Genomic DNA, 43,553 nt, shown 5'->3' with positions numbered 1-43,553 from the left:
GTCACCAGTGCGGCTCCGCCGGACCCAGCACTCCCGCCGCTCCGCGCCGAACCTTCTCGCTGGCTCCGCCGGTCACGACACCGCGACACTCCGCGACGCTCACCTCAAGATGCGATTCCTCCCGGGGCTGAAGCCCCGGGGCTCCTCGCAAGAATCCGCTGAAAAATCGAGGCCCGTCCTCCTCAGCCGAGCACCGGGCATCAGGCATCAGGCATGAGAGCCCCACCACCACGCAGCGATCTGGGTACGGCAGCGGACGTCCAGACTCACGCCTCCGCCGCGTAGCGGGGATCATCGCCCGGCCCGGCTACGCCGTGCAGTACGTCGGCGGCGACCCGGCAACCGGCCCTTCGCCTACACCGTCGGCCTGCACACCCACCCCGATCACGACTACGAGCTCGCAGTCTCGGGGCTGAAAGCCGAGACATCGCACAGCCTGCTCAACACCCTCTCTGCCACGCTCGCCGCCGGCGGCCTCGAACCCGCCGACGAGCGGGAAGTCAGAGGGGTACTCCACGGAGTCACACTCCAGCTGCGTTCGGTCAGCCGTCCGGAAGATCTCGGCATCATCTACGCCCTCTACTGCACCACCCCGCCGGCCTGACAAGCCATATGGCCCGACCAGCACAACCTGTTCCCCTACGACGCACACAGCAGCAACTCTGGGGCAACCCGTACCGCGGGACTCCTGGGACGGGGTGCCTGAGCGGCACGGACGGCAGGCACGGGCTGACACCGCCATGACGGACCAAGGGGCCCGAAGGTTGTCGTGGCGCGGGACTCTGAGGATCCGGCCGGGCGAGCGGCTCGCGCCGTCAGCGCCCCAACGGCTCGGACGCGGTGAAGCGCTCGAAACCCGCGTGGAAGGCCGTGCCTTGCGGGTCGGTCGCGCTGTAGTGGAAGGCGGCCACACCGCAGCCCCGCTCGTCGAAGGCGGCTCCGGTGTACGAGGCGACCCGGGTGCCGTCGACGGCGAGCTCCACCTTGATCCGGCCCTCGCCGGCCGAGGAACAGGTCATTGACATGTCGACCTGCTGCTGACTCTCCACCTTCAGGCCCACGTCCGCGAGGTCGACCTCGACGACCCGGTCATGCTGGAAAGTTCCCTTGAACCGGAACTCGCGCACGATCAGGGCCTCCTGACCCGTGGTCAGGTAGGTCGCCCAGCGGGAACCCTTCCGGTAGTCCCCCGAGCCGTTGCACCACAGCCCGACCCCGCCCTCGCCCCCGTACCAGGCCGTCTGGGTGCTCAGCCGTACCGCGAACGAGGACGGCTCGAAGGGCGCCTGCGGCCACACCTCCAGCTGGGTCCTGGGACTCACCAGCATGGTCCCGCCCTTGTGCGTGGTCTTCCCCAGGGTCGGGTCCTTGTACGACCAGTCGCCTGAGTCGGTCAAATCATCGGTGTACGAGAGAGGTTGGGAGCTCGTGGATCTCCCGGACGACGCGGACGAGGACGCGGAGGCCGAGCCATGGGCCTGCGGGCCGCCCTCCGTCGGCGATCCCCCCGAGCTGGTGCTGAGCACGATGGCAAGCAGCACTGCCGCCGCGGCACTACCGGCCGCGAACCCCCACAGCCGCAGCTGCTTGGCACTCGTGCCAGCGCCGCCGCTCCCGCGTCCGGGCGGTGGCGGTGGCGGTGGCGAACCCGACTCTGCCTGCGCGCCCTCCGTCGCCTCCGCCGCCCCCGCAAGCCGAGTGACGAGCTGGGCAGCGGTGGGACGGTCCGCCGGGTCCTTGCGCAGACAGTCCGCGATGACCGAACGGACCGGTTCCGGCACCGCCGTGAGATCCGCGTCGCGGGTGCACACGGCGACGAGCACTTCGTAATCGCTCTCCCCGTCGAAGGGATGCCGCCCCGTGGCGGCGAAGTACAGCGTGCCGCCGAGGGAGAACACATCGGAGGCGCCGGTGACCCGGAGCGACTTGACCTGCTCGGGCGACATGTACGCGGGCGAGCCGAGCACACTGCCCGGTGTGGTGAGCGCCGACTCGAGCAACCGGTCGTCGCGGGCGATACCGAAGTCGATGATCCGCGGTCCGTCCGGGGAGAGCAGGATGTTGGACGGTTTGATGTCCCGGTGCACGACACTCACCCGGTGCACCTGCGCCAACGCGTGCGCGACGGCCAGCGCCAGGGACTGGAGCCGCCCGGAGGGCAGCGGACCGTTGGCGGCCACATGCTGGTGGATCGTGGGACCCGGGACGAACTCGCTGACGATGTACGGATGTGGCCCGGACAGGTCGGCGTCGAGGACCCGCGCCGTGGCCAGCTCACCGACCCGGCTCGCCGCGCCGAACTCCCGGCGTACGCGGGCGAGCGCGACCTCGTCGTACTCCTTGCCCGGCAGCAGGAATTTCACCACGACCTGCCGCCCCGCCCGGTCCCGGGCGAGCCACACCACACCTTGCCCGCCCCGGCCGAGCTCGCGCTCGCAGACGTATCCGCCCACCGACAACTGCATCCGCGGATCCATGCCCCCGCCCCCAGCCCCGCCCCCGGTTCATGGCTGCCGTCCAGCGTATCGGCTCCCCGGGCCGCGACAGGCCTCTTGGCCCGGTCTCCTGCAAGCAGGAGTCTTAGAGGGCGTTTGACGTAGGCGAATTACCCTTTACATCCTAGTAAGTTCCTCGCCAGGTGGGTGTCGTCTCGTCCGTAATGCGCTTGGTGAGGTTGTCGATCGAGGCGATGTGGATCATAGCTTCCGAGCTGGCGGGCAGGGTCTCGTAGTCGCGGGCGAGGCGTCGGCACATCATGATCCAACCGAGACTTCGCCAGCGCCCCAAAGCCTTTTGACGACGTGAAAACCGCACACTCCAGATTTTCTGTCGACGACTTCGACGTCGATTCCGAGGTTGGCTCCGTGTTCGACGACGGCGTTCTTGAAGCCGGTGTCAACCCAGCTCTTGGAGATGGTCGGGTACGTCTTCTTGGCATGGTTGAGGAGTCGAATTCCCACGGCGTTCTCGGACAGGCTCACGGCGGTGACGGTCACGGCAAGGATCAGCCCGATCGTGTCGGTGAGGATGCCCCGCTTCCGGCCTGCGAACTTCTTCCCGGCATCTGTTCCCTGGCTGGTCAGGGGCACGTTGGTGGAGCTCTTCACGCTCTGGGTATCGATCACGGAGGCTGTCGGTTCGGGCTTGCGCCCCTCTTCCACGCGAGCCAGGCCGGTCAGGTAGCAGTTGAGCTCGGCAAAGATTCCGGTGCAGCCGCTCGTGGGATGCGGATGAGGGCATCGTGGTCTCCCACCTTTCGGTAGGGACCGTTGGCGGCGTGTGGTGCCGCGTTTGGCACGGCAGTGGGCCCTCCACCATCCGTCTCTTCATCAACCGTACGAGTGCTCTTCGCCGGTCGCCAGTGAGACGCCGCAGAAGGGCCTCCTTGCCGTCCGCCCCAGGCACGTCGTCGCTTCCGCGAGGTCTGCTCACCTGATGTGCGACGTGGTCTCGCTGACCCATTGAGACAGTGTGAGCTGCATGGCCAGGCTCGCTCGGCGTGGCCTGCGGTGACGGGGTGGCGCATGGCTGCAGTCGGCCCGGGTGGCCGCGTGCGTCCGCGTGTTTCGGCCTTTGCCGCACGCCAGGGCGTCGCGCAGAAGAGTCAGGTGTGCGGGCACGGCTGTGAGGCGGTCGTACTCGTCTCGGCATGTGCTGCAGGTTGCCTGGTGAGCCCGCACCGCGCTTGCCTCATCGGGTGCGAGGGTCATGAGTTCGTGTCCGGCCAGTAGTGCACGGATCGTGCGGCATTCTTCGACGGCCGTGTTCTCGTCGGACTTCTTGGTCAGGCAGTGGGCTTCGGTCATCATGGCAAAACCTCCGTTCAGGGTTTCACCATCGCCCAGGAACGGCCCTCAGCGCGTCGTCCCCACGCAGCGACTTCCGGCTACCACGGCTGCGGTATGCGCTACGTCGGCCTACGGCTGGGACAGACGATGGAAGCGCCGTGCTGGCGGTTATGCGGGTTGCTGGGAGCGATCCGGTTCCGTAGCCGGGCTGACCAGCCCGCACTGGTAGGCGACGACCACGAGCTGGGCGCGGTCACGAGCTGCCAGCTTGGTCATGGCCCGGTTGATGTGGGTCTTGGCGGTCAGCGGGCTGACGAACAGGCGCTCGGCGATCTCGTCGTTGGACAGGCCCAGTGCGACGAGGCTCGTGACGTCACGTTCCCGCGGCGTCAAGCTCTCCAGCCGCTCATGTACGGCCGCCGGGCATGGATCCGGCTGGGCCAGAAAACGAGTGATCAACGCTCGTGTCGCTGACGGGGAAAGCAGCGCCTCGCCGTCTGCCACCGTGCGGACGGCATCGAGGAGCTCCTCGGGTCGCGCACCCTTGCCGAGAAAGCCGCTCGCACCCGCACGCAGTGCCTCGGCGACGTGCTCGTCATCTTCGAAGGTGGTCAGGATGAGCACTTTCACACCTGCGAGGTCCTCAGACTCGGTGATGAGCCGTGTCGCCTCGAGGCCGTCCATCTCCGGCATGCGGATGTCCATCAGGACCACATCCGGGTGCTGTGCGCCGGCCAGCTCGACCGCCTCGCGGCCGTTGGACGCCTCGGCCACGGTCTCCATGTCATCCGTGGCGTCGAACAGCATGCGGAAGGTGCCCCGCAGCAGGGCCTGGTCATCGGCAAGCAGTACGCGAATCGTCATGCTCATGTCTCCGATCCAGTGCCGGACTGGGGCGCAGCGGCAGTTCGGCGGTCACGGTGAAACCGCCCTCGGGGCGCGGTCCCGCGTACAGCGTGCCCCCGATCGTGGTAGCCCGCTCACGCATCCCGATCAGCCCGTGACCGGCCCCCAGGTGAGGATGGTGCGGTCCGGCGCACCCGTCGTCCTCGACGGTGATCGTCAGCCGTTCACGGTGGTAGTGCAGGAACAGCCGGGCATGGTCGGCCCCGGCGTGCTTGCGCACATTGGTCAACGACTCCTGCACGATGCGGTACGCGGCCAGGTCGACCGCCGGCTCCAGCGGTTCGGTGGTGCCTCGCCTCGTGTGGCTCACGGCCAGCCCGGCGCGTTCGAACGACGCCAGAAGTGCTGGTACTTGCGCAAGGCCCGGCATCGGGTCGCGGGGCGCCACCGGCTCGTCGGACTGCCGCAGCAGACCTACGGTCACCCGTAGTTCGTCCAGCGCGGAGCGGCTGGTGTCCCGGATGTTCTCCAGAGCCGTCAGGATTTGTTCCGGGCGCTGGTCCACCAGATGGACGGCGACGCCTGCCTGAGCGTTGATCAAGGCGATGTGGTGCGCGACGATGTCGTGCAGCTCGCGTGCGATCCGGACGCGTTCGGCCGCCACTCGCTGCCGTGCTTCCTGCTCGCGGGTGCGCTCGGCGTGCTCCGCCCGTTCCTCCACGGCCGCCACATAGGCGCGCCGTGAGCGCAGCCCGTCCCCGACGGCGGCCGGCAGAGCCGTCCAGGCCAGCGTCGCGACATTGTCCGGGTCCAGCCATGAGTTCGAGGACCACACCGCGCCAGCGCCCACCATGACGGCAGCCGAGACAGCTGCCGCGGTCCAGGCAGTGCGCCGGTCGGTCTGTACGGCGACGTTGTAGACGGACACCAGAACCGGGCTTGTCACCAGTGGGCTCTCCCGAAACCCGAGCACCTGAAAAACCACCCCGCAGCCAACGGCGACGGCCAGTACGCCGAACGGGTGGCGACGCCGCCACACCAACGCCGAGCAGCCGACGGCAGCCAGCACCACGGCGGGCCACCGCAACACGAACTGGTGCTGGTGCGGGTCCACCGAGGCAGCCGCCACCGACAGCACGCACAGCACAGCCACGCCCAAGGCGTCGACCGCGCGGTTCCGGACTCGCCCCTGCCGCCTCCAACTGTTGAGCACCGTCATGCCATCACCGTAGGGTCGGCGGCCGGGTCAGGCATCGTCTCGCCACGGCAGGAGGTGCGCTGGGGCGCCATTGCCTGATCCGCGGATTCGGGCCGTGTCCCCGCCGGACGTGACCAGGCTCAGGGGCGGACCGAGGCTGAGCGTGCGGTCATGATGACAAGGCGCCCAGTACGAGGCATGGATGCGTGTGCTGATCCGCCGCCCGCCGGACCAGAGCGGTTGCGCAGGGCAGTCCGTTCGCTGCCCGCTCTGCGGTCCATCGCTTCCAGGACGAAGGCCAACCGGGTCGACTCCCCCGGGAGTCCGGTTTCGTCCACGGAGCGGCCCTGGCTCCGCCGGATCGTTGTAGATGTCGCGGCCCGAACAGGCAGAGGGGAGAACGTCCATTCCAGGGCGCTACGGCGCCCATCCGCCAGCCTCTCCCCAGCAGGTGCCGGGCACACCGATGTGACGCTGTCGGGCGAGCAACGCTCCGCCTTCGACGTCACAGGACCGTCATCACCTGAGACTGAGCAATCCAACTGGCTGTGACCGCGCTTCCGTGACAGGCACGGCCAGCAAGTACGCGGGGCGCGGTCAGACGAGCGGTGCCCGCCGACCTGCTCGATCATCTGCATCCGACTCATTGCTCGGCCAGGTCGAGCGGCAAGTGGCCAGGGAGACAGGGCGGTGCCGAGGGAGTCGGCTCCCATGGGCTTCGGGGCGCCCTTCTCGTAGAAGACGTCGCTGTCCGTGATGGTGATCCCTGCGGTGGTCAGAATGTCGGCGGTCGGCCGGGCGAGGTGGCAGCCGGCCGGGCACGGCGGGGTGTCACACGGAGATCATGCGTGGTCGGAGTGGTACACGAGCCATTCCAGGGCGGCCGCGCCGGCGTTGAGGACGGAGATGTGTCCGGCGGCCGCGCTGAGCCGCAGTTCTGCCGCGGGGCAGCGGCTGGCGAGCCACTGGCTGTGCGAGCTGGGTACGACACGGTCCCGGCCGCCGTGCAGGAAGAGAACCGGCGCGATGACCTGGCCGGGATCGAATCCCCACGGGGTGACGTAGGCCAGGTCGTCGTCGATCAGCCCGCCTGGGCCGGCCTCCACGGCTGGACCGAAGACGTCGCCGAACCAGGACCACTCTTCAGAGAGTGCAGCATGGTCGGCCGGGGTGAACATTCCCGGGTCGTACTCGGCACTCGCCTCGTAGATCTCCTTCGCCGCGCGCCCCTTGGCGGCAGCACGTAGGGATGCCACGCCGGAGTCTGCCATTCCGTCGAACCAGTCGAGCCCTGCAGCGCCGAGCGGGGCCAGTCCTGCCACGCTGACCACGCCGAGGACACGTTCTGGTAGCAGGGCGCCGCATGCCAAGGCGTGGGGACCGCCGCCGGAATGTCCCATCACCGCGAACCGGTCGATGCCCAGCGCCTCGGCGATGGCGGCTACATCACCTGTGGCCGACGCAATGTTCCGGCCGGGGTGGGGCGTGGATCCGCCGTATCCGGGCCGGTCGTAGGACACCCAGCGGATGCCGAGCCGGGCGGCGGCCGGGAAGAGGGGCTCAGGCGGTGCGCCGATGTTCGGCGTGCCGTGGTGCCAGAAGACGACGAGGCGGCCGTCGGAGTTGTCCGCGCCGGTGTCGTACACATGCAGCCTGCGACCATCGCTGAGCTCCAGATCGGTCTCCGTCGTCACACCGCACCCCCGACGCCTCACACCTCAGCCACTCAGCCGTCGGTTGAACCTAGTGGCCATCACCCCGGAGTGACAACGATCAAGCGTCGGTGTCACGGGACCCACATCACTGTGGCTGAGAAGCCGTATCTCAACCGAACTTGATCGCTTGATTCTTGCTGGTCGGGCATGGTTCCGCTCGGGGTGAGGGAGGCATGCGGCGTCTTGTGTCCGCTTCGTGGGCGAGGGGTGCGCGGTGGGGTCGGTGCTGGGAATGCGGGAGGCACGGGAGGCAGCTGCCCGCGTGCGGGTAGAGGGTCTGCGGGAGGAAGTCGCGCGGCTGGCCGAGGTGTTGGAGGCCGCCGGGATCGAGCTGGACCGACGGGTGATCGCGCGGGAGGAACTGGTCGAGGCCCTGGCAGTCTCTGCGGCCCGACACCACTGCCGTGCCCGTGATCGAGGCGGAGGAGGAAGCGGCGCCGTCGCTCGCCCCGGTGCCGGGCTCGACGGTGCCGCCCTGGCGGGACGGGCTGCCGGTGACGGTGCTGGCGCCGGACTATCAGCGGATTCTCGGCGTGCTGGAACAGCAGCGATCAGCGGGTCACGGGCCGCTGCGCGCCAAGGAGATCGCGGTGGAGCTGGGCCCTGGGACGACGCCGGCGAAGGTCGAAGGGGTGCGGTCGAAGGCCAGGCGCCTGGCGGAGAGCGGGTGGCTCCTCCTGGAGACGTCGGGGGCATTCAGTGCCGGTCGGCGACCCGTGGCCGTGCCACCTGGGCCGGGTCGGGTCGAGCTGCGCGGCGAAAAAAGCCGAGGCCGTCCGCAGCACCTCGTTCGCCCGCCTGAGGTGGGCGTTCTCCCTGCGCCGGGCCGCGAGTTCCTCGCGCTCGCCGGTGGTCTTACCGATACTCGATCCGTGGATGCGCATCGGCTAGGGCCTAGCGGGGGACGAAGCGGTCGACCAGCAGCGTGAGGCGGTCGGCGACCCGGTCGGCGGGCAAGCGTCCGGCGCGAGTGAGGGTGACCAGTCCGTGCAACGCGGCCCAGAACGTCTCAACGAACAACCCCGGTTCATCAAGGTGCGCGTGGTCGACAAGAGGGTCCAGCAGGGCCCGGAACGCCTCACGCAGCGGGGCGGGTGTGGCCTCGTCGGCGAAGGGGAGGCCGTTGTCAAGGCCGACCATCGCGTCGTATAGGGCGGGATTGCGCGCGGCGAAGTCGATGTAGGCGCCGGCCATTGCTGCCACCGCCTCCCGGTCGGCGGGCCCTTGCGGCACCGCGGCGCGCAGCGCGTCCGTCAGCTCGGCGAACCCCTCAAGCGCGACCGCTCCCACGATCTCGTTCTTGCCCCGGAAGTGGCTGTAGAGCACAGGCTGGCTGTACTCGATCTGCTCGGCGAGCCGACGCGTGGTGACGGCGTCCCATCCCTGGGTTTCAGCGAGTTCGCGGGCCGTGGAGACGATCAGCCTGTGGCGGTTGGCCCGCTCGCGTTCCTTGCGTTCACGTACCGACATGAGCAGATTCTAGCACCGCTAGACAATAGAGCAGTGATATGTCTAGCATCGCATCACTGGCGTGGGGCGGCGCGGGCGCGACGCTCATCGCAGCGGGCGCTGTGCTGCTCGTGCTGAGCGTGGTGATGTCGATCCTGCTACTCGTGCCGATCAACTCGCGTGTCGCGACCTGGTCGCGCGAGGGCGTGCCCGCGGACTGGAAGCAGCAGGTGAGGCGGTGGGACCGGTTCCATTACGTCCGCGTGGCCGTCATCGTGCTCGCCTTCGCCCTGTTCGCCGTCGCCCTCGTCTAGGCGGCCCGACCGCGCTTTCTCTTCTCCGTCGCCTCCTCGGCCTGCCTGCCGGGAGGCGGCGCCGTTTCGACTAGATGAATGAGTCCAAGGGGTGTCGTTGCGGTCCGTGACCGTAGGCGGTCAGTGATCGTTTGACCGTCTGTCCGGTCTTGTCGTTGTGCCAGATCGCCGCCGTGAGCCCGAGGATCCGGCACAAGACGCGGGCCGCCACCCCTGCCGGGCTCTTGCCGCCGTGTCGTTCGCGTCGACGCCGAGCCCGGCGACATCAAGCTGTCTCTCCCACCTCCGCACGGGGCACCGAGGTCGTCGGCCAGCAGGCACACCAGTACCTGTTCCGCCGGCCTTGGAGTCGGGGCGAGTCGGTAGGCCAGGCTCAGGCACAGGCCCTGAGGAATTCGATGAGCGCCGCGTTCACCTCGTCCGGGCGTTCCTGCTGAGTCCAGTGCCCGCAGCCGGCCAGTTTGAGGGGCTTGCGCCACAGGTTGGGCATGAGGTCGGGGAGGCTCTCGATGAGTTCGGGTGTGCCGGGGAAGGCGGGGACGGCGTCGCGGTCGCCGTAGATGTACAGGGCGGGCCGGGTGACGACGGCGCCGTGCCACGGAGCGGTCAGTTCCCAGTTGCGGTCGAGGTTGCGGTACCAGTTGAGGGCCCCGGTGAAGCCCTTGGAAAAACTCTCGGTGAGTACATCGAGATCGTCCTCGGTGAACCACTCCGGCAGTACCTCGGGATCCGGCATGGCCGCGAGCCAGCCCTGCCCGGGTTTGACCAGCGGCTGCTTGACCGCGCCGGTGTCAGGAGCGGAGCCGGAAGCCGAATAGAAGAACTTACGGAGGGTGGTGCGTACGTCCCTGGCGAACTCGGCGTCGGCGACACCAGGGCGGTTGAAGTAGTTCCAGTAGAAGCGGCCGCCGAACTTCTTGTCCATGGCGGCCAGCGGAGGCTGCGTCCCCCGGAAGGGGGGTGGCACGCTCAGGCCGGCCACCCCGAGCACCATGTCCGGTCGCAGCAGCGCGGTGTGCCAGGCGACCGGCGCGCCCCAGTCGTGCCCGACGACGTACGCCTTCTCCTCGCCCAGGGCTTGGATCAGTCCGACGACGTCACCGACCAGGTGGAAGATGGTGTACGCGTCGACGTCGTCGGGATGGTCGCTGCGTCCGTATCCACGCTGGTCAGGGGCGACCACTCGGAAGCCCGCATCGGTCAGAGGGCCGAACTGGTGGTGCCAGGAGTGCCATGACTCGGGGAAGCCGTGCAGGAGCACCACCAGGGGGCCGTCGCCTTGCTCGGCGATGTGCAGCCGAACGCCGTTCACGTCAACCATTCGTTGCTGAACCATGTGCATGAGCGTACGTGCCGTGATCTTCGGGCGGTGGTGCCGACACTGGGCCTACCGGGAGCCCGCCTCACTCGTCTCGTAGGGAGCCGACGGAGGCCGAGGGTGTAGCTCACGCGCTCGCTGCAGGTGCGATGCTCGGGCGGCGGCCCGGGCAGCGTTCCGCCTTCGGCTCGCCGTCCGCTGGGAACGCCGCCCGGAACTCCACGACGCCTTCGTCTCTTTGGCCTGCGGCCTCATCTGCTGGCGACGCCTCAAGAAGCACCAGTCATGACCGTGCTACGAGCTCATAGCGCCCTGCGTCCACGTTCCCGAGGGCGGGGCGACCCGGCTGTCAAGGTGCTCGATATACCGTGTCGAACGAGGATGATTGAGCCCGGTGCGACGCACCACATCAACCCAAGCTGATAAGCCGCAGCCGGACCGCCCCTGCGGTCAGGGCTGGTCGCACCAGGCAAACGCTGCGATCCGCCAGCCCTCTGAGGTGCGGACGAATTGGATGGTCTTGGTCCCGCCTCCCTCGAACGGCTCACCATCCAAGATCCCGGACTTGCGGTACTCGCCGAACCGCGACGCGATATGGCCCGCGATCTCTGTCCGTTCAGAGGTCTCCCACTCGGAGAACTCGACCAGCCGACCGTCGGTCAGCAGCCGTTGGCGAGGCTCGATGAACTCGTCCACGGTGTAGACCGTGAACTCCGGGCCGGTCTTGACGATCACGCCACCCGGAAGAACCAGCCGGCGGATCCGGGCCACGTCGGCAGCCTTGCCGCCCCGGTTGTCAAAGGCATCGAAGAACTCGACGGTCACCACGTCTATCTCGATCTTGGACATGGCGCGACAGTAACAGCGAAGGGGCGCCGTACATCGTCGGTCTCGACCAGCTGCGGAATGTCGTCGAGGCAGACCGTCGCGCGCCAGTTCAAGCGCCTCGCAGTCCGCTGGAAACGGCGGCTCGACCTCCACAACGCCATAGCCTCCCTGGCCTGCGGACTGATCTGCTGGAGGCGACTCACAGCCCTTCACCATGATCGTGTTACGAGTTCTTATGTCACGACAGGTAATGATTCATCAGTCCTGCGGTTGATGCTCCGCGTCTGGCCCACCGGCACCGTGCTGCGGATACTTAAGCGATTTGAATCTTCTGCGGGTCCAGGGAAAACACGCTTCGCAACAGCGAAAGACGACCTTCCAGGATCGACAACTGTCCGCGTCCGACACGGGAGGTGCTGAGTGAAAGCGTCTGGCAAGGGCGGCGGGGCGGTGCTTCAAGTCGTGCGCTACTTGAACACAGGACCAGTCGAACACTCCGGATGCCCCCAACCTCTTCGGCTGGCTCCTTGACCGCAGTGTCCTGGGTTTCCTCACTGTCACTGGGTCCGAGCTCGACATCGACTGCTGGTGGGCGGGATGGGCGGCCTGGCCGGCGCCGCGCCGCTGTTCGGGAACTCGAAGTCCGCGGCCGATCGGATCCCGGACCATCTCGCCCCGCTGATGGCGATCTCGCCGACCCACCGGCCGCGCAAGGACACCGTGTACATCGTGAACGGCACGCTGGTGCCACCCCGCGACCGCAGCATCTCCGCATCGAGCAAGAACTACCGGTACTCGACGAACCTGCAGGTCGTCATCGACGCCAACGGCCGCCTTGTGGTGGCCATCGGCCTCCCGCTGCCCGGCAGCCGCAACAACTGCCGGGCGTTCACCGAATCCGGCGTTGACCGGGCCTGTCGCGGAGCTCCGATCATCGCCGACGGCGGCTACCGGGGCACCGGTGCGGTCATCCCGCACCGCAGACGGCGAGGCCAACAGCACCTGAGTGCCGAGCAGGAGGCCGAGAACAAGGTTCACCGCACAGCACGCGCCCGCGTCGAGCAGGCCCTGTCCCGCCTGAAGAACTGGAAGATCCTGCGGGACTGCCGGCTCAAGGGCAACGGCGTCCACCAGGCCATGCTGGGCGTCGCCCGACTTCACAACCTCGCCCTCACGGGATAACTCTCGCCCCATACGTGACAGCCTTTAGGCGTTCACGGTCCAGGGCAGATGTGCGGGCGTGACGGCGAGCTCGTCCTGGATGCTCGGCAGTGCGATGTTCACGGACGAGTCGTCCAGCACCTGCGGTCGCTGGGCTGGCGCGATCACCAGCGGCGGGACCATCTCACTGCCGGCTTGCGCCAGTTCCTTGATGCCGGGGATTCCGTGTATCGCGGGCGTATCGAAAATCGCATACGCCACCGCAACGGCCCTCCGTCTCCAATGGGGGCGTGAACCACAACGTATCCCTGTCAGCACCGCTCCGCCACATGCGCAGGATCGTGCTCTTCGGCCTGGCAATCCTCGGCCTGGCGGGCGCCGCCTTCGTCGTGCGGGGGCCGCTCATGATGTCTGCTCCGAGGTGCATGGCCGGGCGGTGGCACGGCTGCTTCGATACGTTCAACGGCGTGGTGCTCATGACGTTGGTCACGCTGCCGGTGGCCGCGCTGGTGGTGTGGGCTCTGGCGCTCCGTCGGCGTGCCGCCGGCGTCACTTCGGCGTGGCGGATGTCGCTGGCCGAGGTGGGCATGGTCCACGGGACGGTGCCGTTCCTCTGGCTGACCATGATGCCGGGCGCCGGGGCCGGCACCGTCCCCGCCCGGGTGAGCCTGGTACCGCTGCGGGACCTGGTGACGATGGGGCCGCTCGGGATCGTCGGCAACCTGCTGGTCTTCGCGGCGCTGGGGTTCTTCGCCCCGATGCGGTTCGCGGCGCTGGCGTCCGTGCCGCGGATCCTGGCGCTCGGGGCGGGCTGCTCGGTCCTGGTCGAAGCCGCGCAGTACGTCCTGCGCCTTGACCGGGTGTCCTCCGTGGACGACGTACTGGTCAACGCCGCCGGCGCCGTACTGGCCGCGCTGGCGTCGCGCCGCTGGTGGCGCACAACGGCAAAAGCGCCGTCGGACGAGCCTCGCCCCGCGCCGGTACCGGCAGGCTGAGTCGCATGTCCGGTGTGCACACGTCTTTGCATACGTCGGCGATAAGTTGTGCTGCTTAGGCTTCAGACATGCGCGTACTGATCGTGGAGGACGAGCCCTACCTGGCCGAAGCCGTCCGTGACGGTCTGCGGCTTGAGGCGATCGCCGCCGACATCGCCGGCGACGGCGACTCCGCCCTGGAACTGCTCAGTGTCAACTCCTACGACCTCGCGGTCCTCGACCGCGACATCCCCGGCCCCTCCGGCGACGAGGTCGCCCGGCGCCTCGTCGCCTCCGGCAGCGGCATCCCGATCCTCATGCTCACCGCTGCCGACCGGATCGACGACAAGGCTTCCGGGTTCGAGCTCGGCGCCGACGACTACCTCACGAAGCCGTTCGAGCTGCGGGAGCTTGTCCTGCGGCTGCGGGCGCTCGACCGCAGACGCGCGTACGCCCGGCCCCCGATCCGCGAGATCGCGAGCCTGCGGCTCGACCCCTTCCGCCGGGAGGTCTTCCGCGACGGACGCTACGTCGCACTCACCCGCAAACAGTTCGCCGTGCTGGAAGTCCTCGTCACCGCCGAGGGCGGGGTCGTCAGCGCCGAAGAGCTGCTGGAACGGGCCTGGGACGAGAACGTCGACCCCCTCACCAACGCCGTGCGCATCACCGTCTCCGCACTGCGCAAACGGCTCGGCGAACCATGGATCATCGCCACGGTGCCCGGCGTCGGCTACCGGATCGACACCGGTACGGACACCATCACTCCCGGCAGGGACACCACCGACCCCGGCAGTACGCATGCATAGACGCCCAGGGCTCAGCGCCCGACTGAAACTCACCCTCAGCTACGCCGGGTTCCTCGCCGTCGCCGGCGCTCTCCTGCTGGCCGTGGTGTGGGTGTTCCTGCTGCGCTACGTACCCGACAACCCCAAGGGCCTTCTCGGAATCTCGCCCAACCGCTACCTCCTTGTGCGCACCTTCGCCCCCGCCGCGGCCATGGCGATGGTCTTCCTGCTCGTGTTCGGCCTCATCGGGGGATGGATCCTCGCCGGCCGGATGCTCGCACCACTCACACAGATCACGGATGCGGCACGGATGGCCGGGAACGGGTCGCTGGCCCACCGGATCCGCATGAAGGGCCGCCAGGACGAATTCCGTGAACTCTCCGACGCGTTCGACTCGATGCTCGACCAACTCGAGTCCCACGTCGCCGAGCAACAGAGGTTCGCCGCGAACGCCTCCCACGAACTGCGCACCCCGCTGGCGATCTCGCGGACGCTCCTCGACGTCGCCCGCAAGGACCCCACACGGGACCGGGGCGAACTCATCGAACGCCTGCACGCCGTCAATACGCGGGCGATCGACCTCACCGAGGCCCTCCTGCTGCTCAGCCGCGGCGACCGCGGAAACTTCACCCGCGAGAGCGTCGACCTCTCCCTCCTCGCCGAAGAAGCCGCCGAAACGCTGCTTCCCCTCGCCGAACAACGACGGATCACGCTCGACGTCACCGGCGGGGCGGCCCGGACCAGCGGCTCCGCGGAGCTCCTGCTGCGGATGGTGACGAACCTCGTCCAGAACGCCATCGTCCACAATCTCCCCACCGGCGGCACCGTGACGGTCCACACCGAGGCGCACGGCGACACGAGCGTGCTGCGGGTCGAGAACACGGGCCGTCGGCTCCCACCGGAACTGGTACCGACCCTCACCGAACCCTTCCAGCGCGGAACGGAACGCGTACGCACCGACGAGCACGCCGGCGTCGGCCTCGGCCTGGCCATCGTGCACAGCATCGTCCGCGCCCACGACGGGACCCTCGACCTCGTCCCCCGCCCCGCCGGCGGTCTCCTCGTCACGGTCCGGCTCCACGCGGGTCTATCAGGAATGAGGTGTGATTCGTCTGATTGGCCTACAGGTTCTTCCGTGGGCTGATTGGTCTACACCCGTCCGGCTGAAAGGCGGCCGTCGAAGAGGAGGTCAAACTCGTTCAGCGCGCTCTTCCAGCGGTTGTTCCAGCGCTGGCGGCCGCGTCCGGTGGGGTCGAGGGCCAGGGTGGCCAGGTAGAGGCGCTTGAGGGCGGCGGTCTCGTTGGGGAAGTGGCCGCTGGCTTGGGCCGCGCGTCGGTAGCGGGCGTTCAGCGACTCGATGGCGTTGGTGGTGTAGACGACCTGGCGGATGGCGTCCGGGAGGCCGAGGAAGGGGACGAATTCGCTCCAGGCCCGTTCCCAGGTCCCGGTGATCGAGGGGTACTTCTTGCCCCACGTGTCGTCGAAGTCGGCCAGTCGCTGCCGGGCCTGCTCCTCGTTGACGGCCGTGTATACGGGCTTGAGGTCGCGGGCGACGTCGGCCCAGTCGCGGCGGGACGCGTAGCGCAGGCTGCCGCGGATGAGGTGCACGATGCAGGTCTGCACCACGGTCTGCGGCCAGACGGTGTTCACCGCGTCTGGCAGGGCGGAGAGGCCGTCGCAGACCAGCATCAGCACATCACGGACGCCCCTGTTCTTGATCTCGGTCAGGACGGTCTGCCAGTACTTGGCGCCCTCGCCGCCGTCGCCGGCCCACAGCCCGAGGATCTCCCGGTAGCCGTCGGCGGTGACCGCGATGGCCACATAGATGGGCCGGTTCGCGACGTGCCCGTCGCGGATACGGACGTGGATCGCATCGATGAAGACCACCGGGTAGACCGCGTCGAGCAGGCGGGTGCGCCATTCCGCCATCGACTCCAGGGCCTTGTCGGTGATCGTGGAGACGGTTTCCTTCGCTGTCGTCATCCCGTACACCTCGGCGAGATGGGCGACGATCTCGCCGGAGGTGAGTCCCTTCGCGGTCAGCGACAGCACCATCTCGTCCAGTGCACCCGTCCGGCGGGCGTACTTGGGCAGCAACCGCGGGCTGAAGGTGCCCAGACGGTCCCGGGGGACCTGCACGGTCACCGTGCCGACCTCCGTCATGACTTTCTTGGCCCGGTAGCCGTTGCGCATGTTGCCGCCCGAGCGCGAACCACGGCCGCCGGCCCGCTCGGCCTCGGCCGCGAGGTGCACATCCATCTCGGCCTCCAGAGCGGCCTGCATCAGATGCTGGGCCAGCTCGGGCAGCAGCCCGCCCTCGCCCATCAGTCGCAGCCCTCCCAGGCGCACCTTCTCGGCCGCCAGCGCGGCCAGCTCCTCCAGCAGCTCGCTGGACAGACCGTTCGCGGATACCGGCATCGACTTCACGTCGGCACCTTCGACGCCCTCACCGGCCACGGCAAGCGACACACCGTCAGCGGCCTCGATCAGGTGATCCGTCGTCGTACTCATCAGGCCACTCCTTCGGGGAAGCACACACCTGATTCATGACACTCCCGTGCTGCTGGAAGCGACCGTCAGCGTCGGGTGTGTTCGATGCTTCCGTCGCTGCGGCGTGGTGTCGTTGCCCAGGATGGGAGCCAGGCTGTCTCGGGGAGCGGTGCCAGGCTTCCGAAGTGGTTGATGATTGCCCGGAGTCCTGGGTGTGGATTCGCTCGGGGGAAGATGAGCGAGAGCGGGTATGCGAGCGTCGGATTCACGATCGGGATGCGGCGTAGGTCGTAGTTCGTCGGCCAGATGTACCGGTCGCGCGAGCCTACGAGGGTTGCCACGTCTGCGGAGTCCGCGAGGATGTCGAGGAGTACCTCGTTGCCGAAGTTCGGGCCCGCGGCGTCAATGCGGAGGTCGAAGTCGGTGGCGAGCTGATCGTAGAACTCTGCCCATTCGCTTCGCGGCGCGATACCCGGCACCCAGATCCGGTGCTGGCGCAGCTGGGATGGTGTCAGTGTTCGTGCGGAGGCGAGCGGGTGCCTCGGGCCGACGAGGAGTTCCAGCGGGGAGTCGAACGCGTGGATCATTTGCACGTCGCGCGGCAGTGCGGCCGGGTCGGTGACCGAGCGGAACGAGGCGTCGATATCGCCTGCTTGGACGGCGGTGACCGCCACGCGCGGGTCGTTGACCCTGAGGGTCACCACGTCGAGGTCGGTTTCGGGATGCGACCGCCAATAGTCGTGCAGGACGACGGCCTGCGCGGATCGCAGGCCGAGAACGTCGATCCGAAGGGCCCGCGAGCCCGGTCTGATCGCGGTGATGGCGCGATCGACACCCGTGATGATGTTCCGGGCGTGCGGGAGGAAAGCTTGGCCGTCGAGTGTCAGCTCGACCCCTCGGGCGGTGCGGGTGAACAACCGGACGTCGAGTGCGCGCTCGAGGGTTGCGATCCGCTTCGACACGGCCTGTTGCGTTACGCCGAGCTCGTCGGCTGCGTGTTGCAGCTGTCCGAGCTCGGCCGCGCGGACGAACGATCGCACCGCCTCGGTATCCATTGATCCAGCATAAGCGTGCCCAACTGATGGTTGTGGCTCGCCCCGGAGTCGGTTGTTTGATCCCGCGACGGTGCGGCCGGTGTGATTCAGAGACCCGAACATCGGTTGTCACGAGGGAGTCGCATGCGCGTGCAGTTGGGGCGCAGTTTCGGTTGGCTGTGGTCGGCCTACGCCGTCAGTACATACGGTACGTGGATTGCCTTCGGCGCGTTCCCGCTGATCGCGGTTCGAGTGCTGCACTCGCCGGCATTCGCCGTGTCGCTCCTGGAGGCGGCCGGGCTTGCCGTCGCGGCGATTGTTGCGTTCTCGCTCGGGCCGTGGGTTGAGCACCGGGCCAAGCGTCCGGTGATGATCGCGATGGACCTGATCCGGTTCGTCGCGATGGCAAGTGTCCCGATCGCGTACGTCCTCGGCTTGCTTTCATACGGCCAACTGCTGGTCGTCTCGGTCATCTCCGGGACCGCGAGCATCGCCTTCACTGCCGCATCCGGCGCGTATCTGAAGTATCTCGTCCGTAGCGATCACCTCCTTGTGGCGAACGGGAGATTCGAGGGCACGAGCTGGGTGGCGACCGCGGCGGGCCCGCCCCTCGGTGGTGCACTCATAGGGTTGCTCGGCCCGGTCATCACTGTCATGGCCGACGCCCTCAGCTACCTGCTGTCCGCGCTCGGGGTCCTCCGCATCCGCGGAGGCGACGTCGCGGCACCCCGCGACCGGGCCACCAGGTTGCGCGGAGCCGACCTTCTTGGCGGCTGGCGGTTCATCCTCCGCGACCGCGCACTAAGGTGCCTGTTCCTCAACTCAATCCTGGTCGGCGGCCTGATCATGGCCACCGTCCCGCTCCTGTCCGTCCTCCTGCTGGGCCAGTACCACTTCCCGGCCTGGCAATACGGTCTTGCCTTCGGCATCCCGGCACTCGGCGGCTTCGTGGGCGCCCGCCTCTCCGCGCGCCTCGTGACCCGCTACGGCCGGCACCGGGTCATGCTCGTCTCCGGCTGGCTGCGATCGCTCTTCCCACTCGGTCTCACGTTCGTCCATCCCGGCATCCCCGGTCTCCTCACCGTGATCATCGTCGAGGGCCTGCTGATCACCTGCATGGGCATCTTCAATCCGATCTACGCAACAGAACGCCTGCAACGGACTCCCGCGGATCACACCGCCCAAATCCTCAGTACATGGAGTGCCATCAGCAAACTCCTACAAGCTGCCCTAATGGTGATCTGGGGCATTCTCGCCACACTCACCAGCCCGCTCGCCGCGATCACCATGTCCGGCGTTCTCCTGCTCGCCACCCCGCTCTTGCTGCCCAAACGGATACATTTGTCCGCCCCTGAGCCCGCCGCGTCGACCGAAGACGTCCGGGTCGCATGACTCACCGCAACGCCCCGCTCACCCCGGAAGGGCGCCGCCGGCTCATCGAGCGCTGTCGCACCCGCCCGGTCGCGCATGTTGCCGCGGAAATGGGGATATCGCGAGTGACGGCGTCGAAGTGGGTGAATCGTTACGCCACCACGGCGAGCTCGGACTGCTTGACCGGTCCTCGGCCCCGCACCGGCAGCCGACCGCTACCCCTGGTCGTCTGGTCGACCGGACGAGAGGATGCGCCGCGAGCGCAAGTGGTCTGCCTCGCGGATCGCGTTCGAGCTGGAGCAGGACGGCACGCCCGTCAGCCGACGCACCATCACCCGGCTCCTCGCACAGCTCGGCTTGAACCGGCGTCGATTCATCGACCCGACCGGCGAGACGAATCGTGAACCGCAGCAGATCATCGCCGCACGCCCCGGCCATATGGTGCATATCGACGTGAAGAAAGTCGGGCGTATCCCGGACGGCGGCGGTTGGCGCGTATACACGGGCGGGGCAGCCCGCAAGCGAAAGCCGTCGACCGCACGAAAACACGCGGCTCAAGGACCGGCTACGTCTACCTGCCCTCCGCGATCGACGGCTACTCCCGCCTCGCCTACACCGAAGCACTCGAGAACGAGAAAGCCGACACCGCAGTTGCGTTCCTTGACCGAGCACGCGCCTGGTTCGCGGCGCACGGCATCACCGCAATCGAGCGCATCGTGACCGACAACGGCGCCTGTTACCGCGCCGGCATCTTCGGCGCAGCCCTCGAAGGCAGCCGCCACCAGCGCATCACCCCGTACACGCCGAGGCGCAACGGGAAGATCGAACGCTACAACCGCATCCTCACCGAAGAGTTCCTCTACACCCGCACCTGGGCCTCAGAAGCCCAACGAGCTGAAGCGCTAAACACGTGGAATCTGCACTACAACTACCCCCGCAGATGCCCGGCCTGCCGCTGAAAAGGCTGTTCCGACCTATCCCCCGGAGCGCGGGCTGTACCGCCAGTTCTGTCCCGTGCCCACATACTCGGCCACCGAGATCGTGCTGTTGCCGGGAGCCATTCGCGCGACATACAGCACCCCGTCCAGATGATCGACTACGTGCGCGACCAGCCGGGCGAGCCCATCCGTGAAGATCGTCGTCCGACACTTCCCGTCGAAGTCCTGATGCCGTACCCGCAGCGTGCGCGGACGGGGCACCCTGCCGCGGACATCGAAGAAGGACAGGCACCCCTCGTACTGCTCGTCGGTGTCTTCGGAGACATCGGTGACGCGCGGGTTGAGCAGGACGATGACACCAGCGCCGGTCTCGGCGGGCTGGATAACGGCGGCCGACGCCAAGCTGAGGAGCGGCGATGCCCATGCCCTTGGCGAAGACGTGGGCGTGGGCGATGCGGTCCATGGAGGCGAAGAGGGTCTCAACGACGCGTTCGGCGACGTCCCGCTCAGCGGGGAGACCGAAGCGCCGGGCAGTCTCGGTCAGGAGTGGGGCGCCTTGCTGGACGGCGCCGAGGTGCGCATCTGCTCGCCGGTCCGCACCTCGTCCACCTGAACTCCCTTTGATTCACGTCCTGTTCGGGCCTGGGCCTGGAATCGCCATTCCAGACGATAGCGGGCATGGAGGAGGGGCTGGCTGGTCGACCAGGTGAAGATGCTGACCCCGTCCTCCTCCCGTCGGCTGGGCGCGGTGCGCAGCGGAGATGCCTCGGCGGTCATAGACGTCTCGGTTCGCCCTGGCCGGACGGGCCCACGAAGTAGGTCATGCGCCCGACGGCACGCCACGGCAGCGATTCCTTCGCACGATCACCCGAGGACGGCTCGGCCAGCGCAACCCCCTGGGCCGTGATCACCTTGGACACGCCCTGGCAAGACACACCCTCGACGGAGCGGCCCGGTTGGCGTGAGCGGGCCGCCAACCTCGGCGACGAGACCGCATTCGCGGTCGACTACATCGTCCGCGACCGCTGCGGCGCGGGTGGGTGAAGCAGCCCTACACTCTGCCGCAGTACAAGCGATGCGGCCTGGCGAGCGCAGGGCTCGCCGTCCTCCGTGCCGAGCACCCCGGCTTGTCCTGGTACGCCCTCGGCGGGCACTTCGCCGACTCGCGCGACTTCTGGAATACGGCGGGCGTTGGCGTACCCGGTGGCTACCAGCAGGGCCCGACCTGCGCGCACGTCGACAAGATCGGGTGAAGCGCGGTGCCTGTGTCCGCGCGCTGCTGGACTCGGCACGCCGACGCGGACGTGGTGATGGGAGTCCGTGCGCACGTCGGGTCAGACCACGGGAAGTTGACCGAGCGGCCGCCCCGTGTCGGCCTGTGACGCGAGGAGAGCGGCCACCTTGGTATCGCTCGTGAAGGACGTTCCCTGCCAGGTGGGAGGGACCGGTGCGGGCTCCAGCTGGATTTCGGAGCCGAATGATCGGGCCGCGTCGAAGAGCGTCTGCAGCGTATGCACGTTCGTCAGATCGAGCGCGCCGATGAAGGTGCTCCACGTCTGGGTGGTGGGGTCGTACGAGGACACCAGGCGCAGCACAGCCAACTGCTCCTGCCAGCGGGAGTCGTCAGCGCGCGCCGCTTGGATCGTGACGTGGAGCAGCCAGCGGTCGCCGTGCTTCGGGGTCGGTAAGGAGGTCATACCTCGACCGTAGAGCGAGCCCCTGACAACGGGCAGCGGGGACCCTATAGGGCCCTATTCAGCATGCGGTGACGGCCACACGGCGCTTCTTCCACATCATCCGCAATATGCCATCCCCTGCGAACATTTGAGTAAGTGCCCGAATAGGCGACCATATTTGGGCTATAGCGGACAGGGTGTAACGCGGCCGCGCTTGCAAGACGCTGAAGCAGGAAGAAGTAGGTTGCTGACCGAGGCTGAATCTCAGCGCCTGGGCAACCTGTCGACAGAACAACGCCTCAGATCGGAATTCTTGTGAGCAACATCGACCCGGTTTCCGGATACCAGACGTACGACCAGTCCTCGGGGCCCGAACGGTCCATGCGCAGCCAGGCCCCCGCTCGGCGGGCAGCCCTGGTGATCTGCACGATCGCCGACGTCGCGGCCGGATTCCTGGGCCTGTGGATCCTGCTCTTCCTGCTCGACGCCAACCAAGCGAATACATTCGTCGAGTTCGTGCGCGGAACGGCGGATTGGCTGAGCGGGTGGGCACAGGATATTTTCACGATGGACACAGAGAGTCTACGTGTTGCCCTTAATTATGGTCTCCCGGCTGTTGTGTATTTGGCGATTGGTCATGGGATTGCTGCCCGGCTCAACCGGGCCTGACGGCATTACAGGCACTCACCGAGACCCGGCCGCACACGTGTGGCCAGCACCTTCGTACCGTTTCACGGAAATGGGTGCAGCCTGACGCCAGTGAGCGCGCGGAATCCATCGCCGGGGCGTGGGTGCCGCGCCTCGCCCAGGCTCAGTCAGGTGGGAAGAGGCATGACAGCGGAAGGACCGGCACTGTGACACGCATGCCCACCGAAAACGATCATCTGCCGATCTATGAAGACTTGGTACGCGAACGCGGTGATGCCGTAGCGGAAGCCCGGACGGCGGCGGAACGCACCCAGCACCAGGCGGCGGAACTGCTGATGAGACAGGACGCGGGCCACTCGGACCTGCTAGCGGGATAACAGCGTCAGACGTCCGGGGCTGCGGCTGACGGCCGAGGAGTTCGGCCAAGCACTGGCGGGTCGCGGCTCCTTGGCACTGGTGGTCCGGTTGCGTCATTGGAAGTGGTGTACGGGTTGGACCTGATCCGGGGGTCTGCTCCGCGCGCGCATCGCGGCCCGAGAGGGGGTCGGTGCGGTCTTGAGGAGTTGGCGGGCCCGGGGCGGCACAGACCGTTCGTCCAGGTGGCGAAGGCTTCCAAAGCGGCCGGGTAGTACTCACGCAGCAGGGAGCGGAGCTGGTTGGAAATCTGCTGGCGATTCCAGAGAGCGTCCTGTTGGGCGCGAGCCAGAACGGCGATGGCGCGGCCGAGGCCACCGTCGTCTGGCAGGGGGCGGTGGGCGTGCACGTCTGTGCGCAGGATGTTCGCCAGGACGAGCGCGTCGCCGGGGTCGGACTTCTTGCGCGAGACGGAGTGGCGGTCGCGGTAGCGGGCCGCGGCCATCGGATTGATCGCGAACACGTGCCGCTTCCCTGTCCGCAGCACCGTGACCAGCAGGCCGCGGGAGGTCTCGATCGCCACCGGGATCGGATCCTCCTCGGTGTCGCCGTCTTCGGCGAGCAGCTCCAGCAGCAACTTGTAGCCGGTTGCGTCGTCAGTGATGTGCCGTTTGGCCAGTAACGTGCCGGTGTTGTCGACCAGGGCGACGTCGTGGGTGCGTTCGGCCCAGTCGATTCCGCAGTAAATCAAGGTGTCCCTCCCCGATGCGCTGGTGTTTGCGCTGGTCACGAGCGCATGCGAGCGACCTAATCCCAGAGCTCGACCTCAAGAGGGTCGGGTCGACACCTCACTAGCCGTTCGTGGCACCAGCGCACCCCACGGGCATCTTCGCGGGAGTGTCGCTGGAGGTCTGCGCGGCCCTGCCCGCTTACGCGGCCACGGCCTCCGGGTACGACGCGTATGTGGCCGTGGACGCGTCGGGCACCTTCAGCCAGGACAAGCGGGAGGCGGGCCTGCTGCGCATGCAACAGTCCGGAGTCATCGTCAGCGACTACGCCACGCTCATTGTGGAAGCTCTCGCCGACAACGCGGACCCCGCGGCCGATGCGGTCTATGCCGCCCTGGACATGCCGTTCGCCGTCCTGGTCGGCCAGATCTCCGCCGCCCGCCAGCACCGCGCCTAGTCCACGGACAGTTCTTCGGACGAAGAGGCCGCCCTGCGGCCCGCGGGCCCGCCGCCACGGCCGCGTGTGGAGCCGGTCCGCGTCCGGCGGCGGGTCAGCACGTCGTGGAGTCGGCATGCACCATCGAACTGGACGGTGGTGGCTGATGCGCTCGCGCCGCCTGGTGCGCGATGTCGAGACGCTGCCCGCCATGCACGAGGCGATGGTGCTGTGGTCGATGACCATGCTCATGAGCAGCCGCCCGGCCGGACCCCGCCCGGGCGCCTTCAGCGGACCGGTGTCGCCAGCGCGGTGAACACCCCGGGCCGCGCCTGGAGGGCCCACCCCCGCTCCACCAGTCGTTTCACCTTGGACCGCGAGGCCCTGCCCTCATACGCCGACACCCGATCAGGACCCCTGTTCGACCAGACAAGCGTGTTGATCGGTAAGCGGATGGCTTCTGAGTACGGGACAGTGCCCGCTGAGCTTTGACGAGCCTGTCCTCGGATTGGCGTACGTACTGAGGGTTGGCGACGAACGCCGTGGCCGGGTCAGCGGATTCGAGGGTGACCGCACGCACGCCGTGACCGACCTCGGACGGTCCGGCGCCTCCCGCGAGGACCACGGCCGTTCAGGACACCCCCTGAACTTATGGCGGCCCCAACAATCGCCGATGACGAGAACGGAATCCCGCAGTGGAAGGGGTGCTTTCCCCGTATGTCAGCTCGCGGTCGAGCCGGCGGGCAGCGGACACGGCACCGCCACACGGCCGCGATCCTCACCTTTCCGACACGGAGGACAACCTCATGGGTTCGCTTGATCTGACCGGACGCGTGGCCCTGGTGACCGGAGCGACCAGCGGCATCGGCGCCGCCACCGCGGCACTACTGGCCCAGTGGGGAGCGCACGTACTGGTCGCCGGCCGCGACAGCTCCCGCGGCGAGTCCGTGGTGCGGAGGATCGGACCCTACCTGTCGTCAAACCCTGTCAGCAATCACCATCGGATCTGATTGGATCCGCGCCGCCGACAGACCCCGAAAAGTCCGGGTTCATTGGACGCGCGCCGCGCCTGTCGTCATTCGTTCGTTTGACGACAGGCGGCCAGTAGCTCGATCCCGCGCAGAACCCGGCCAGCCGACACGTCAGCGGGGATGCTCGTTCGGGTCGTTCTCGGGTCAGGCGGGGTGGCTCTGGGCCCAGGCTCGGTACGCGAGGTCCGTGCGGCGGGAGAGACGGGGACCGGAGTGCGGGGCGCTGAACGCGTTACCCGCACCCGGCGGCGTGTCATGCGGCGGGCCGGGCGGCCTTCCAGGCGCGGTAGTGGCGGGTGGGGTCGTCGGTGAAGGAGGTGTGGCGGGGGGTCCAGCCCAGGAGGCGGTGGGCCTTGGCGCTGGTGACGAGTTCGTCCTGGTCGGCGGCCATCTGCATCATGCCGCCTGCCTCGGCGCTCTCCAGGGCGATCTCGCCGGTGTAGCCGGCGGCTCGTACGGCGGTGCGCTGCATGTCCAGGGCAGCCAGCCGCTGGTCGTCGGCGATGACGAAGGTCTCCCCGTCGACGGCGGCGGGGTTGTCGAGGATGCGGACGTAGGCGTCGGCGAGGTCGTCGACGTGGACCCAGCTCCAGCGCTTGGCGGTGTCGCCGTAGAAGACGGCGCTGCCCGCCTCGGCGGCGGCGAACCACTGGCCCGTCATGGAGGTGCTCGCGGGGCCTCCGTACATGAACCCGGGACGGACCACGGTATGGGCGAGGCCGGAGGCGGCCAGCTCCTTCTCCAGCGCGAAGCGGAAGCCGATGGGGCTCTCGGGGTTTCCGGGGGTGTTCTCGTCCATGAGAGGCAGGCCGGTGCGGCCGTAGGAGGAGATACCGGTGGTGAACACCAGGTGGCGGCGGCGGCCGTCCCGCTCCTGGGCGGCGAGCAGCTCGGCGAACAGGCGCTGGTCACCGCCCACGGGGTCGCTCATGTCCATCAGCAGGTGGACGACCGCGTCGGTGCCGTCGAGGTGTCCGCGCCAGGTGTCCGGCTTGGCGAAGTCGCCCTCGACCGGGGTGACTTCGTCCGCGGTGAGAGCGCGGGCCGCGGGGGCGGAGGTGTCGCGCGACAGGCCCAGGACGGTGTGCCCGGCGCGGGCCAGAGCGGCTGAGACACGGCGGCCGGCGTAGCCGGTGGCGCCGATGACGAGGATCTGCATGAGGAGTGCTCCGTGTGCTGTGTCGTGCCGCGGGTCAGGCGGCGGGGGTGGTGGTGAAGAACCGGGCGAGCCGGTCGGCCGTCCAGGCCGGGTTGTCGGCCGCGAAAGTGTGCGCAGCCCCGGGGACGGTGTCGCAGCGCACGTCGGCCGCGGCTGCGCGGGCGCCGTCCAGCAGGACGTTCTGGGGCAGGCCGTGCTCACCGTTCAGGACGAGGACGGGCATGGCCAGGCGGCCGCCGGCGCGGGCCGCCTGGCCGTCCTGGACGAGGGTGGCGTAGTGCTCGAAGCCGCCGCGCATCGCGTCGTGGCGGGTGTGGGTGCGCAGCAGGTCGGCGCGGTCGGGGGCGGTGATGCCGCCGCCGGTCATCATCGACCAGAAGCCGGACAGGTACTGCTCCTCCTTGCCGGCGGTGAGCATGGCGGCCAGGTCGCTCTGGGCGTGGAAGCCGAAGTGCCACGAGCCGCCGGTGGCGGGGTTCATGTGCTCCTCCAGGCCGTAGCCGGGCAGGAACGCCTCGCTGAGCACCAGCCGGACCACGTCGTCGGGACGGCTCTGGGCCCAGGCGTGAGCGGTCATCGCGCCGACGTCGGTGCCGACCACGAAAGCCCGGTCGTGGCCCAGGTGCCTCAGCAGGCGGTGGAGGTCCTCGGCCTCCTCGCGCTTGGTCCAGTGGCCGGCCGGGATCTGTGAGTCGCCGGATCCTCGCAGGTCGGGCGCGATGACCGTGAAGCCTCGTGCTGCGAGCAAGGGCATCAGCGCCCGCCACTCGATCCAGCTGAACGGCCAGCCGTGCACGAGGACGACGGCGGGCCCGGACCCGCCGGCCACGTAGTGGAGTTGGACGCCATCGACACCGCCGACATCGGCGACAGCGTGCTCGAATCCGTCCGGTGCGGGTGCTCGGGGAGACATACAACCACCTCATGCTTAATTAGTTAAGCAAGTATCATACCGCTTGCTTAACTAGTCAAATACAGTGGTTGCATGGAGCCCACCGCCGCTGACACCACTCCCACCATTGATCCACTGACTGCCGATGAGCTTCTGCTGTGGCAGAGCCTGGGACGTCTTGTCCACTCCCTGCCCCGCGCGCTGGAGCAGGACATGGCCCGCACCGGCGTGACCATGACCGAGTTCGCCGTCCTGCTGCTGCTGAGCGAGGCGCCCGACCGCCGTATGCGCATGTCCGCGCTAGCGGCGGCCTCCGGCGTCACTCCCCCGCGCATCACGCGCATCATCGAAGGCCTGTCCCGCCACGACATGGTGCGCAAGGAACGCCACGGCCTGGACGCACGCGGCAGCGAAGCCGTCCTCACCGATACCGGACTGCAAGCCATGCACGCAGCTCAGCCCGCTCATCTCGCCAGCGCCCGGCGCCGGGTCCTCAACCACATCCCGGCCGATCTCCTGCCGGGCATCGCCGAAACACTGGCCAAACTCGCCGAGGGCCGGCACTGACAGCAGCCCTCCGGCCTCCCCCGGCAGCCGCGCCATACCGACGGTCGACGACAGTGCCGATTTCAGACCCTCCGCCGGATCGAGCTGCGAGCCTTGCGGGAGCGGACCGTGACCGCCGCGTAGATGGCCATTTGGATCCCTGCTGCTGACGGAATGGCTGGTGGTCGAGCTGTGCGCCTGCTTCCTCCAACGGCTGGGCAACCAGGACGAGATGGAGCGGTGGCTGCACGTCTTCGGCGATCAGGTGTGCCGGGGCGGACCTCGTCCCGCATTCATCTGGACGTGGACTCGAAGGGTCAAGCACGCACAGCGACCGCCGGTCCACGGTTTCGCCAAGCGCCGGGAGGCCGGCGCGGCTGCGTCACCGAGCGGCGGTCGCTGTGCCTATCGGGGATCTGGGGAGCGCGGCGCGAAGCAGGTGGGTCAGATGAAGAAGGCGTTCATTCCCGGGACGTCGGAGGCGAAGGTCTCGACCTCGGCGATGCGCCCGTCGCGCAGGCGGCAGACCGCGGCGAGGTGCTCGTCGAGGACGAGCTCACCACGGCGTGCGGTGTTGTGCTGGGACAGGACCATGTTCTCTCGGCTTGTCAGGATGTGCAGCAGTTCGAAACGGACGCCGTATCCGGCGACCTTCTGGAGTTGGGCGATGACGGCGTTGCGCCGGCGAAGCAGACGCTGGGCTGGACCCGCCCGAAGATCCGTACCCCCGAGGCGGCAGACCGCCGGACCTGGCTGGTCATCACCGCCCACACCGAACTGCGGCTCGGCCGCCCGCTCGTGGAGGACCTCCGCCGCCCCTGGGAACGGCCCGCTTGGCCCGGCCGGCTCACCCCGGCCCGGGTCCGCCGAGGGTTCCGGAACCTCCGCCCCGCCCTGAGCTGCCCCGCGCGTGCGCCGAAACCCACACGGTCAGGACCCGGAAGGCCCCTCGGCTCCAAGATCCGACGGCCCGCCACCCGCTACGACGTGGGCAAAACCGTCAGACGCCCCGAGACGATCACCGAACGCGACCAGGCCAGACCATAAAGAACAAGCTGAGAGCCTGGTCCTGAAGCTTGATGCCAGACAGTTGAGCCGCTGACTGCTCGCCGCGAACTGATGATGACGGGCGCCGTCGGTCGTCAACCGCCGCAGGCAGAGCGGATCTTGTAAAACGTGCTCAGGTACCTCGAGTGGTAGGACGCGCTGGCGATCCGTACGAGCGCCTCATCGGCTGAGCGTAGCGACGACCCGGTCAGATTGGCACTGCCCGTGTAGACACGCGGTGTGGTGTCGCCGTTGAAGCCGCCGTCAATCAGGATCTGTTTGCTGTGCGGGCGGACGTCGATTCCCGGGCCGTTCGCAATGCGGCACCTACGGTGCTGGATGCCGGCGGCGTTCAGCTTGGCGGTGATGGTGCTGTCGCTCTCGGCGTAGATGATGTCGATCCAGCAGCCCCTGCCGCGCAGCTGAGCCAGCTTGTCGGCGACCTGGCGGCGCGAGCCGAAGAAGCTGTGCATCACGATGCGGATGTCGGTCTGGTGCCGTCCGCCGTCCGTGCCGGTGTAGCCGCAGCTGATCTCGTTGAGCACGTCAACGACGGTGTCGGTGGCCGGGTTGTAGTACGAGGTGTCACCGCGGGGGAAGAAGTAGCCGCGGTAGGTCGAGCCGGTCGGTGTGGAGAAGTATGCGTGGTTGTTGCCTCCCGCGAGGGTGCGCCCGTGGCGGAGCTCCTCGTGATATGAGGCGTACCCGTCGTACACAGCGGCGTCCGCGAAGGTGACGGCGTCGTTGAAAGACTCGACCTTGTACCAGTCGGAGAGGTTTGAGGAGGTCTGGAAGACGACTTTCGAGTAGCTAGTACCGTCGTCGAAGGGCCCGATCTTCGAGAAGATGAAGAACTTGTTGTGGTTGTAGGCCGGTGCGGGTGGGGCAACGCTCAAGCAGCCGCGCTGGACGTCGTCGACGCCGTCGGGGTCCTCGAACCTGTCGTCGCAGACGACGATCCAGGAGGGGGCGGCGTCATTGGTTCCGAGCCCAGCCTTGAGGGTCTGGTAGGGCGCGTTGGCGTACTCGGCGCCGTCAGCGCCCACGAAGGTCGAGTCGTCGACGATGAGCTTGACGTTGACGCCGCGCTGGTGGGCGGCGAGCAGCGCGTTGGCGACCTCTTGGTCGTTGAACTCGTACACCGAGCCGCGGATCTGCGCCCCGGCGGGCGTCGCGTCGATCAGCTGGACGAGCTGAGTGAAGATTGCCTTCTGCTGCACCGCCGTGCCCAGCGGGTCATTGAACACGGGCCCGTTGACGATCGGCTTGGCCAGTGCAGCGGCGGGTGTGGCGCTGCCGAGGAGGAGTGCGGCCACCAGGGACAAGACAGCGGCGGCGTTGGCCGGCAGCGTACGGAGGTGCCAGGCCAGATGCGGGCGCGCAGTCGAGCGGGGCAATTTTGGCTTTCCCGGAGGTGAGTGAAACCGGCAATTCGCGCACAAATCCCGTAGCCGGTCGGCGAGGGGCATGGTAGGGGCGGGCAGAAAGATCACGGATCCGAGCTTTCCTTGCCGCACTCAGGGGGTCTCTGACTGGCTGTCAAATTCATCCGGATGGCGCACAGCACGACGAGCACACCTCTTGAACGGCGTCGCGATCTCCACGGACTAATCCGCGGCGTCCAGGTCGTAAACGTCTGGATAGTCGCAAGGTGCTGTGCGGGATCCTGTTCGTGCTGTACACCGGGATCCGCTGGGAGTTTCTGCCCCAGGAGCTGGGCTTCGGCTCGGGGATGACCTGCTGGCGACGGCTGCGGGACTGGAACGAGGCCGGGGTCTGGCACCGCCTGCACGAGCTGCTGCTCTCCGAGCTGCGGGCCGCAGACTTGCTGGACTTCTCCCGCGCCGCGGTCGACTCCAGCCACATCCGCGCGATGAAGGGCGGGCCGGCCACCGGTCCGTCCCCGGTGGACCGGGGCAAGGCCGGGCAACAAGCACCACCTAATGGTGAGTTGTGGAGCTGGTGAAGCCTGAAGCACCACCGGGCTCAGAGCCCTTTGATCAGACGGGTTCACCAGCTCCGTGTCGTGGCGGCGGCGCGTATGCGATCGAGACGAGGATGTTCGCGGTCTGAGCCCCTCGCGAGGAACACCTCCCAGCTCACCAGGAGTCTTCGAGCTCCTGAAAGGACTGAGGACCTCGTGGGTAGCTGGGGTCACGAACGGCTAATCGGATGCTGGGCCATCAGAGCCCTTCCATTAGGGAGTCGCGTGCCTCCACCGCTGTGACCAGCAAGCGAGAGGTGCAATCGACGGGAAGGGCACGAGACAACCAATGAAGATCTTCTGCGGCATTGACTGGGCCGGCGACCACCACGACATTGCCCTCATCAATGCCGAGGGCACGCTGGTGGCCCGGGCCAGGATCAACGACGACGCCACCGGCCTCCAACAGCTGCTCGACCTCCTGGCCGAACACGGGGACACCCCCGAGACCCGCATACCAGCGGCCATTGAAACCACCCGAGGGCTACTGGTGACCTGCCTGCGAGCCACCGGGCGCCCCGTCTACGCGATCAACCCGATGGCAGCGTCCCGATACCGCGAACGCCACACCATCGCACGCAAGAAGTCAGACCACCTCGATGCAATGGTCCTCGCCAACTGGGCGTCTACCGCTGGGTCGTGGAAGGAGCGATCGCGCTGCTGCACTGGTTCCGCCGCCTGCGCATCCGCTGGGAGATCCGCGACGACATCCACCACGCGTTCGTCACCCTCGGCTGCGCCGTCATCTGCTGGCGACGACTGCGCACCGCACTTTGTCGAGAGTAAGGACAGGCGATGCGTCCCAGGGGATGGCCTGCTCGATGCGTCAGAACGCATTCGTAGCAGTCGGGCCCGCGCAGCCTCACATCCGGGATCTCAGCACGTCGACCTCACAGCCCGGCGCGAACGGGTCGAAGCCGTGCTCGACCAGCCAGCGAACCACCAGCAGGCTTCGCAACGACCACCACGCGTGGATCACGTCGAGGTCGATGTCGGTGCCATAGCCGGCGACGACGTCGTCGAGGTGCTCCTCGTGTCCGAGCGTGAAGGTGGCGAGGTCGTGCAGGGCATCACCCTGGCCCGCCTCGGACCAGTCGATGATGCCCGTGACCTCGTCGCCGTCGACGAAGACGTGCGCGATCTGCAGGTCGCCGTGCGTGAACGCCGGAGTCCACGGCCTGAGCGCGGCCTCGGCGACCTGGCGGTTGTGGGTGACCAGGTCAGCGGGCAGGAGGCCGTTCGTCACGAGCAACTCGCACTCGTCGTCGAGTTCCGCCGCCAGCGCGACGATGCTCCGGCCGGCCCGGCCGGGCCGGGGCGGCAGCGGCGCGTCGTGTAGCTTCCGGATGGCGGCGCCCGCCGCGGCCCACGCCGCCGACGAGCCGGTCGACGGCCCGCCGAGGCGCCCAAGCGTCGTCCCCGGGAGTGCGGCGATCGCGAGCACGGGCGGCTTGCGCCACAGGACCTCCGGGGTCGGGACCGGCGCGAGGGACATCGCCTCGACCTCGACGTCGATGCGCGCCTGATCGGCGTCCACCTTCAGGAACACGTCGCCGACGCGCAGGGTCGCGCGCTCGGAATGGGCGACAACGACTTTGACCTCATCCATGGGCGACCAGTATCCCGGGAATGATCGCCGACGTCGCCGGGTTTGTCGCGTGCGATTACGCGGCTGACTGCGTCCCGATACCCGGCGGCCTCGTGCGCGACACCGACCTCTGACCAGGTCAAGTCCGCCACTTTTGTTAGGAGTCCTAAGTAGCTGTTGTCTTTTCCGATCTTGACAGATGCGCGTCGAACGGGAGTCCCGATTGGGTGGTCGCGGGGCGCTGGGCGCATAGGGGCGGGGCCTCCTGAACAGCTCGTTGGTGTCGAATCACCGAGCAGCAGGAGGCCCCGGTGCCGCAGTGTTGATGGTGTCCCACCGAGTGGTGTAGCAGCGATCACCGCATAGCCCCTGGTCATGGGGCGCCCATCGCGCAACTCTCCGGGTAGCGAAGCTCGTTGAAGCGAGAGGTGACGCGATGACCTTGTCCCAGCATGACTTAGCCTCGCTGTTTCGGTTGGGGTTGCTGGGTAGTTGAGTGCGGCTGTTCGAGGCAGTGACAGTCGGTGGGCATGGTGAGGGCCCGGCGCGGTGGTCGGGTTCTCCGGGGTCCCTCGGGTCGTGGGCGGGCAGGATGGGCAGCGGCCAGTTGGCCGGGCGGGGTAGTGCGGCGAGGCGGTGAAAGGCTTTGGCCAGCTCGATTGTCCAGGGCCAGGTCGCTGAGATCCGTAAGTGAAGACGGCGGCCGCCACGGGTGAGGCGGGCGGCGACGTGCAGCAGCCGGTAGCGGAGTTTCTTGGGCTCGGCGGCGGCCAGTTCGCCGTCCAACAGCAGGCGAGTCCAGGCGAGCAGCGCGGCGCGCTGGCGGGGGCTCAACTCGCGTGGGCTGATGAGCGGCTGGGGGATCTTGGCCGGCGGTGAGCCATCGGCGCGCGAACGGCTCGCCGATGAGCGGGGCTTGTGTGCGCCAGGGGGGACTTCCGCGGACGCGGGCGGCGGGGCGGCCAGGTGGTGGCAGCGGGTGCGGTGGTGCCAGGCAAGACCGCAGTGCGGATGGTCAAGTGCCGGGATGGGGTGGGCCGCATCACGGGCCAGGACCTCCAGACGATGCCCGAAGGAGAGCTGGAACAGCAGGAAATGGTCGTTCGCGTGCTGCAGGCGGCGGAAGGCGAGCGCAGCGCACAGGATGGGGCGGGCGCGGGGCGGGATCGCGTAGATGACGCCGGCCGGCTCGTCGGGTGACCCGTGATCGGGGTGCCAGACATCGGGGACGGCCAGGCGCGTGCAACGCTCGTCGAGGCCGGACAGCTCGGTGGCGTGCAGGGCGTCCGGATGAGTTCCGGTGAACAACAGGGCGGCGATCGCGGCGAGTTGGGCGCGGTGGACTGTGCCCCGGCCTACGCGGTGGGCCACGTACGGGGTGATGGGGCAGGTGGTCAGACCCGGCCCACCGGCGCTTTCCACCGTAGTCTCGAGGAAGGACTTGTAGTCCGCGGGCAGGCGGGTTCCCAGCTGGCGCTCGACGGCCGCCCAGTTGATCTGCTCATTGAATCCGGTGTCGGTCGGCATGATCTGCGCCAGCGCCACGATTTGGGGATCAGCCTCAAGTTCGGACAGATCTGGGGCAGTCGGACCTCCGTACTCTCTCAGCTGGCGTGAAGGATCCGAAAGCGATCGGGTTCCGCCGGATCTCGATCCACGACTTGGATTGGCGTCCAAGCCCATTGCCAAACGCTGATGCCTGGCGTGCGGGAGAACCGGATCTGCCCGCGGGTGCCTTCGACTGCAACGCGCGGCCAGGATTCGGCAGTGCGCGCCCGGTCCGCGCCGTGAGAACGCAGCACATCGGCGAGGACGGCGACCGTGTCGTAGCCCTCGAAGGCGACGAAGGAGGGCGCTTCGGCCAGCCGCTCGCGGAGGGCCGTCTCGACTCGTGCACCGAGTGGGCTGAGGCGCTCGGGCAGGTAGCGCAAGAACGGGATCGCGGCGCTGTCGTCGCCCAGCAACGTCGCCCATTCGGCGAACTCCGGTTGCCCGGCCGGAGCACCAACCATGATCTCGGCGAGGCGCTGGTCGCGGCGGACAGACTTGACGATCGACACTGCCGGCTCCGGGTGGCCGACCAGAAGAAGGAGGGCTGTCGCGCGATTGTCGACGAGTTCGTCGCACACGGCCGTGGGGGCGAGCGCGCGCATGTCGAGTTCGATGACGGTGCCGCCGCGTGGAGCGAGGTAGTCCCGCAGAATGCGGGCCCCAGATGCCCAGTAGACACTCGGCTGGGCTGCTACGGCGATTCGGCTGTGGCCAGCGCCGAGGAGGAAGTCCGCGTAGACCTGCCAGCCGCGGGACTGCGGCGGGGCGAGGCGCGCGACCCATTCCGTTGGCTGTTCGGTGAGCGCGTCGAGAACCGCTGACGAGCAGAGGAACGGCAGGCCGAGGGCGTCGGCCCTGGCGGCAGCGGCGCGAGCGACGACGCTGTGATACTCCCCCGCCAAGGCAGCCACGCCCAGGCGAGCCAATTCATCTACGGCCGCCGCGGCCCTCTGTGGATCAGCTGCGGTGTCTCGGACCACCAGCTCGAGTGGTCTTCCGACGATCCCGCCGGCGTCATTGACTTCGCGAACCGCCAGCTCGAGTCCAGCGAGCAAGTGTTGGCCCGCCTCGACCCAGCCAGGCCGAGTTAGCGGAACGAGAGCGCCGATCTGGACGGATGATCCGTCAACCCGCTCCGCTCCAGGTGGCGATGGTGGCGTGCTCATGCGTTGGCGTCTCCCGTGTGACGATTCGGTTGCAGTTTGCCCGGATCTCAGAGTGAACGTCCCGGTCAGCCGGCAGAGGACGTTGATGTGGGGGACAAGGGCAATCACCTCGGCAAGTCAAGATCATCCGGACGTGCAGCCTACCCACGCACAAGCCCGCGATCTAGGTGCTCTGACCGCATAGGTTCACCGAATTGAGTGCGCTCAGTCGGGCCGTGCCGCCTTCCACGTCCACGACGTCCGGCGGGGCAGACCATCCAGGTCCCCTCGTCCGGTGCACCACAGCAGTACTGGGACGGGCTCGCCGGGCGGGGCATCGGGGAACAGTCGGTCGAGCACGGCCGCGCATAGCAATGCCGGCGGCAGCCAGTCCACGCCCAGTCCGCGGGTGATGTCGTGGGTGTGCAGCAGGATCTCGGCGACGCCCATCGCCGCGAACCCCGTCGGGTCGCAGGGGCCCCAGTGCCAGGCCCGCAGGGACGGGTCGGCGGTGACCAGCGCGCTGCCGAGCAGTCCGCCGCAGGCGGCGGCCACCTGCAGCGCCTCGGCAGGCGAGGCGGTGGGGCGCACGCGCAGATCGAAGAGGAGGTAGGCGTCGGCCGGGCGTGCGGCGAGCTGGCCTGCGTAGGCCAGCAGATCGTGGCCGATGTGTGCGGCCGTCTGCCGGCAGCTCCATTCCAGCGGGCCGGCCGGCACTGTCCAGTCCTCGCCCGTGCGAGGCCCCAGTACCTCCAGCATCTGCGCCACGGCGGCCTGAACGTCTTGGTGGTCCATGTGGTGCTCCTCGCAAGGCACGTTGTGGGGGCTGTGCTGTTCGTTCGTTCAGGCCGCGGCGGTGATGGGTCTGCCGCCCCAGCGGATACCTTTCTCGCTTCGGATCCGGGCGCGTTCGCGGCGTTGGGCGGCCAGCAGGTCGGGATGGCGGGCGTTCTTGTTGCGCCAGCGCAGGTAGGTGTGCAGGGCCCGGGTCTGGACGGTGTGGTTGCGGTGGTGGGAGTTGGCGACGGTGAACTGTCGCAATGGTCCGAAGTGGGCTTCGATCGGGTTGGCCCAGGAGGCGTAGGTCGGGGTGAAGCACAGCTCGACCCAGTTCTTCTTCGCCCAGCACCGGATCTGTTCGCCTTTGTGGGCGGAGAGGTTGTCCAGGATGACGTAGATCGGGGCGCCGTCCGGGCGGGCCGCGCGGATCGACTTCAGTGCGGCCAGGGTGTTCGCGGCGCCCTTCTTTCGGCGGTTGACGCCCCAGAGGGTGTCGTCGCCGATCGAGTAGCAGCCGTGGAAATAGCGCACTCCATGGGTGCGGTGGTAGGTCGCGGGGTGCCGTTCGGGGTGACCGGCCGGTGCCCAGGACGCGCCGGCGGTGGGGCGGATGCCGAGCGGCCCGAACTCGTCGAAGGCGAACACGCGGTCCGGGAAGCGGTCGAGGACGTGCTCGATGCGGTCGAGCTTGGTGTCGCGGTCCGGGTCGGGTGATTCTTTCCAGGTCTTGGTGCGCTGGAAGGTGATGCCGCGGCGGGCGAGCAGGCACCGTAACGCCTCGCGGCTGATCCGGATCATGTGGCCGGGGACACGGCGCAGGTAGGCGGCGAGTTTGCGGATGAACCAGCGAGTGAAGGGCTGGCCGACCTTGGTCGGGCGTGTGGTGGCCGTCGCCACGACGAAGTCCTCGTCGTCAGGACTGAGAAGGCGGGGACGGCCTCCCGCCCACCGAGGGTCCAGACAGGCCAGGCCGATCTCGTTGAACCGGTGGATCACGTCCCGGACGGTGTCCTCGTCGGCCTGCACCAGCTTCGCGATCACCGGGACCCGGTTCCCGCCGGCCGAGGCCAGCAGCATCATCGCGCGCCGGTACCGCACCGTACTGGTGCTTCCCCGGCGCACGATCTGCTGCAGCTTCTGACCCTCCTGGTCGGTCAACCTGCGCACACGGACAGGCTCAGCCACCACACCTCCAGCGATCGGATGGAACGTCACCGGACATCCAACCGCCAGAACCGCCAACCCGGCGAACCTATGTGGTCAGAGCACACGCCCGGCCCCCTCGTCGCGCGCAGCACAACCGGGTCCTGGCCGTCGACGTCACCTGCTGGCTGCGGCCCGATGCCTACAAGCACGGCCCCGACCATGTCGTGCATTGGTCCAACTGGCGCCGCCACCACCAACATCACGAACTACAGCTGCCGTGTCTGCCCAGGGTCTTTGCGTGATCGATTTCTGTCCGGTTCTGTCAGGTGAGGCCGAGGGCTGACAGCGGTCGGCGGTAGTCGCGGGCGGTTCGGCGGAGGGCGGCGGCGATGTTTGATTTCGCCGTTCTGGCGGTGAACGCTGACGGCGAGATTCCGCAAGGACGCCATGGTGTGGGGCAGTTGCCCCGTGCGGATCTTGGAGTCGTCCTCGCGGAACGTGCGGTCACGGACGTGGTGCAGGAGGTTCTCGATGCCCCAGTGGCCCCTGATCCAGGAGGCGAGTTGTGCGCCGGTCGCCTGGCCGGGCGTGAGGCTGGTGATCAGATAGACCCGCTCGATCGTCAGCTCGCCGGTGCTCCGGTCCTTTCTCCAGCGGACGATCTGGAGGGCCTGCGCCGCGTCGGGGTAGTCGAGGTGGTCGAACGCAGCGGCCTTCAGCCGGCGGATCTCGATGCGGTGGTGAACGTGGGTGCGGTCGTAGTGCTCCAACGGCATGTCCCGCCAGGGCAGTCGGCGGACGCGGTCATAGAACATCCGCCGTCTTGAAAACTGCTGGTCAGGGTCTCTTCCCTGACGTTCGTTCGGGGCGCTCCTGCTGGTCGTGCGCGGCTGTCTGCGCTGTACGTGGTTTGTCAGCGGTTCACTTCGAGGTTCGTCAGGACGAGCAGGGCGCGCAGGAGTTGGGTGGCGTGGGCGGGGTCGGTGCGGAGCTTGGTGATCGTCCGCCAGTTCTTCAGGTGAGCGAAGCCGTGTTCGACCGGGGCCCGTCCGGCTGCCAGGGCCCGGTTGGCTTCCTTCTGACCGTGGGTGAGTTTGCGGGCGCGGGTGGCCTTGAAGCCGGTGACGACCATGGGGTCGTCGGGGTCATCGTCCAGGCCGAGGAAGCCGAGGTCGGCCAGGGCGCCGAGGCCGGCGGCGCGGAGGTGGGTGATCAGGTGGTCGCGGCGGGCGGCGGTGATGTCGTGGGTGCGGCCGGGCCGGGCGGCCGAGATCCAGATCAGGCGGCCGCGTTCGTCGGTGAGGGCGAGGAAGTGCAGGCCGTGACGGTGGTGTTTCCCGGAATAGTTGGGGCGGTTCGCTGTTCCGGTGCGGCGCTGGGTGGGGACGAGGGTGCCGTCGACCAGGACGACCTCTCCGCCCCGCTTGGCGATCTTCTTCAGGGCGCGGTCCAGGCGTGGGGCCTGCGGAGCGAGCAGGGCGATCAGCTCGTCGCGCCAGCGGCGGACGGTGGTGGGCGAGATGTCGTTGCCACCGGCCATGTCGGCCAGGCGCTGGTCGTGCCGGAGCACGGCCAGGACGATCACGGCGATCTTGCCGGGCGTCCGGGTTCGCCACCTGGAACCTATCGATTTCAGGTGGCCTCTGAGCAGGTCGGCGAGGTGGTTGATGGTCCGCGTGGACAGCGACAGACGGCACTGGTAAACAAGGGAAACGGTGTCCCCGGCGTGTTCTTTGTTTTTGCTCACACAACTTCAACGGCCGCCGGGGACATCGTGGTTACGGCCCCGCCGCCGTGGCTCGGAGGGTCACGGCCGGATGGTGAACTTCCCGTCGGGCCGTTTGTGCAGCCAGCCGCGGTCGGCCAGTTTCCTCAGCTTCCCGCGCAGCGGCTCCAGCTTGCCCCGCACCCCGGTGTCCAGGCCGAGCTCCCTCGCCGACCTGACGGACCGAGACCGGCCCGCCGGCCGTCCGCACGGCGGTGAGGATGCGCTGGTACTCCGGCGGCAGCGCCGTCTCCTCCACACCCGCCTCACGGTCCGGGATCATCCACACCGTCCGGCCGCCCACCTGCGCAGATACCGGCACGGTCACAGCAAGCTCCTCGGTGATCTGCTCGCTCATCCGCTCAAGGACCCGTATCGCGACGGCCAGTTCGTCGCGCTCGGCCCGTACTTCCTCCAACTGCTTGGCCAGCTGTTCTTCGAGTCCGTCCAGCTCTGCGCGTCGCGCGGCGATCCGCTCCAGCAGCTCGGGGTCCGTCATGCCCGGATCGTAGGAGCCCTATCGGCCACGGCGGGCAGAAACCGGCGAAACCGCCCCGACAGACGATCTACAGCGCAGACTGCCGCCCACGACCAGCACGAGCACCCCGAACGAACGCCACGCCAGCACCACTGATCAGCGACTTTCAGGATGGCGCTACTTCACTGTATGACGGCAACGATTCGTGCATCGTGATGCAGGACATCGAGGGCAACGAGTTCTGTCTCGACTGAGCATCCTTCGAGACGGCGAGGTGGGAGCCGTCTTCCTTGGGCCTCTCTTAAAGGTGGTCTCGTGTGAGGCGGGAGTTATCCTGTGAGGGCGAGGTTGTGTAGTCGGGCGATGCCGAGCATCGCGGTGTGAATACCGTCGCCCTTCAGACGGCAGTCGCGAAGGATCTTCCAGGGCTTCATCCGCGCGAAGACGTGCTCGACGCGGGCCCGGACCTTGCGGTGGGAGGTGTTGCGCTCCTCTCCGCCCTCGACGTCGTCGACGACGTCGACGACGAGCATGAGGAACACGCCCCCGCCGCATCCACCGCACATGGAAGGAGCGATCTTCACCGGACCGTCGGCACCGTCCCGGAGAAGCGCCGCGAGCTCCGCCGAGAGACCCTCGCCAACCTGATCATCAGCATGCACAGGCACATCGTTCCAGACGGTCGAACCAGCCCTCGTGCAGCTTGACCAAAGTCATAGGGGCACCCCCCGGGCGGGCGGCGGCTTCTCAAGCTCCGAAGCCTCCGCCCGCTCACGACGTTCCCCGACGTCAGCGGGAGAGGAGGTGGATCGTCAGATCGGCCTGCGATTCTCTGACGACCACGTGGATGTAGCCACGGGCCTCCCGGTATTCACCAGTGCCTCCGGTGATCGCTTGGTCGTACTCGAAGGTGCCACTGGCGGGAAATTCGTCGAGTCCCTGAGCGGTGATCTGGCCCTTGGGCAGCGAAAGGGTGACTTCGCACTGTTCCTCGCCCGAATCGTCCGGTTCGAAGCGGAGGAGTGTGCAGACGCGGCCGTCGTGACCGACGTTGACGCCATCATGGGCGAGGTCGTCGATGCAAACAGACTCGTCACCTGGCTCATCCTTGCCGTCGTTGTCCTGGTCGATGAAGGTGCATTCTCCTCTGATGGTTGCGACCAGCCTGATGATCTTCTCGCCCGTTCCGGTCTGGGAGTCGGCGGGTGTCGAAGCGGCAGCCGTAGCGATCGAGCCACAGGTGAGGACGGTGGCCAGACCGGCGACCGCACCCAGTCTCAGGGCCTTGAAGCGGCGCATATGTCTCCTTGAGGTTTTCACATACCTTTAGTGACTATTTGTCACTTATCCGGTATTTACGTGATATGCGCTCCAGGCGGCCACGGCGCGCCGGGTACCACGAAAAGTCCCGCCCGATCAGAGGACTGTGACCTGTTGGATCAGGCCCGCAGACCCTTGAGTGCCGGTGTCTGAACCGACTCGTCGGGTTCGGTGGCTGTGACGTTGTTCAGCGGCTCCGGCATGTTGGCTTCAAGCGGCACAGTTGGTGGGTCGCCCGGGCGCATTGAGGGGTGGTGACGGGGCGAAGTGGCCCCACCTCGGCTCTTGCGGTGAGACGGTTCCTGTGGGTTCCGGCAGGGGCGTTGCTGTGGATGTCTTTGCCCAAGCAGGAGCTGTTCGACCGGATCCGGCGGGACAGCTGGCAGCGGCAGCTGTCGATCCGGTTGCGTCCTGAGAAGTGGTGCACGGGTTCGACCTCGATCCGGGGGTTTGCTCCGGCTTCTGGATGGTTCCCGCAGAGATGAACGGCCTCCGGCTGATCTTCGAGATGTCGAGTCACGAAGGAGATCAGCACGATGACCGCACCTGACAATGCAACGCCGAATACGGCCAGTTCAGCGACGAGCGGGTCAGCCACCGCAACGGCTACCGCCCGCGCGAGTGGGACACCAGAGCCGGCGCCGTCGAACTCGCCATCCCCAAACTGCGGCAGGGCAGTTGCTTCCCGCACTGGCTCCTCGAACGCCACCGGCGGGCCGGCCCTCATCTCGGTGGTCGCCACCGCCTACCTGCTGGGTGTTTCCACCCGGCGGGTCGAGAAGCTCGCCGAGTCCCTCGGCGTCACCCAGCTGTCGAAGTCCCAGGTCTCCGCGATGGCCCGGCACCTGGACGAATCCGAAGCCATGGTCCACCTCGCGATGATCAACCTCATGACCTGCCGCCTCACCGGCGAATCCACTCCGACATGGCGCGGGGCGTGAACTGCACTTAACTCTGCAATACGGGATAAAATACAGGGCTGAAACGCCCTCTCAGCGACCTGCGCGATTTCCGGGTCAGCGGCGCGTGTTGACGCGGTACTGCGCGAGAAGCCCCAGGGTTGCGGCGACGAGGATGGCAACCCCGTAGCCGAGGACGGTGCCCAGCAGACCGACCGGAGCGATCAGGAGTCCTGCGATGATCGCCGGCACTCCGAAGCTCAGGTAGGCCACCAGGTAGATGGACGCGAAGAGTCCTGCCCTCTGGTGGGGCTGCACGAGCGGGGCGATGGTGCGGATGGCACCGGAGAACGAGGCGCCGAAGCCCACGCCGCCGATGATGCCTCCCACCCACAGAAGCGAGAGCATTCCAGCGGCGACACCGGCCTCGATCACTGCGGTTCCCAGCAGCACACCCGCACCGCCGACGAAGATGGTGCGGCGTGGCGTCAGGCGGCCGAGGAAGAGGCCGGCCACGGCGGCTGCCGCGGGCTCGATGAAAGCCGTCGCACCGTTCAGGAGACCACTGTGCAGGCCCAGCAGGTCCCGGATGATGGTGGGAACGAGCCCCATGAAGAGGCCGCCCAGCATCCATGCGGCCACGTGAACGGGAATACTCGCCAGGAACTCCCGATGTGCGGCCCGGGGGACGGAGACGCGGGGAATCAGGGCGCGTGCCGCGCCGGGACGTCTGGAGACGGTTTCTGCGGAGAAGGCGGCGACAGCCGTGCCGACGACCATGATCACCGCGAGGGCCGAGAACACGATCACAGTCGCATGGCTGCTGAACTGGACCGCTGCGCCGGTCAGCAGGGCTCCCAGACCCAGTCCGCCCGCCGGAGCGATGCTGGTGATGATGGTGCCCAGCTTCTTGTGGCGTTCTGGGGCGTGTTCCACGACCGAGGCCGAGAAAGCGCTCGTGGCTGCACCGGTGGCGATGCCCTGGATGGTGCGGGCTGCGATGACCCAGCCGATGTCCGGAGCGAAGACGAACATGAGCATCGCCCCGAACTCCACCACGAGCGACCCGATCAGGACAGGCCGGCGTCCGATGTAGTCGGACAGCGATCCGGCGACCAGCAGAGCCGCCAGCAGGCCGAGCGCGTAGGCAGCGAAGGCGACCGTCAGCACCCAGGCGGGGAAGTGCCACTGCTGTTCGAAGACGACCAGCAGCGGTGTGGGCGCGCCTGCGGCCACATAGAGCGCTGCGAAGACGGCAGCCGACCCGGCGAACGCTACGGATGAAGGAAGCAGCCTGCGGGCCCGGCCTGACTCAGAGGCCGCGGCGCCATGACTGCGGTCATGCCTTGATTCGATGCGCAACACTTCACAGCCTCCTAAAGCAAAAATTTGTGCGTTAGCTTCAGATTAGGCCTAGGGGAAACTTAATGCCAAACTGCGTGCGTTAAAGTAGGGTGCATGGTTGCAGAATCGTCCCCGCGGCGGCGTACCGGCGGTCGCAGCGCCGTGGTGCTGATGTCCATCAGGAAGGCCGTCGAGGAACTGATCGCCGAACGGGGCAGCGATGCCGTCACCATCCCCTTGGTCGCGGAGCGTGCGGGAGTGAATCACTCGAGCATCTACCGACGGTGGGGTGACGCGCGGACCATGATCAACGACCTGGCGACCTACCGGCTCGACCCGGACCGCGGCCTGCCCGACACCGGAGACGTGCGTGCCGATCTGACCGCATGGGCACAGGAGCTGATCAGCCATTACAGCGTCCCGGTGAACGCCGCCCTCCTGCGGGGCGGGGCCGCCGCAGCGGGTGAGAGCGAGTCGGACTGCCTGCGCGACCGGCGGGCAGAAGCAGCCGGCTTCGCCGCCCGGCCCGGCAGCACCTTCAGTGGCGACGAGGTCATCGACCGGGTAGTGGCCCCGATCATCTACCGGGTCATCTTCCTGCCCTGGACGCTGGCAGAGGTGGATGTGCGCACGTACGTCGACAAACTCTGCAACCAGTCCGCCTGACCTCCACCGCTCACAAAGTGGGTACCGGTCGCAGTCTTCACCCCCACCCGCAGCTGACCTCAGCGATCCTCGGGGAAGTCGTCGCCGTACATCGGCAGACCGCTCAGGGATTGCTCCCGGGATGCCTCGTCCTCGATCACGTCCCAGTGCTCCGCCAGGAT

Annotated in this window: 41 protein-coding genes and 13 pseudogenes; 24 read left to right on the top strand and 30 right to left on the bottom strand. The window is 67.8% G+C overall.

The window, feature by feature from the left end; genetic code table 11:
- Window positions 1-238: 238 nt before the first annotated feature.
- On the top strand, window positions 239-604 hold the full coding sequence (locus tag ACZ4WS_RS46370) for a DUF4262 domain-containing protein (protein WP_467990041.1): 366 nt from the start codon (window positions 239-241) through the stop codon (window positions 602-604).
- 211 nt (window positions 605-815) lie between these two features.
- On the opposite strand, the gene ACZ4WS_RS46365 is transcribed toward ACZ4WS_RS46370, so the two are convergent.
- From ACZ4WS_RS46365 to ACZ4WS_RS46340, 6 genes and pseudogenes are all read right to left on the bottom strand, one after another.
- A complete protein-coding gene (locus tag ACZ4WS_RS46365) occupies window positions 816-2,465 on the bottom strand; it encodes a serine/threonine-protein kinase (protein ID WP_467990034.1) in 1,650 nt (549 codons plus the stop codon).
- 154 nt (window positions 2,466-2,619) lie between these two features.
- Window positions 2,620-3,206 (bottom strand): annotated as a pseudogene (locus tag ACZ4WS_RS46360) (transposase); the annotation flags it as partial.
- A 750-nt stretch (window positions 3,207-3,956) separates the two neighbouring features.
- The gene (locus tag ACZ4WS_RS46355; protein ID WP_467990040.1) at window positions 3,957-4,652 is read right to left on the bottom strand and encodes a response regulator transcription factor; all 696 of its coding nucleotides are present in this window, start codon (window positions 4,650-4,652) and stop codon (window positions 3,957-3,959) included.
- Window positions 4,624-5,853, bottom strand: a complete 1,230-nt coding sequence (locus ACZ4WS_RS46350; protein ID WP_467990032.1) for a sensor histidine kinase — start codon at window positions 5,851-5,853, stop codon at window positions 4,624-4,626. Before ACZ4WS_RS46350 ends, ACZ4WS_RS46355 begins: the two co-directional genes overlap by 29 nt.
- Before the next feature lie 821 nt (window positions 5,854-6,674).
- Window positions 6,675-7,526: an alpha/beta fold hydrolase gene (locus ACZ4WS_RS46345; RefSeq protein ID WP_467990029.1), complete on the bottom strand. Its 852-nt coding sequence runs from the start codon at window positions 7,524-7,526 to the stop codon at window positions 6,675-6,677.
- Between the two features lie 915 nt (window positions 7,527-8,441).
- Window positions 8,442-9,017: a TetR/AcrR family transcriptional regulator gene (locus ACZ4WS_RS46340; protein ID WP_467990027.1), complete on the bottom strand. Its 576-nt coding sequence runs from the start codon at window positions 9,015-9,017 to the stop codon at window positions 8,442-8,444.
- 50 nt (window positions 9,018-9,067) lie between these two features.
- Between ACZ4WS_RS46340 and ACZ4WS_RS46335 the strand changes: the two are divergent.
- A pseudogene (locus ACZ4WS_RS46335) lies at window positions 9,068-9,310 on the top strand (anthrone oxygenase family protein); the annotation flags it as partial.
- A 373-nt stretch (window positions 9,311-9,683) separates the two neighbouring features.
- Here the strand turns inward: ACZ4WS_RS46335 and ACZ4WS_RS46330 are convergent.
- On the bottom strand, window positions 9,684-10,631 hold the full coding sequence (locus tag ACZ4WS_RS46330) for an alpha/beta fold hydrolase (protein WP_467990038.1): 948 nt from the start codon (window positions 10,629-10,631) through the stop codon (window positions 9,684-9,686).
- A gap of 447 nt (window positions 10,632-11,078) precedes the next feature.
- Window positions 11,079-11,477, bottom strand: a complete 399-nt coding sequence (locus tag ACZ4WS_RS46325; protein ID WP_467990026.1) for a DUF4440 domain-containing protein — start codon at window positions 11,475-11,477, stop codon at window positions 11,079-11,081.
- Window positions 11,478-12,074: 597 nt separating this feature from the next.
- On the opposite strand from ACZ4WS_RS46325, the pseudogene ACZ4WS_RS46320 reads away from it, so the two are divergent.
- Window positions 12,075-12,638: pseudogene (locus ACZ4WS_RS46320) on the top strand (transposase family protein); the annotation flags it as partial.
- 24 nt (window positions 12,639-12,662) lie between these two features.
- Here the strand turns inward: ACZ4WS_RS46320 and ACZ4WS_RS46315 are convergent.
- Window positions 12,663-12,878, bottom strand: a complete 216-nt coding sequence (locus ACZ4WS_RS46315; protein WP_467990024.1) for a hypothetical protein — start codon at window positions 12,876-12,878, stop codon at window positions 12,663-12,665.
- A gap of 29 nt (window positions 12,879-12,907) precedes the next feature.
- Here ACZ4WS_RS46315 and ACZ4WS_RS46310 point away from each other — a divergent pair, with 29 nt between their 5' ends.
- From ACZ4WS_RS46310 to ACZ4WS_RS46300, 3 genes are all read left to right on the top strand, one after another.
- On the top strand, window positions 12,908-13,612 hold the full coding sequence (locus ACZ4WS_RS46310; protein ID WP_467990023.1) for a VanZ family protein: 705 nt from the start codon (window positions 12,908-12,910) through the stop codon (window positions 13,610-13,612).
- Window positions 13,613-13,680: 68 nt separating this feature from the next.
- Window positions 13,681-14,397 carry a response regulator transcription factor gene (locus ACZ4WS_RS46305; RefSeq protein ID WP_467990021.1) on the top strand — a complete coding sequence of 239 codons (717 nt, stop codon included), beginning with the start codon at window positions 13,681-13,683 and terminating at the stop codon, window positions 14,395-14,397.
- Window positions 14,390-15,520 carry a sensor histidine kinase gene (locus ACZ4WS_RS46300; RefSeq protein ID WP_467990019.1) on the top strand — a complete coding sequence of 377 codons (1,131 nt, stop codon included), beginning with the start codon at window positions 14,390-14,392 and terminating at the stop codon, window positions 15,518-15,520. Before ACZ4WS_RS46305 ends, ACZ4WS_RS46300 begins: the two co-directional genes overlap by 8 nt.
- Before the next feature lie 5 nt (window positions 15,521-15,525).
- Here the strand turns inward: ACZ4WS_RS46300 and ACZ4WS_RS46295 are convergent, their stop codons facing one another.
- Window positions 15,526-16,794, bottom strand: a complete 1,269-nt coding sequence (locus tag ACZ4WS_RS46295) for an IS256 family transposase (protein WP_467990036.1) — start codon at window positions 16,792-16,794, stop codon at window positions 15,526-15,528.
- Window positions 16,795-16,952: 158 nt separating this feature from the next.
- Window positions 16,953-17,921 carry a LysR family transcriptional regulator gene (locus tag ACZ4WS_RS46290; protein WP_467990017.1) on the bottom strand — a complete coding sequence of 323 codons (969 nt, stop codon included), beginning with the start codon at window positions 17,919-17,921 and terminating at the stop codon, window positions 16,953-16,955.
- A 123-nt stretch (window positions 17,922-18,044) separates the two neighbouring features.
- On the opposite strand from ACZ4WS_RS46290, the gene ACZ4WS_RS46285 reads away from it, so the two are divergent.
- Together ACZ4WS_RS46285 and ACZ4WS_RS46280 are read left to right on the top strand one after the other, a co-directional pair.
- On the top strand, window positions 18,045-19,292 hold the full coding sequence (locus ACZ4WS_RS46285) for an MFS transporter (RefSeq protein WP_467990015.1): 1,248 nt from the start codon (window positions 18,045-18,047) through the stop codon (window positions 19,290-19,292).
- A pseudogene (locus ACZ4WS_RS46280) lies at window positions 19,289-20,209 on the top strand (IS481 family transposase); the annotation flags it as partial. The gene ACZ4WS_RS46285 and the pseudogene ACZ4WS_RS46280, both read left to right, overlap by 4 nt.
- 36 nt (window positions 20,210-20,245) lie before the next feature.
- Here ACZ4WS_RS46280 and ACZ4WS_RS46275 read toward each other — a convergent pair.
- Window positions 20,246-20,611 (bottom strand): peptide deformylase, encoded by a 366-nt coding sequence (locus ACZ4WS_RS46275; RefSeq protein ID WP_467990013.1) that lies wholly within the window; start codon window positions 20,609-20,611, stop codon window positions 20,246-20,248.
- Between the two features lie 43 nt (window positions 20,612-20,654).
- Between ACZ4WS_RS46275 and ACZ4WS_RS46270 the strand changes: the two genes are divergently transcribed.
- The 3 genes from ACZ4WS_RS46270 to ACZ4WS_RS46260 all read left to right on the top strand — a co-directional run bounded on the left by ACZ4WS_RS46270 (window position 20,655) and on the right by ACZ4WS_RS46260 (window position 21,462).
- Window positions 20,655-20,822 carry a hypothetical protein gene (locus ACZ4WS_RS46270; RefSeq protein ID WP_467990011.1) on the top strand — a complete coding sequence of 56 codons (168 nt, stop codon included), beginning with the start codon at window positions 20,655-20,657 and terminating at the stop codon, window positions 20,820-20,822.
- Between the two features lie 209 nt (window positions 20,823-21,031).
- A complete protein-coding gene (locus ACZ4WS_RS46265; protein WP_467990009.1) occupies window positions 21,032-21,253 on the top strand; it encodes a hypothetical protein in 222 nt (73 codons plus the stop codon).
- Window positions 21,250-21,462: a hypothetical protein gene (locus ACZ4WS_RS46260; protein WP_467990007.1), complete on the top strand. Its 213-nt coding sequence runs from the start codon at window positions 21,250-21,252 to the stop codon at window positions 21,460-21,462. Before ACZ4WS_RS46265 ends, ACZ4WS_RS46260 begins: the two co-directional genes overlap by 4 nt.
- An 81-nt stretch (window positions 21,463-21,543) precedes the next feature.
- Here the strand turns inward: ACZ4WS_RS46260 and ACZ4WS_RS46255 are convergent, their stop codons facing one another.
- Window positions 21,544-21,906: a hypothetical protein gene (locus ACZ4WS_RS46255; protein ID WP_467990005.1), complete on the bottom strand. Its 363-nt coding sequence runs from the start codon at window positions 21,904-21,906 to the stop codon at window positions 21,544-21,546.
- A gap of 294 nt (window positions 21,907-22,200) precedes the next feature.
- Here ACZ4WS_RS46255 and ACZ4WS_RS46250 point away from each other — a divergent pair, with 294 nt between their 5' ends.
- Together ACZ4WS_RS46250 and ACZ4WS_RS46245 are read left to right on the top strand one after the other, a co-directional pair.
- Complete coding sequence (locus ACZ4WS_RS46250; RefSeq protein ID WP_467990003.1) at window positions 22,201-22,554, top strand: hypothetical protein; 354 nt, start codon at window positions 22,201-22,203, stop codon at window positions 22,552-22,554.
- Window positions 22,555-22,748: 194 nt separating this feature from the next.
- Window positions 22,749-22,910 carry a hypothetical protein gene (locus ACZ4WS_RS46245; RefSeq protein WP_467990002.1) on the top strand — a complete coding sequence of 54 codons (162 nt, stop codon included), beginning with the start codon at window positions 22,749-22,751 and terminating at the stop codon, window positions 22,908-22,910.
- A gap of 150 nt (window positions 22,911-23,060) precedes the next feature.
- Here the strand turns inward: ACZ4WS_RS46245 and ACZ4WS_RS46240 are convergent.
- Window positions 23,061-23,638, bottom strand: a pseudogene (locus ACZ4WS_RS46240) (IS110 family transposase); the annotation flags it as partial.
- Window positions 23,639-23,748: 110 nt separating this feature from the next.
- Here ACZ4WS_RS46240 and ACZ4WS_RS46235 point away from each other — a divergent pair.
- From ACZ4WS_RS46235 to ACZ4WS_RS46225, 3 genes are all read left to right on the top strand, one after another.
- Complete coding sequence (locus tag ACZ4WS_RS46235; RefSeq protein WP_467990000.1) at window positions 23,749-24,072, top strand: isochorismatase family protein; 324 nt, start codon at window positions 23,749-23,751, stop codon at window positions 24,070-24,072.
- A gap of 115 nt (window positions 24,073-24,187) precedes the next feature.
- Window positions 24,188-24,367, top strand: coding sequence for a hypothetical protein (locus ACZ4WS_RS46230; RefSeq protein WP_467989998.1), 180 nt, complete (start codon window positions 24,188-24,190; stop codon window positions 24,365-24,367).
- Window positions 24,368-24,857: 490 nt separating this feature from the next.
- Window positions 24,858-25,061: an SDR family NAD(P)-dependent oxidoreductase gene (locus ACZ4WS_RS46225; RefSeq protein ID WP_467989996.1), complete on the top strand. Its 204-nt coding sequence runs from the start codon at window positions 24,858-24,860 to the stop codon at window positions 25,059-25,061.
- 274 nt (window positions 25,062-25,335) lie between these two features.
- On the opposite strand, the gene ACZ4WS_RS46220 is transcribed toward ACZ4WS_RS46225, so the two are convergent.
- Together ACZ4WS_RS46220 and ACZ4WS_RS46215 are read right to left on the bottom strand one after the other, a co-directional pair.
- Window positions 25,336-26,241, bottom strand: a complete 906-nt coding sequence (locus tag ACZ4WS_RS46220; RefSeq protein WP_467989994.1) for an NAD-dependent epimerase/dehydratase family protein — start codon at window positions 26,239-26,241, stop codon at window positions 25,336-25,338.
- 34 nt (window positions 26,242-26,275) lie between these two features.
- Complete coding sequence (locus ACZ4WS_RS46215; RefSeq protein ID WP_467989992.1) at window positions 26,276-27,154, bottom strand: alpha/beta fold hydrolase; 879 nt, start codon at window positions 27,152-27,154, stop codon at window positions 26,276-26,278.
- 72 nt (window positions 27,155-27,226) lie between these two features.
- Between ACZ4WS_RS46215 and ACZ4WS_RS46210 the strand changes: the two genes are divergently transcribed.
- Window positions 27,227-27,700: a MarR family winged helix-turn-helix transcriptional regulator gene (locus tag ACZ4WS_RS46210; RefSeq protein WP_467989990.1), complete on the top strand. Its 474-nt coding sequence runs from the start codon at window positions 27,227-27,229 to the stop codon at window positions 27,698-27,700.
- Window positions 27,701-28,123: 423 nt separating this feature from the next.
- Here ACZ4WS_RS46210 and ACZ4WS_RS46205 read toward each other — a convergent pair whose 3' ends face one another.
- Window positions 28,124-28,273, bottom strand: a complete 150-nt coding sequence (locus ACZ4WS_RS46205) for a hypothetical protein (RefSeq protein WP_467989988.1) — start codon at window positions 28,271-28,273, stop codon at window positions 28,124-28,126.
- Between the two features lie 93 nt (window positions 28,274-28,366).
- Between ACZ4WS_RS46205 and ACZ4WS_RS46200 the strand changes: the two are divergent.
- A pseudogene (locus ACZ4WS_RS46200) lies at window positions 28,367-28,726 on the top strand (NF041680 family putative transposase); the annotation flags it as partial.
- Window positions 28,727-28,821: 95 nt separating this feature from the next.
- Here ACZ4WS_RS46200 and ACZ4WS_RS46195 read toward each other — a convergent pair.
- Complete coding sequence (locus ACZ4WS_RS46195; protein ID WP_467989986.1) at window positions 28,822-30,123, bottom strand: phospholipase D-like domain-containing protein; 1,302 nt, start codon at window positions 30,121-30,123, stop codon at window positions 28,822-28,824.
- Window positions 30,124-30,326: 203 nt separating this feature from the next.
- Between ACZ4WS_RS46195 and ACZ4WS_RS46190 the strand changes: the two are divergent.
- Window positions 30,327-30,672, top strand: a pseudogene (locus ACZ4WS_RS46190) (transposase); the annotation flags it as partial.
- Between the two features lie 237 nt (window positions 30,673-30,909).
- Here the strand turns inward: ACZ4WS_RS46190 and ACZ4WS_RS46185 are convergent.
- A complete protein-coding gene (locus tag ACZ4WS_RS46185) occupies window positions 30,910-31,143 on the bottom strand; it encodes a hypothetical protein (RefSeq protein WP_467989984.1) in 234 nt (77 codons plus the stop codon).
- Here ACZ4WS_RS46185 and ACZ4WS_RS46180 point away from each other — a divergent pair.
- Both ACZ4WS_RS46180 and ACZ4WS_RS46175 read left to right on the top strand, forming a co-directional pair.
- Window positions 31,045-31,329 (top strand): annotated as a pseudogene (locus ACZ4WS_RS46180) (IS110 family transposase); the annotation flags it as partial. The gene ACZ4WS_RS46185 and the pseudogene ACZ4WS_RS46180 overlap by 99 nt on opposite strands.
- Window positions 31,329-31,496: pseudogene (locus ACZ4WS_RS46175) on the top strand (IS5/IS1182 family transposase); the annotation flags it as partial. The pseudogenes ACZ4WS_RS46180 and ACZ4WS_RS46175, both read left to right, overlap by 1 nt.
- Window positions 31,497-31,572: 76 nt before the next feature.
- On the opposite strand, the gene ACZ4WS_RS46170 reads toward ACZ4WS_RS46175, so the two are convergent.
- The 10 genes and pseudogenes from ACZ4WS_RS46170 to ACZ4WS_RS46125 form a co-directional block, all read right to left on the bottom strand.
- The gene (locus tag ACZ4WS_RS46170) at window positions 31,573-32,319 is read right to left on the bottom strand and encodes a phosphotransferase family protein (protein WP_467989982.1); all 747 of its coding nucleotides are present in this window, start codon (window positions 32,317-32,319) and stop codon (window positions 31,573-31,575) included.
- A gap of 591 nt (window positions 32,320-32,910) precedes the next feature.
- Window positions 32,911-33,108 (bottom strand): annotated as a pseudogene (locus ACZ4WS_RS46165) (transposase); the annotation flags it as partial.
- Between the two features lie 794 nt (window positions 33,109-33,902).
- Window positions 33,903-35,015 carry an ABC transporter substrate-binding protein gene (locus tag ACZ4WS_RS46160; RefSeq protein WP_467989980.1) on the bottom strand — a complete coding sequence of 371 codons (1,113 nt, stop codon included), beginning with the start codon at window positions 35,013-35,015 and terminating at the stop codon, window positions 33,903-33,905.
- Between the two features lie 204 nt (window positions 35,016-35,219).
- Complete coding sequence (locus ACZ4WS_RS46155) at window positions 35,220-35,789, bottom strand: maleylpyruvate isomerase N-terminal domain-containing protein (RefSeq protein WP_467989978.1); 570 nt, start codon at window positions 35,787-35,789, stop codon at window positions 35,220-35,222.
- Between the two features lie 48 nt (window positions 35,790-35,837).
- Window positions 35,838-36,959 carry an IS630 family transposase gene (locus ACZ4WS_RS46150; protein ID WP_467989976.1) on the bottom strand — a complete coding sequence of 374 codons (1,122 nt, stop codon included), beginning with the start codon at window positions 36,957-36,959 and terminating at the stop codon, window positions 35,838-35,840.
- 227 nt (window positions 36,960-37,186) lie between these two features.
- The gene (locus ACZ4WS_RS46145) at window positions 37,187-37,735 is read right to left on the bottom strand and encodes a hypothetical protein (RefSeq protein ID WP_467989974.1); all 549 of its coding nucleotides are present in this window, start codon (window positions 37,733-37,735) and stop codon (window positions 37,187-37,189) included.
- Between the two features lie 98 nt (window positions 37,736-37,833).
- Window positions 37,834-38,667, bottom strand: coding sequence for a transposase family protein (locus tag ACZ4WS_RS46140; RefSeq protein ID WP_467989972.1), 834 nt, complete (start codon window positions 38,665-38,667; stop codon window positions 37,834-37,836).
- A gap of 31 nt (window positions 38,668-38,698) precedes the next feature.
- A complete protein-coding gene (locus ACZ4WS_RS46135) occupies window positions 38,699-39,184 on the bottom strand; it encodes a hypothetical protein (RefSeq protein ID WP_467989971.1) in 486 nt (161 codons plus the stop codon).
- A 308-nt stretch (window positions 39,185-39,492) separates the two neighbouring features.
- Window positions 39,493-39,657 (bottom strand): annotated as a pseudogene (locus ACZ4WS_RS46130) (transposase); the annotation flags it as partial.
- A gap of 295 nt (window positions 39,658-39,952) precedes the next feature.
- Window positions 39,953-40,462 carry an allene oxide cyclase barrel-like domain-containing protein gene (locus ACZ4WS_RS46125; RefSeq protein WP_467989969.1) on the bottom strand — a complete coding sequence of 170 codons (510 nt, stop codon included), beginning with the start codon at window positions 40,460-40,462 and terminating at the stop codon, window positions 39,953-39,955.
- 574 nt (window positions 40,463-41,036) lie between these two features.
- Between ACZ4WS_RS46125 and ACZ4WS_RS46120 the strand changes: the two are divergent.
- Both ACZ4WS_RS46120 and ACZ4WS_RS46115 read left to right on the top strand, forming a co-directional pair.
- Window positions 41,037-41,337: pseudogene (locus ACZ4WS_RS46120) on the top strand (transposase); the annotation flags it as partial.
- Window positions 41,326-41,424: pseudogene (locus ACZ4WS_RS46115) on the top strand (IS5 family transposase); the annotation flags it as partial. The pseudogenes ACZ4WS_RS46120 and ACZ4WS_RS46115, both read left to right, overlap by 12 nt.
- Before the next feature lie 75 nt (window positions 41,425-41,499).
- Here ACZ4WS_RS46115 and ACZ4WS_RS46110 read toward each other — a convergent pair.
- On the bottom strand, window positions 41,500-42,747 hold the full coding sequence (locus ACZ4WS_RS46110) for an MFS transporter (protein ID WP_467989967.1): 1,248 nt from the start codon (window positions 42,745-42,747) through the stop codon (window positions 41,500-41,502).
- A gap of 93 nt (window positions 42,748-42,840) precedes the next feature.
- Between ACZ4WS_RS46110 and ACZ4WS_RS46105 the strand changes: the two genes are divergently transcribed.
- A complete protein-coding gene (locus ACZ4WS_RS46105) occupies window positions 42,841-43,392 on the top strand; it encodes a TetR/AcrR family transcriptional regulator (protein ID WP_467989965.1) in 552 nt (183 codons plus the stop codon).
- Window positions 43,393-43,553 lie beyond the last annotated feature (161 nt).

This window comes from Streptomyces sp. NPDC029292 (assembly GCF_055569295.1).
Note: the sequence above shows the minus strand (reverse complement) of the source record. Positions and strands in the feature narration are given on the sequence as shown.

Coding starts and splice junctions, on each gene's coding strand:
- ACZ4WS_RS46365 (WP_467990034.1), bottom strand. CDS start 2,465: ATGCAGTTGTCGGTGGGCGGATACGTCTGCGAGCGCGAGCTCGGCCGG.
- ACZ4WS_RS46355 (WP_467990040.1), bottom strand. CDS start 4,652: ATGACGATTCGCGTACTGCTTGCCGATGACCAGGCCCTGCTGCGGGGC.
- ACZ4WS_RS46350 (WP_467990032.1), bottom strand. CDS start 5,853: ATGACGGTGCTCAACAGTTGGAGGCGGCAGGGGCGAGTCCGGAACCGC.
- ACZ4WS_RS46340 (WP_467990027.1), bottom strand. CDS start 9,017: ATGTCGGTACGTGAACGCAAGGAACGCGAGCGGGCCAACCGCCACAGG.
- ACZ4WS_RS46330 (WP_467990038.1), bottom strand. CDS start 10,631: ATGGTTGACGTGAACGGCGTTCGGCTGCACATCGCCGAGCAAGGCGAC.
- ACZ4WS_RS46325 (WP_467990026.1), bottom strand. CDS start 11,477: ATGTCCAAGATCGAGATAGACGTGGTGACCGTCGAGTTCTTCGATGCC.
- ACZ4WS_RS46305 (WP_467990021.1), top strand. CDS start 13,681: ATGCGCGTACTGATCGTGGAGGACGAGCCCTACCTGGCCGAAGCCGTC.
- ACZ4WS_RS46300 (WP_467990019.1), top strand. CDS start 14,390: ATGCATAGACGCCCAGGGCTCAGCGCCCGACTGAAACTCACCCTCAGC.
- ACZ4WS_RS46295 (WP_467990036.1), bottom strand. CDS start 16,794: ATGCCGGTATCCGCGAACGGTCTGTCCAGCGAGCTGCTGGAGGAGCTG.
- ACZ4WS_RS46290 (WP_467990017.1), bottom strand. CDS start 17,921: ATGGATACCGAGGCGGTGCGATCGTTCGTCCGCGCGGCCGAGCTCGGA.
- ACZ4WS_RS46285 (WP_467990015.1), top strand. CDS start 18,045: ATGCGCGTGCAGTTGGGGCGCAGTTTCGGTTGGCTGTGGTCGGCCTAC.
- ACZ4WS_RS46265 (WP_467990009.1), top strand. CDS start 21,032: ATGCGCCCGACGGCACGCCACGGCAGCGATTCCTTCGCACGATCACCC.
- ACZ4WS_RS46255 (WP_467990005.1), bottom strand. CDS start 21,906: ATGACCTCCTTACCGACCCCGAAGCACGGCGACCGCTGGCTGCTCCAC.
- ACZ4WS_RS46245 (WP_467990002.1), top strand. CDS start 22,749: ATGCCCACCGAAAACGATCATCTGCCGATCTATGAAGACTTGGTACGC.
- ACZ4WS_RS46230 (WP_467989998.1), top strand. CDS start 24,188: ATGCACCATCGAACTGGACGGTGGTGGCTGATGCGCTCGCGCCGCCTG.
- ACZ4WS_RS46225 (WP_467989996.1), top strand. CDS start 24,858: ATGGGTTCGCTTGATCTGACCGGACGCGTGGCCCTGGTGACCGGAGCG.
- ACZ4WS_RS46220 (WP_467989994.1), bottom strand. CDS start 26,241: ATGCAGATCCTCGTCATCGGCGCCACCGGCTACGCCGGCCGCCGTGTC.
- ACZ4WS_RS46215 (WP_467989992.1), bottom strand. CDS start 27,154: ATGTCTCCCCGAGCACCCGCACCGGACGGATTCGAGCACGCTGTCGCC.
- ACZ4WS_RS46210 (WP_467989990.1), top strand. CDS start 27,227: ATGGAGCCCACCGCCGCTGACACCACTCCCACCATTGATCCACTGACT.
- ACZ4WS_RS46205 (WP_467989988.1), bottom strand. CDS start 28,273: ATGGTCCTGTCCCAGCACAACACCGCACGCCGTGGTGAGCTCGTCCTC.
- ACZ4WS_RS46170 (WP_467989982.1), bottom strand. CDS start 32,319: ATGGATGAGGTCAAAGTCGTTGTCGCCCATTCCGAGCGCGCGACCCTG.
- ACZ4WS_RS46160 (WP_467989980.1), bottom strand. CDS start 35,015: ATGAGCACGCCACCATCGCCACCTGGAGCGGAGCGGGTTGACGGATCA.
- ACZ4WS_RS46155 (WP_467989978.1), bottom strand. CDS start 35,789: ATGGACCACCAAGACGTTCAGGCCGCCGTGGCGCAGATGCTGGAGGTA.
- ACZ4WS_RS46145 (WP_467989974.1), bottom strand. CDS start 37,735: ATGTTCTATGACCGCGTCCGCCGACTGCCCTGGCGGGACATGCCGTTG.
- ACZ4WS_RS46135 (WP_467989971.1), bottom strand. CDS start 39,184: ATGACGGACCCCGAGCTGCTGGAGCGGATCGCCGCGCGACGCGCAGAG.
- ACZ4WS_RS46125 (WP_467989969.1), bottom strand. CDS start 40,462: ATGCGCCGCTTCAAGGCCCTGAGACTGGGTGCGGTCGCCGGTCTGGCC.
- ACZ4WS_RS46105 (WP_467989965.1), top strand. CDS start 42,841: ATGGTTGCAGAATCGTCCCCGCGGCGGCGTACCGGCGGTCGCAGCGCC.